The 56,491-nt window shown below is 66.7% G+C and carries 49 protein-coding genes and 1 pseudogene (1 of these 50 running past the window's edge); 26 read left to right on the top strand and 24 right to left on the bottom strand.

The genetic code is table 11. The features are described from left to right. Both groL and B9C43_RS51790 read right to left on the bottom strand, forming a co-directional pair. The coding region (groL, locus tag B9C43_RS51795; RefSeq protein ID WP_084434610.1) for a chaperonin GroEL at positions 1-1,113 on the bottom strand (1,113 nt) is incomplete at its 3' end. Between the two features lie 208 nt (positions 1,114-1,321). Continuing rightward, entirely contained in the window at positions 1,322-1,864 is a 543-nt protein-coding gene (locus B9C43_RS51790; protein ID WP_235039337.1) for an SDR family oxidoreductase, read from the bottom strand. A 451-nt stretch (positions 1,865-2,315) separates the two neighbouring features. Between B9C43_RS51790 and B9C43_RS51785 the strand changes: the two genes are divergently transcribed. From B9C43_RS51785 to B9C43_RS51770, 4 genes are all read left to right on the top strand, one after another. After that, the gene (locus B9C43_RS51785; RefSeq protein ID WP_084434609.1) at positions 2,316-3,059 is read left to right on the top strand and encodes a 3-oxoacyl-ACP reductase family protein; all 744 of its coding nucleotides are present in this window, start codon (positions 2,316-2,318) and stop codon (positions 3,057-3,059) included. A 55-nt stretch (positions 3,060-3,114) separates the two neighbouring features. Continuing rightward, positions 3,115-4,395 carry an MFS transporter gene (locus B9C43_RS51780; protein ID WP_084434608.1) on the top strand — a complete coding sequence of 427 codons (1,281 nt, stop codon included), beginning with the start codon at positions 3,115-3,117 and terminating at the stop codon, positions 4,393-4,395. 114 nt (positions 4,396-4,509) lie between these two features. After that, complete coding sequence (locus B9C43_RS51775) at positions 4,510-5,007, top strand: SDR family NAD(P)-dependent oxidoreductase (protein WP_084434607.1); 498 nt, start codon at positions 4,510-4,512, stop codon at positions 5,005-5,007. Next, positions 5,004-5,777, top strand: coding sequence for a maleylpyruvate isomerase family mycothiol-dependent enzyme (locus B9C43_RS51770; RefSeq protein WP_084434606.1), 774 nt, complete (start codon positions 5,004-5,006; stop codon positions 5,775-5,777). Before B9C43_RS51775 ends, B9C43_RS51770 begins: the two co-directional genes overlap by 4 nt. Before the next feature lie 4 nt (positions 5,778-5,781). Here the strand turns inward: B9C43_RS51770 and B9C43_RS51765 are convergent, their stop codons facing one another. The 4 genes from B9C43_RS51765 to B9C43_RS51750 all read right to left on the bottom strand — a co-directional run bounded on the left by B9C43_RS51765 (position 5,782) and on the right by B9C43_RS51750 (position 8,947). Then, positions 5,782-6,165, bottom strand: coding sequence for a hypothetical protein (locus B9C43_RS51765; RefSeq protein WP_084434605.1), 384 nt, complete (start codon positions 6,163-6,165; stop codon positions 5,782-5,784). A gap of 44 nt (positions 6,166-6,209) precedes the next feature. Further along, positions 6,210-6,866, bottom strand: coding sequence for a Rid family hydrolase (locus tag B9C43_RS51760; RefSeq protein WP_033391892.1), 657 nt, complete (start codon positions 6,864-6,866; stop codon positions 6,210-6,212). A gap of 4 nt (positions 6,867-6,870) precedes the next feature. Beyond that, positions 6,871-8,466 carry a flavin monoamine oxidase family protein gene (locus B9C43_RS51755; RefSeq protein ID WP_084434604.1) on the bottom strand — a complete coding sequence of 532 codons (1,596 nt, stop codon included), beginning with the start codon at positions 8,464-8,466 and terminating at the stop codon, positions 6,871-6,873. Between the two features lie 130 nt (positions 8,467-8,596). Then, a complete protein-coding gene (locus B9C43_RS51750) occupies positions 8,597-8,947 on the bottom strand; it encodes a DUF6223 family protein (RefSeq protein WP_084434615.1) in 351 nt (116 codons plus the stop codon). Between the two features lie 169 nt (positions 8,948-9,116). On the opposite strand from B9C43_RS51750, the gene B9C43_RS51745 reads away from it, so the two are divergent. The 10 genes from B9C43_RS51745 to B9C43_RS57255 all read left to right on the top strand — a co-directional run bounded on the left by B9C43_RS51745 (position 9,117) and on the right by B9C43_RS57255 (position 18,067). Then, on the top strand, positions 9,117-10,349 hold the full coding sequence (locus B9C43_RS51745) for a sensor histidine kinase (protein ID WP_084434603.1): 1,233 nt from the start codon (positions 9,117-9,119) through the stop codon (positions 10,347-10,349). Beyond that, positions 10,346-11,035: a response regulator transcription factor gene (locus tag B9C43_RS51740; RefSeq protein WP_033391886.1), complete on the top strand. Its 690-nt coding sequence runs from the start codon at positions 10,346-10,348 to the stop codon at positions 11,033-11,035. The genes B9C43_RS51745 and B9C43_RS51740 overlap by 4 nt, the downstream gene beginning before the upstream one ends. 448 nt (positions 11,036-11,483) lie before the next feature. Beyond that, on the top strand, positions 11,484-11,594 hold the full coding sequence (locus B9C43_RS59245; protein WP_235039336.1) for a keywimysin-related RiPP: 111 nt from the start codon (positions 11,484-11,486) through the stop codon (positions 11,592-11,594). Positions 11,595-11,720: 126 nt separating this feature from the next. Continuing rightward, positions 11,721-13,547 (top strand): asparagine synthase-related protein, encoded by a 1,827-nt coding sequence (locus B9C43_RS51735; RefSeq protein WP_084434602.1) that lies wholly within the window; start codon positions 11,721-11,723, stop codon positions 13,545-13,547. A 10-nt stretch (positions 13,548-13,557) separates the two neighbouring features. After that, positions 13,558-13,815 carry a lasso peptide biosynthesis PqqD family chaperone gene (locus B9C43_RS51730; RefSeq protein ID WP_084434601.1) on the top strand — a complete coding sequence of 86 codons (258 nt, stop codon included), beginning with the start codon at positions 13,558-13,560 and terminating at the stop codon, positions 13,813-13,815. Between the two features lie 9 nt (positions 13,816-13,824). Further along, a complete protein-coding gene (locus tag B9C43_RS51725) occupies positions 13,825-14,241 on the top strand; it encodes a lasso peptide biosynthesis B2 protein (RefSeq protein WP_084434600.1) in 417 nt (138 codons plus the stop codon). A gap of 28 nt (positions 14,242-14,269) precedes the next feature. Next, positions 14,270-15,067 (top strand): class I SAM-dependent methyltransferase, encoded by a 798-nt coding sequence (locus B9C43_RS51720; RefSeq protein WP_084434599.1) that lies wholly within the window; start codon positions 14,270-14,272, stop codon positions 15,065-15,067. A gap of 8 nt (positions 15,068-15,075) precedes the next feature. After that, complete coding sequence (locus B9C43_RS51715) at positions 15,076-16,827, top strand: ABC transporter ATP-binding protein (RefSeq protein ID WP_235039335.1); 1,752 nt, start codon at positions 15,076-15,078, stop codon at positions 16,825-16,827. A 146-nt stretch (positions 16,828-16,973) separates the two neighbouring features. Continuing rightward, positions 16,974-17,846 carry an SDR family oxidoreductase gene (locus B9C43_RS51710; RefSeq protein ID WP_084434597.1) on the top strand — a complete coding sequence of 291 codons (873 nt, stop codon included), beginning with the start codon at positions 16,974-16,976 and terminating at the stop codon, positions 17,844-17,846. Positions 17,847-17,926: 80 nt separating this feature from the next. Beyond that, the gene (locus B9C43_RS57255) at positions 17,927-18,067 is read left to right on the top strand and encodes a hypothetical protein (protein ID WP_160097345.1); all 141 of its coding nucleotides are present in this window, start codon (positions 17,927-17,929) and stop codon (positions 18,065-18,067) included. Here B9C43_RS57255 and B9C43_RS59240 read toward each other — a convergent pair. Beyond that, positions 18,064-18,174, bottom strand: coding sequence for an RICIN domain-containing protein (locus B9C43_RS59240; protein WP_235039340.1), 111 nt, complete (start codon positions 18,172-18,174; stop codon positions 18,064-18,066). The two genes, B9C43_RS57255 and B9C43_RS59240, sit on opposite strands and share 4 nt — an antisense overlap. A gap of 743 nt (positions 18,175-18,917) precedes the next feature. Further along, entirely contained in the window at positions 18,918-20,462 is a 1,545-nt protein-coding gene (locus tag B9C43_RS51700; RefSeq protein ID WP_160097343.1) for a DUF2079 domain-containing protein, read from the bottom strand. 108 nt (positions 20,463-20,570) lie between these two features. Between B9C43_RS51700 and B9C43_RS51695 the strand changes: the two genes are divergently transcribed. The 3 genes from B9C43_RS51695 (at position 20,571) to B9C43_RS51685 (ending at position 23,860) form a co-directional block, all read left to right on the top strand. After that, positions 20,571-21,245, top strand: coding sequence for a response regulator transcription factor (locus B9C43_RS51695; RefSeq protein ID WP_084434614.1), 675 nt, complete (start codon positions 20,571-20,573; stop codon positions 21,243-21,245). Next, positions 21,242-22,633, top strand: a complete 1,392-nt coding sequence (locus B9C43_RS51690) for a sensor histidine kinase (protein ID WP_084434595.1) — start codon at positions 21,242-21,244, stop codon at positions 22,631-22,633. Before B9C43_RS51695 ends, B9C43_RS51690 begins: the two co-directional genes overlap by 4 nt. Positions 22,634-22,858: 225 nt before the next feature. Then, positions 22,859-23,860, top strand: coding sequence for an ABC transporter substrate-binding protein (locus B9C43_RS51685; RefSeq protein WP_084434594.1), 1,002 nt, complete (start codon positions 22,859-22,861; stop codon positions 23,858-23,860). Between the two features lie 3 nt (positions 23,861-23,863). Here the strand turns inward: B9C43_RS51685 and B9C43_RS51680 are convergent, their stop codons facing one another. The 5 genes from B9C43_RS51680 to B9C43_RS51660 form a co-directional block, all read right to left on the bottom strand. Continuing rightward, positions 23,864-25,057 carry an acyl-CoA dehydrogenase family protein gene (locus B9C43_RS51680; RefSeq protein ID WP_084434593.1) on the bottom strand — a complete coding sequence of 398 codons (1,194 nt, stop codon included), beginning with the start codon at positions 25,055-25,057 and terminating at the stop codon, positions 23,864-23,866. Positions 25,058-25,275: 218 nt separating this feature from the next. After that, positions 25,276-28,950: a S8 family peptidase gene (locus tag B9C43_RS51675; protein ID WP_143447208.1), complete on the bottom strand. Its 3,675-nt coding sequence runs from the start codon at positions 28,948-28,950 to the stop codon at positions 25,276-25,278. 72 nt (positions 28,951-29,022) lie between these two features. Further along, a complete protein-coding gene (locus tag B9C43_RS51670; protein WP_084434591.1) occupies positions 29,023-30,006 on the bottom strand; it encodes a hypothetical protein in 984 nt (327 codons plus the stop codon). Then, positions 30,003-30,503 carry a SigE family RNA polymerase sigma factor gene (locus B9C43_RS51665; protein WP_084434590.1) on the bottom strand — a complete coding sequence of 167 codons (501 nt, stop codon included), beginning with the start codon at positions 30,501-30,503 and terminating at the stop codon, positions 30,003-30,005. Before B9C43_RS51665 ends, B9C43_RS51670 begins: the two co-directional genes overlap by 4 nt. A 277-nt stretch (positions 30,504-30,780) precedes the next feature. After that, positions 30,781-31,323 carry a TetR/AcrR family transcriptional regulator gene (locus tag B9C43_RS51660; RefSeq protein ID WP_084434589.1) on the bottom strand — a complete coding sequence of 181 codons (543 nt, stop codon included), beginning with the start codon at positions 31,321-31,323 and terminating at the stop codon, positions 30,781-30,783. 73 nt (positions 31,324-31,396) lie between these two features. Here B9C43_RS51660 and B9C43_RS51655 point away from each other — a divergent pair, with 73 nt between their 5' ends. Then, positions 31,397-32,446 carry an aldo/keto reductase gene (locus B9C43_RS51655; protein ID WP_084434588.1) on the top strand — a complete coding sequence of 350 codons (1,050 nt, stop codon included), beginning with the start codon at positions 31,397-31,399 and terminating at the stop codon, positions 32,444-32,446. 249 nt (positions 32,447-32,695) lie between these two features. Here B9C43_RS51655 and B9C43_RS58010 read toward each other — a convergent pair whose 3' ends face one another. From B9C43_RS58010 to B9C43_RS51640, 5 genes are all read right to left on the bottom strand, one after another. Next, entirely contained in the window at positions 32,696-32,842 is a 147-nt protein-coding gene (locus B9C43_RS58010; protein ID WP_200826091.1) for a hypothetical protein, read from the bottom strand. Positions 32,843-32,872: 30 nt separating this feature from the next. Then, positions 32,873-33,058: a hypothetical protein gene (locus tag B9C43_RS56315; RefSeq protein ID WP_143447207.1), complete on the bottom strand. Its 186-nt coding sequence runs from the start codon at positions 33,056-33,058 to the stop codon at positions 32,873-32,875. Next, positions 33,042-33,554 (bottom strand): DUF5994 family protein, encoded by a 513-nt coding sequence (locus B9C43_RS51650; RefSeq protein ID WP_235039334.1) that lies wholly within the window; start codon positions 33,552-33,554, stop codon positions 33,042-33,044. Before B9C43_RS51650 ends, B9C43_RS56315 begins: the two co-directional genes overlap by 17 nt. Positions 33,555-33,926: 372 nt before the next feature. Continuing rightward, a complete protein-coding gene (locus B9C43_RS51645; protein ID WP_084434586.1) occupies positions 33,927-34,685 on the bottom strand; it encodes a GAF and ANTAR domain-containing protein in 759 nt (252 codons plus the stop codon). Between the two features lie 28 nt (positions 34,686-34,713). Next, positions 34,714-35,457: a GAF and ANTAR domain-containing protein gene (locus B9C43_RS51640; protein ID WP_084434585.1), complete on the bottom strand. Its 744-nt coding sequence runs from the start codon at positions 35,455-35,457 to the stop codon at positions 34,714-34,716. A 492-nt stretch (positions 35,458-35,949) separates the two neighbouring features. Between B9C43_RS51640 and B9C43_RS51635 the strand changes: the two genes are divergently transcribed. The 8 genes and pseudogenes from B9C43_RS51635 (at position 35,950) to B9C43_RS51600 (ending at position 40,769) form a co-directional block, all read left to right on the top strand. Continuing rightward, positions 35,950-37,077, top strand: coding sequence for an AI-2E family transporter (locus B9C43_RS51635; protein ID WP_235039333.1), 1,128 nt, complete (start codon positions 35,950-35,952; stop codon positions 37,075-37,077). Positions 37,078-37,366: 289 nt separating this feature from the next. Then, entirely contained in the window at positions 37,367-37,843 is a 477-nt protein-coding gene (locus tag B9C43_RS51630; RefSeq protein WP_084434583.1) for a DUF5994 family protein, read from the top strand. Positions 37,844-38,172: 329 nt separating this feature from the next. Further along, complete coding sequence (locus tag B9C43_RS51625; RefSeq protein WP_084434582.1) at positions 38,173-38,373, top strand: cold-shock protein; 201 nt, start codon at positions 38,173-38,175, stop codon at positions 38,371-38,373. A 23-nt stretch (positions 38,374-38,396) separates the two neighbouring features. Next, complete coding sequence (locus B9C43_RS51620; RefSeq protein ID WP_084434581.1) at positions 38,397-38,621, top strand: cold-shock protein; 225 nt, start codon at positions 38,397-38,399, stop codon at positions 38,619-38,621. 229 nt (positions 38,622-38,850) lie between these two features. Beyond that, positions 38,851-39,510: pseudogene (locus tag B9C43_RS51615) on the top strand (acyl-CoA desaturase); the annotation flags it as partial. Next, positions 39,507-39,872 (top strand): hypothetical protein, encoded by a 366-nt coding sequence (locus B9C43_RS51610; protein ID WP_084434579.1) that lies wholly within the window; start codon positions 39,507-39,509, stop codon positions 39,870-39,872. The pseudogene B9C43_RS51615 and the gene B9C43_RS51610, both read left to right, overlap by 4 nt. Beyond that, a complete protein-coding gene (locus B9C43_RS51605; protein WP_084434578.1) occupies positions 39,847-40,110 on the top strand; it encodes a hypothetical protein in 264 nt (87 codons plus the stop codon). Before B9C43_RS51610 ends, B9C43_RS51605 begins: the two co-directional genes overlap by 26 nt. Before the next feature lie 383 nt (positions 40,111-40,493). After that, a complete protein-coding gene (locus B9C43_RS51600; RefSeq protein ID WP_084434577.1) occupies positions 40,494-40,769 on the top strand; it encodes a hypothetical protein in 276 nt (91 codons plus the stop codon). 128 nt (positions 40,770-40,897) lie between these two features. Here B9C43_RS51600 and B9C43_RS51595 read toward each other — a convergent pair whose 3' ends face one another. The 6 genes in view from B9C43_RS51595 to B9C43_RS51570 are tightly spaced (at most 16 nt apart) and all read right to left on the bottom strand, a layout consistent with a single transcriptional unit that may run on beyond the window. Continuing rightward, complete coding sequence (locus tag B9C43_RS51595) at positions 40,898-42,649, bottom strand: hypothetical protein (protein WP_084434576.1); 1,752 nt, start codon at positions 42,647-42,649, stop codon at positions 40,898-40,900. Further along, positions 42,646-47,472, bottom strand: a complete 4,827-nt coding sequence (locus B9C43_RS51590; protein ID WP_084434575.1) for a hypothetical protein — start codon at positions 47,470-47,472, stop codon at positions 42,646-42,648. The genes B9C43_RS51595 and B9C43_RS51590 overlap by 4 nt, the downstream gene beginning before the upstream one ends. Then, on the bottom strand, positions 47,453-50,347 hold the full coding sequence (locus B9C43_RS51585) for a hypothetical protein (RefSeq protein ID WP_084434574.1): 2,895 nt from the start codon (positions 50,345-50,347) through the stop codon (positions 47,453-47,455). Before B9C43_RS51585 ends, B9C43_RS51590 begins: the two co-directional genes overlap by 20 nt. Further along, the gene (locus B9C43_RS51580) at positions 50,344-51,456 is read right to left on the bottom strand and encodes a Kelch repeat-containing protein (protein ID WP_084434573.1); all 1,113 of its coding nucleotides are present in this window, start codon (positions 51,454-51,456) and stop codon (positions 50,344-50,346) included. The genes B9C43_RS51585 and B9C43_RS51580 overlap by 4 nt, the downstream gene beginning before the upstream one ends. Positions 51,457-51,472: 16 nt before the next feature. Next, positions 51,473-56,011: a DUF6603 domain-containing protein gene (locus tag B9C43_RS51575; protein ID WP_084434572.1), complete on the bottom strand. Its 4,539-nt coding sequence runs from the start codon at positions 56,009-56,011 to the stop codon at positions 51,473-51,475. After that, positions 56,011-56,491, bottom strand: the 3' portion of a protein-coding gene (locus tag B9C43_RS51570) for a M64 family metallopeptidase (protein ID WP_160097341.1). 2,051 nt of this gene lie beyond the right edge of the window; the window shows 481 of its 2,532 coding nt (coding positions 2,052-2,532); its start codon lies beyond the right edge, outside the window — the gene reads right to left on this strand; it ends in the stop codon at positions 56,011-56,013. Before B9C43_RS51570 ends, B9C43_RS51575 begins: the two co-directional genes overlap by 1 nt.

Raw genomic sequence — 56,491 nt, 5'->3', positions numbered from 1 at the left:
GGCCAGCTTGGCCAGGCGCTCCTGCAGCTTCTCGCGGTCGTAGTCCGAGTCGCTCTTCTCGATCTCAGCGCGGATCTGGTTGACCCGGCCCTGGATCTGCTCGGCGTCACCGGCACCCTCGACGATCGTGGTCTCGTCCTTGGTCACGACGACCTTGCGGGCCTTGCCCAGCAGCGAGATGTCGGCGTTGTCCAGCTTGAGGCCCACGTCCTCGCTGATGACCTGACCGCCGGTCAGGGTGGCCATGTCCTGCAGCATCGCCTTGCGGCGGTCACCGAAGCCAGGAGCCTTGACCGCGACGGACTTGAAGGTGCCACGGATCTTGTTCACGACCAGGGTCGCCAGGGCCTCGCCCTCGACGTCCTCGGCGATGATCAGCAGCGGCTTACCGGCCTGCATGACCTTCTCCAGCAGCGGGAGCAGGTCCTTGACCGAACTGATCTTGCCTTGGTGCAACAGGATGTAGGGCTCGTCGAGGACCGCTTCCTGACGCTCGGGGTCGGTCACGAAGTAACCGGAGATGAAGCCCTTGTCGAAGCGCATACCCTCGGCGAGCTCCAGTTCCATGCCGAGCGTGTTGCTCTCCTCGACGGTGATCACACCGTCCCGGCCGACCTTGTCCATCGCTTCGGCGATCAGCTCGCCGATGGTCCGGTCACCGGCCGAGATCGACGCCGTCGCCGCGATCTGCTGCTTGGTCTCCAGCTCCGTGGCGGACTTCAACACGTGCTCGGCCACGGCCTCGACAGCCTGCTCGATGCCCCGCTTCAACGCGATCGGGTTGGCTCCCGCCGCGACGTTGCGCAGGCCCTCGCGAACGAGCGCCTGTGCCAGCACGGTGGCGGTAGTGGTTCCGTCGCCAGCGACGTCATCCGTCTTCTTGGCAACTTCCTTGACCAGCTCGGCCCCGATCTTCTCCCACGGGTCCTCGAGCTCGATCTCCTTCGCGATGGACACACCGTCATTGGTGATCGTCGGCGCGCCCCACTTCTTCTCCAGCACGACGTTACGACCCCTCGGGCCGAGCGTCACTTTCACGGCGTCGGCGAGGATGTTCATGCCGCGCTCGAGTCCACGACGAGCGTCCTCGTCGAACGCCAGCATCTTCGCCATGGCGTTGTCCTCCCATGTCGACCTGAACTGACACGTGCCGAGCGGGCCCCATCGGCCCGGCCATGGGCGGGCGGCACGCCCACCCGATTAGCACTCACCCGAGTCGAGTGCTAATTCTCAAATAGCACTGTCGCGGCACGAAAGCAACTGAACCGTTCGCGCAATCAGCGGCTACTTGGAGACTTGGCGTAGGACCGGTGCGTGGCGGTCAAGAGGGACTTACGCGGCGAACCCGCCGTCCACCAGGACAGAGCTTCCGCTGACGTGGCGACCACCAGGACCGGCCAGGGTAGGCCACCATGCCGGCGACGTCCTGCGCGTGGCCGTAATGGCCGACGGCGATGAATCCCCGAAGGTAGTCAGCAGCGGGTCCCTCCGCGGGGTTCATGTCGGTGTCCGTCGGGCCGGGATCTACCACGACCGCTGTGATTCCGCGCGGGCCCAGATCCCGAGCCAATCCCTTGGTCAGGCCCTTGAGCGCCGACTTGCTCATCGCGTACAACGTCATTCCCGGCCCGGGCAGCCGTTCGATCAAGCAGCTGCCGATGTTGATGATCCGGCCACCATCAGTCATGTGGGCGGCCGCAGTCTGTGCGGCGATGAACACCGATCGGGCATGGATCGCCAAGGTGCGGTCCACGTCCTCCAACGTCACCTCGTCCAAGGGCCCCGAGGGAAACACGCCAGCGTTGTTGACCAGGATGTCCAGTCCGCCGAACTCAGCTGCCGCCACGTCGACCGCGGCCCGCACGGCCTGACCGTCCGCGTTGTCGGCCTGAATAGCCAGTGCACCCCACAGGCTGCTCAGTAGACCACCTGGTGCATCGGGCCAGTCCCGACGCGACCGTGGACGCGGTCTTCACCTCTCGCGGCATCCAGATCGCCCGTACGTCCAGCATGAGTACTACCAACAGGGACAGGCTAGCGGACGGCCGAACTCGTAGCATTGCAAGCAAAAGGTCGTGGCTAGCCGGGTTTTTCCGCCACACGACATCCAAAAGGATGAACGGACGTCGAATGCGAAAACGCGGAACCTGATAGTTCACCACCATTCACTACAGTGACCGGCCTCTTTTACGGCGGTTGAACTGTAGCGTTATCGGCGAAATGAAACTCCACCGCGCATGCATTGCAAGCCGGGGGCACATTATCGCGCGATTTCAGTAAGACGCAGTAATGCGCAGATCGAAAAGGGTGATGACATGGCGGTACCACTTGCGGACCGGCGAGCGCTGGTGACCGGGGGTTCGCGCGGTATCGGAAGGGCGGTCGTGCGACGGCTGGCGGGGGACGGCGCTGCGGTCGCCTTCACGTACAGCGCCTCGGCCGCCGCGGCTGAGAAGCTGGTGGCCGAGGTCGCCGAAACCGGGGGCACCGCGATCGCGCTTCAGGCCGACAGCGGTGATCCCGAGCAGGTGACCAGGTCGATCGACGAGACCGTGACCCAGTTGGGCGGCCTGGACATTCTCGTCAACAACGCCGGCATCCTCCCCGCGGGTCCCATCGAATCGCTGACCATGGATCAGTTCGACCGGTTGGTCGCCATCAACATCCGGGGTGTCTTCGCCGCAATCCAAGCGGCGCTGCCGCATCTGGGCACCACCGGTCGCATCATCAACATCGGCAGCATCAACGCTGACCGGGTGCCCCTGGCCGGAATGTCGATCTATGCGATGTCGAAGGCGGCGGTCGCCGGACTGACGCGCGCGCTGGCCCGCGAACTCGGGCCCCGCGGTATCACGGTCAACAACCTTCAGGTAGGACCCACCGCGACCGACATGACCCCCGAGGACAGCGAGATCGCGGGCACGCTGCGCGAACTGATGGCACTCGGGCGCTTCGGCCAGCCCCAAGAAATCGCCAGTGCAGTCAGCTACCTGGCCGGGCCGGAAGCAGCGTTCATCACCGGCGCCAACTGGAACGTCGACGGCGGCTTCACTGTCTGACTCGGCGAAGAGGCCGGATGAACCCGGCCCGTTATCCCGCCTCGGTGTTCTGGAAATGGCGCCGCGGTGGGAAACCAACGCCGCACGTGAAACCAGCCTGTCCCCGCAGGCCCAGGTCCGACTGATGGAGCAGCACATGCCCGAAGCGGTTCACACAACTTCCCCCGCCGTAGTGCGCGGAGGAGACCGTCTTCCGGGCAAGGCGCTCCTCGGGCTCTTCCTCACCGGGTTCGTGGGCATCCTCACCGAGTGCCTGCCAGCGGGCCTGCTCCCGGACATGGCCCGTTCGCTGCACACGAGCGTCGCGCTCACCGGCCAGACCGTCACCCTGTACGCCGCGGCCACCTCGATCGCGGCGATCCCCCTCACGCGCGCGTTCTCGAAGTGGCCGCGCAAGAACGTGCTGCTGGTGGCCCTGGCCATCGTGGCCGTCACCAACGCACTCACCGCCCTGTCCGACAACTACACGCTGACCCTGGTGATCCGGTTCGTCGCCGGCCTGGGCACGGCCATGATCTGGCCACAGCTCGGCGGATACGCCGCACGGCTCGCCCCCGCGGGACAGCAGGGCCGCGCCATCACCGTCGCCCTGGCTGGAACGCCCATCGGGCTAGCCCTGGGCATTCCACTGGGAACCTGGCTCAGCACCCTGGGCGGGTGGCAGGCCGCCTTCTACTCGTGCGCCGGCCTGACCGTGCTGACCATGCTGTGGGCGCTGGTGACGTTGCCGAATCTGCCCGGCCTGCCGGTGGACCAGCGCCGCAAGGTTTCCGACACCCTGGTGATCCCCGGGCTGCGCGTCATCCTGTTCGCGATCGCCGCATACATGATCGCGCACAACATCCTCTACACCTACGTCAGCGACTTCCTGCGGCACGTGGGTATGGAGGGCCGGACGGGGTTGGTGCTGTTCGTCTTCGGCGTCACGTCCGTGCTGAGCACCCTCGTGGTCGGCATGCATATCGACCGCCACCTGCGCAAGCTCGTGGTGGCCAGCACTGTGCTGTTCGCGATCAGTGTGCTCGTCCTGGCAGTGCTCTCCGACGCGCCCGCGCTGGTCTACATCGCCGTCGGGGCCTGGGGCTTCGCCTTCGGCAGTTCCGCCTCCCTGTTCATCGGCGCCGCGATCAACGCCTCCCGTGAGGCCGCCGACGTCGCCCAGTCGATCGTCATTACCGTCATTTCGGGGTCCATCGCGGCTGGCGGCCTCGTCGGCGGCCTGCTCATCGCGGGCCTGGGAGCCGCGTCAATCACGTGGGCTGCGCTGGCGCTGCTGGTCGCCGCCACCGCGGCCGTCACCGGCGGAAGGAAGCACGCCTTCCCCAAGAACGCCTGACGCGGTCCACCCGCGGCTGCCGACCGTTTCGGCGTTCGGGCTACGCGGTCGATTCCCGCGGAGACCCCGGTTCGATGGCGTCTGGGCGAGCAGCTTCATCAGGTCATCGGCAGAATGACCTGGAAACCACCCCCGCTCGCCGGCCGGGCGTATGCCGTGACTGGCGGCAATGCCGGAATCGGCTACTTCATCGCCGAACAGCTCGCTGCCGCGGGCGCCGACGTCGTACTCATGGACCGGAACGCCGAACGAGTACAAGTTGCCGCGGACGCTATTCAGAGTCACACCGGAAAGGCAGTCGCCGCCACTGTCGAGCCGTCGGTGACCGGCACGCAGAGCGTCTTCCGTGCACTGTCCATTGTGCACGCTTTTTCCGCGCGACAGCCCACCCTCACCGGCCCTGAGGTGGAAGGCCTGCAGTCCACCGTGGCCGTTGAGCCTGCCGATGCCGCTCTGCTTGAACCCGCCTTCCTACTGAGCGCCTGTTCGATCGTCTGGGGCGATCCTCGGCAAGTTCAGTTCGGGACGTTCACCAGCACTGGCCGGGGGCGGGCCGGTGAGGCATTGATCGGGGGAACAGATGCGTCCGTTCCGGGGTTGGGCGTGGCATGAGCCAACTCGTAGACCGCACGATCACTGCACTTCGCTCCGAGCATGACACGCTTGCCGGTCTCGTGCGCACCCTTACCGACGATCAGTTGGCCGCCACGAGCGGTGCCGCGGAATGGACGGTCGCCCAGGTCCTTTCCCACCTCGGTAGCGGTGCGGAGATCGGCCGCGCGCCGATTGTGCGGGCGGCCGGAGAGACCGTGACGGCCGAGGACAACCAGACGATCTGGGCCCGTTGGGACGCGTCCGCGCCGCGAGCGCAGGCTGAGGGCTTTCTGGAATACGACAGCCGCTGGCTCGACACCGTCGAGGCGCTCACCCCCGAGCAGCGCTCGTCGCTGACCGTCGACCTCGGGTTCCTGCCGGAGCCGGTCCCGCTGGTGACCGCCCTGGGCATGCGGCTCAACGAGGTGGCCAACCATTCCTGGGACGTGCGCGTGGCATTCGACGCGCACGCCGAAGTGGACGCCGATTCGGCCGCGGTACTCGTCGACCTCCTGACCGGGCCCGTGGCCTTCATGCTGAATTTCCTCGCGAAGCCGGCCGAGCTCGCCGCCCCGGTGTCCGTCGCGGTCCCAGGCGCCGGTCTGGTGATCGATGACGCGGTCACCGTGGTTGACCATGTCGAGTCACCTTCCGCGACGTTCAACGGGCCGCCGGAAGCGTTTGTCCGGCTGATCAGCGGCCGTCTCAAGGCCCCGTACGACAACGGCGTCACCATCGACGGCAACATCACACTCGACGACCTGCGTCGCGTTTTCCCCGGCTTCTGACGGATCATCGGCGACCTTTGCGACAGTGGTCGTGTCCGCTGCTGGCGGCCACGGCTCGCAGGGTGCCCGTCGGCTCACGGCTGGCGATGAACGCGGTCGTCAGCCGCACGATCGAACGGTGCAAGAAAACCGTTGCCAGCGTGTCGATCAACCAACCCACCGCGAAGCCGGCGATCACATACCACGACGGCGACCGGGTGATCCACAGGAAGATGCCAGCCCCCAGGGCACCGACCAGGGCCAGGACAGCGACTCCCTGGAAGGCGAGCCTGGTCGGGTGCAAAGCGACGACGTGCCACTGAACAGTCGCTCGGCGTTCGGCCTCGGCGCGAAGCGCCGCGTACTCGGCCAGGAGGATCTGGGTCGCGTCATCCGGGCGTCCGTCCATCCGAGAATCATCCCGGCGGATACCGCGGTCGCACCAGGCTCCGGTCAGTGATACGTGGCCTGGACCTCGACTTCGATCAACCAGCCAGGCACGGCCAGACCGGCCACCTCAAGCGTCGCACGAGCAGGCCGGGCCGGGTTGAGGATCTTCGCTGGAGCCGCTGCCCCGGTTCCGGTCGGCACCGGGATCGGTGCGCCGGTGCCGAGGTCGACGTTGGCGAAGAACTGGCGGTAGGCCCGGTTCCAGCCGGCGTAATCGGCATCGGACGCACCCGCGGGGCGTTTGAGATAACACTTCATCGTGATTACGTCACGAGGGCGCAGTCCCACGGTCGTCAGGTTGTCCACGATCCGGGTCAGTGTGTTCCAGGCCTGTGCCTCGGTGACGGTCACGCCGGCCGGTAGCTTCCCACCGGGGAACAGTGAGAGGTCGACGTACTGTTCCGGCGAGCCGGCGGGCGCGGACGGATTCGCCGCGGCCGGCCCGAGTCCGCTGCTCGTGTACACGGCCACCATGCTGCCGACCGCGACACCGTTGGCGATCGAAGGATTGGTGCCGCCCGGCGGCAGGTTGAAGCGAACCTCGGTGGGACGTGGGGCTTTTCGCCCACCGGACGCTGCCGCGTCCGTGGTGCCGACGCCGAGTGCCGCGGCTGTGCCACCGGCGACGATGCCCAATCGCCGACGTGAGAACCGGTTCATGTGCTTACCTTTCCGCCATGACGCGCTGATGGATGTTGGTGACGACGTAACGGGCCGAGTCGATGGCACCTGCCTGCCATGCGATGAAATAGCTCAGCCAGTCGCCAGCGAAGTACACGCGCCCGGCGGGCTTGTTCAGCAATGCGTATTCACCGCTGGTCCTTGACGGCCAGCTGACCCAGGCTCCCTCGATGTGACGGACTCTTTGCCAGGCAACGGAGAACGAACTGACGAGCTCGTCGCTGTACTTCTTGCCGTGGATCTTCACGCCCTGCGCGACAGCGCGCTTGGTCCGTTCCACATGCGACAGGGAACCATAGGCGGTGGCGTTCGCCCCAGTGTTGTAGTAGCCGACGACAACACCTCGTTCACCGTGGAAACCGTAAGACGGGTACCAGATGTGGGCGAGGTCGAGGTCAGTTTCGGTGATACCGCCGTAGATCCGGTCGTCCTGTTCCCACCACCGGCGCCGGTATTCAAGCCCGATCTTGCCACTTGGTGTCGCGGTCGGATAGCGCAGCGCGGCCGTCACACCCGCGTCCAAATTGGTCGGAATGCGAGCCATCACGTGCGGTGGGAGGGCGGCCACGCAGAAGTCGGCACGCACGAGAACCTCTTTGCCCCTGGCGTCCTTGTACACGACCTCGACGCCATGGGCGAGATCGGTGACCTTGGTGACCGCCGCGCCTAATCGCACCTTGTGACGGCCGATCGCGCGGTACAACGCCATGGGGATCGCGTCCATGCCGCCGACCGGCTGCAACATCGTCATCGCCTGGTCGTAGCCGAACTCGAACGAGAAGTACCGGCCGACCTGGCTGGCGAGCACAGTGGACAGTGACGGCGGTGGGCCGAGCACCACACCAGCCTGCTCCGCCGCGCCGGGCTCCACCGAGTAGCCGCGCCGACTGGTGCCTGTGTAGGCGAATCCGTCGGCACGGTCACCGATCGCGCCGAACCCGGACAGGAAGGTCAGCAGCCGGTCCTTGTCCTCGCCTGACAGGCTTTGGTCGAGCGAACCGTGGTCGACGGCCTTCGCCAGCAGTTCGGAGATGTAACCGTAGAAGTCTGCCTTCGCGGTCCGGTACTGCTGTGCAGCGACGCCGGACTGCTCGTTGTAGAGCAACGCGTTGGCGTTCTGGTTGATGAACGTTTCCACCGGAACACCGAGTTCACGGCAGTAGTCGAGTGTGATGTGCGACTGCGGCAGCCGGGCCGGTCCAGCGTTGAGGTACTGGCCGTGCGCGAACTTCGCGGTCTGGGTGTTGGCGTCGAGATCGGTCATGGTCGTGCCGCCACGCACCGTCCAGTTGCGGCCGCCGACACGGTCATTCGCCTCGAGGATCGTGCAGTCGTAACCGGCCTTGCCGAGCTCGTAGGCAGTGACAAGGCCGGCTATCCCGGCCCCGAGGATGACAACCTTCTTGCCGCGCTTGGCAACCGTGAGATCACCGGTGGCGGGTGGCTGGTAGGCGGGCGTCGCGAGTGCCTCCGGCGAGGCGACCAGCCCCAGTGCCCGCATGGATTCGAACATCACTCCCGCACCACCCGCGACACCGATTGATCGCAGCAGAGCGCGACGCGTCACGTCAGGGCTCATCGTGGCTCCCTTCCCAGAAGATCCGTGATCGAGAGCCTTGTTGACCTTTCAACGGGTTGCCGTGACGGCGCGGTGTCGTACTCGTTAGTACAACCGGAAATCCGTTAGCCTGCGGGTAACCTGTCGCGCATCAGCGAACGGATCGGCCGGTGCGACGGGAGCGGGCCAGCGACAGTCCACCAAGGACCACGCCGATCAGCCCCAGCACCACGGCGAAAATGGCGCCGGCGAGCCCGTTGCCGGTGCCGAGACCACCGGCGGCGTTGGCACCATGGACCCCGCCGACGATCATGCTGATCGGTCCCAGCACCAGGGCCACGATCATCCCGGTGCGGCGGGATCGGGCCAGTGCCAGCCCGCCGAAGATCACGCTGGTCAACCCCAGCAGGGCTGCCACGGTGGGCACGGTTCGCCCGACGCCGAGTTCGTAACCCGCGGCGGTGATTGAGACTTCCGAGGCAAGCAAGTGAAGGGCGGACATCGAGGTCCTTTCGATCGAATGGCTGGACGCGAACAATCGTCGCGTCGTGAGATCGGGGTGTCCTCGGTCAGCAGGCGGCAGTGGATACGAAGATCGACGTAGGCGGCTCGCCCCGAACCGCGCTCCTCGACGTAGGCGCCCGCGCGGCTGGGAACCCTATGATCGCGGCATGCAGGTTCGCGTCATGCTGTTTCGCCTGCCTGCCTGGGCGCAGGACGTGCTGCTGGCGCTGTTCATCACCGTGATGCAGGTCCAGGGCACGATCGTCCGCAACAGCGGAGAGCCCGAACTGGTGCTGCGTCCCCTTGCCGACCTTGGGTATCTGGGATACATCCTGTTGGTCGTCAGTGGCGCGGCCGTGGCTGTGCGCCGCCGCTGGCCCGTCGCGGTGTTCGCCGCGACAGCACTGGCCAGCGTGGTCTACTACGCCCTCGACTTCCCGGACGGGCCTGGATGGCTCGGATTGTTCGTTGCCATCTACACGCTCACCGCTCTCGGCGACGGGCGCCGCTCACTGGTGACGGCCGGTGTGGGGATCGCGGCCATGGCAGCGTGCTGGCTGCTCGCTGCCGCCGACATCCAGCCACCAGCCGCCATCGGCTGGGTGTTCTTCCGGATCGGCGCTTCGGTCATGAGTGCCGCACTCGGCGAGAGTGTCCGGTCGAGGAAGTTCATCGCGGCCGAAGCGCTGGAACGCGCCGAGCTGGCGGAGCGGACGCGCGAGGAAGAAGCGCGAGCCCGGGTCGACGAGGAACGGCTCAGGATCGCGCGCGAAGTCCACGACACCGTCGCACACGCCATCGCCATCATCAACGTCCAAGCCGGCGTCACCGCGCATGTGCTCGACAAGCGGCCGGAACGAGCACGCGAGACCCTTGAGGCCATTGAGAAGACCAGCTCCCATGCGCTGCAGGAGATGCGGTCCATCCTGGGAGTCCTCCGTGACGACAACGACGGCCGCGTCCCGCACCCCGGTCTCGGCCAGATCGACGATCTCACCGCCAAGGCGCGCGAAGCCGGGCTCGACGTCGACCTTGTGGCGTCCTCACCGCCTTCGCCGGTGCCCAGTGCGGTGGGCAGTGCCGTGTACCGAATCCTGCAGGAGTCGATCACCAACGTGATTCGCCACGTCGGCCCGACTCGGGTCACGGTCGGACTGGAGTACGGCGCCGACACCGTGGAGATCCGTGTGCGAGACGAGGGCCGTCGAGAGCCTGCGGGAAGGGACGAAGCGGCCCCGCACCCGGATGACGGCTGGGACAAGCCGGGCCGCGGGATCCTCGGGATGCGCGAGCGTTGTCAGCTCTTGGGCGGAGAACTTGACGCGGGCCCGCTCCCGGGCGGGGGATTCGCGGTCACCGCTCGGCTGCCCTTGGCCCCAACCGGAACGGCGAACGTATGAACACCTCAGGCGCGTCGAACGACGGTGCTCCGATCAAGGTCCTGCTCGTCGACGATGAGCAGTTGGTGCGGTCCGGCTTCAGGCTTCTGCTCGACGTCGAGGACGACATCACGGTGGTCGGGGAAGCCACCAACGGCGCCGAAGCCGTGGAACAAGCCCGCGCCGCGCGCCCGGATGTCGTGCTCATGGACATCCGCATGCCGAAGATGGACGGCATCCAGGCCACCCGGGAGATCGCCGCCACGAAAGGCCTTCAACAGGTTCGCATCCTTATCCTGACCACTTACGACACCGATGCTTACGTTTTCGAGGGCCTGCAAGCCGGCGCGGGCGGGTTCATGCTCAAAGACGCAGGCCCAGCCGAGCTTCTGCATGGCATCCGGGTGGTCGCCGCAGGAGACTCCCTGCTCGCGCCGCGCATCACGCGTCGCCTCATCGCTCAGTTCACCGCCCAGCGAACAGCCAACAAGGCTGCCGAACACCGGCTCGCAGTGCTTACCGAACGGGAACGTGAGGTTCTGGCGCTCGTGGGTCAGGGCATGAGCAACGACGAGATCGGCGCTGAACTCTTCCTCAGCCCGGCCACCGCCCGTACCCACGTCAGCCATGCCATGGTGAAACTCGGTGCCCGCGACCGTGCACAGCTGGTCGTCATCGCCTACCAAACAGGGCTCGTCACTCCGTAGGGTTCGCTGTCCCGCTTGTTACAGCCCTTTGTGAACTACACCTCGGTACCGAATACGCAAAAATGTCTTGCGTATTACGGAGCGTGCTCCGAATAATTGATCTCATACCAATGATTAACTCTCTGGCGTAACGATTACCTCCTTCGCGTGAATCGTTGAACACGGGCCCGGATCTCATCGGAGATCAGCAGGTCACGACCGTGACGATCGCACCACTCCCGCGATGACACGCGCGTACTCAATAAATGACATTGCACACTATTCGCGCCTGGGAAACGGAGTAAGACTTGTTGCCCTCATATGCGAAGGCAAGGCCTTGCGACGTTTGAAGAGCGGCATCGCGGGATTCATCCGGCCGGCGAAATCGTAACCTACTCGCGGCGGGTGACACAAATTTGTCACGGGCCTGCTTCGACGAATAGCGATATGACGAAAGGAGGTGAAATCGATGCGCACATACGAGCGTCCGACTCTGCGGGCCTCTGGCTCCTTCACCAAGAAGACCGGTGTCGGCAGTCACGGTCCGGCTGACCTCATTGTTCTGTCCCACAAGAACTAGTGAGTGACGGCTGACCGCTCGCTCCTTGGGGCCTGCACGGCAGTCGCCGTGCAGGCCCGGGGAGCGAGTCCGGGTGGGCACCGCACCACCCGGCGTGCTCGTACACCACCGGGAAGGAGTCCGGCCGTGACCTATGCCCGCCTCGATCACGTGCCCTCATGGTTTGTCGTGCTCCCCGACTGCCGGGCGGCCGAACCGGTCGCCGCGGCGCTGCGGAGCCAGGCGACATGCGTGACGCGGCATCCTTCCGGGCGAACCTGGCTGGTCGGCCGGTGGGCCCAGGAGGAGATCACCGTCGCCGAGAGCCGCGGCACCGCGATCGCCGTCATCGGCGAGCACCTGCTCTCGGCCGCATTCCTGACACGGGTCGCCGGCCGTGTCGGTACTCTCGCCGACCTCGACGAACCATCCTCATCGTGGGCAGGCAACTTCCACCTGATCGCCTCGGTGGCAGGCCAGGTCCGCGTCCAGAGCCCGATCAGTGGCTTCCGCCGGGTGCTCCATGCGAGCGTCGACGGCGTCACGGTGGCTGCCAACCGCGCCGATGTGCTGGCAGGCCTCACTGGAGCCGCACTGGATGAGGCTCGGCTGACGGTAGCGCTGCTCGAACCGTGCGCCCCACATCCGATCGGCGGACAGCCGATGTGGCGTGGCCTGGCGGCCGTGCCCGCTGGGTCCTACCTGACGATCGACGGTGCTGGGCGGCACAGGCATGTGCGGTGGTGGACCGCGCCGGAGCCTACCGTGCCGATGGCCGAGGGCGCGCCCGCGCTGCGCGCGGCGTTGTCGGGCGCCGTCGAGGTACGGACGCGGGGCCATGATCTGATCTCCACCGATCTGGGCGGCTTCGACACCACTTCCTTGTGCTGCCTGGCTGCCCGCGGCCCGGCACACGTGGCCGCCTATACCTGGGCGCCGCCGGATCCACTCGCGGATGACGTGTTCTGGGCGCGGCGGACGGTGGCCGCGCTGGACACCATCGAGCATCACGTCGTTCCCTCCGAGTGCGCCCCGTTCGCCTTCTCCGGCATCGGCGAGCAAGACGACGTCGCGCTGGACGAACCGTGTGCGGTCACTCTCGATCGCAGGTGGCTGGTCATCGCCGACCGGGCGGCGGCGCGCGGGTCAACGACGCACCTCACCGGTTTCGGTGGTGACCAAGTGCTGGGCGGCTCGCCCGCTCATCTGCACACCATGCTGCGGCGCCAGCCCCGCATCGCATTGCGGAACCTGCGCGGCTACGCGGCGCTCAACCGGTGGCCTTACCGGATGGCGCTGCGGCAACTGCTGAACAGCGAGTCCTACCAGGCATGGCTGCTCCGGTTCGGCGCCGAACTGACCGCAGGCCCACTGTCCTCACTCGGGCCGAGCTTCTACTGGGCCAAGCCGGTTCGGCTGCCCCCTTGGACGACACCGGATGCGGTGGCGGCGGTCCGCGACCTGATCCGCAGCGCCGCGCCCGCCGCCGAACCGCTGGGTCACGGCCACGGCCAGCATCAGGAGCTCGCGGACCTGGGAGGCGTCGCACGCATGGTTCGCAACCTCGGCGAGCTCGCTCGTCAGCGGGGAGTCAGACTGGCCGCGCCCTACTTCGACGACCGGGTGATCGAGGCGGGCCTCGCGGTGCGCCCGCAAGAACGGGTGACCCCTTGGCGGTTCAAACCCCTTGCTGTCGAAGCGATGCGCGGCATCGTCCCGGACGAAACCCTTACCCGCCAGACCAAGGCCATCGGAGCGCATGAGGTCGAGGTCGGACTGCGCGAGAACCGCGCCGACATGCTGGCCCTGTGTGACAACTCCCGGCTTGGCAAGCTCGGCTTGATCGACGAGGACGCGCTCCGGGAGGTCTGCGCACGCCCATTGCCGACGGCCGTGGAGTTCAGTGCGCTCTATCCCACCCTCGCGTGCGAGATCTGGTTGCGCGCGCTGGAACGCCACACGGTGCCCCGATAAGGAGAGTCTCATGGCGCTGAAGCTGCGTCCCGGCGTTTTCGACGCCGAGACCGAGTACGGGATCGTGCTGCTCGACGGCGACAGTGGCGAGTACTACGACCTCAACGGAACCGGCGCACTCGTGCTGCGCACCCTGATGGCCGGCGGCACAGCCGGACAGGCGGCACAGGCGCTCACTGAGGAGTACGGGGTCAGTCTCGACGACGCGACCCGGGACGTGCGGGACCTCCTGGCCGATCTGCGTTCCGCGCGACTGGTCGAGCAGTAGGGAGAAGCCATGTCCAGCCCAGAGTCCATTTCGTACGATCCCCGCTCGGTGTCGTTCGGACGCCGGATCCGGGTGCGGGCGATGGTGGCTGCCGCCCGCTTGCTGGCCACCAGGTCGCCACAGCGCATCCGCAAGGTGCTGGCCTGGTTGCACCGGGACGTTCGGCCGGCCACCTATGAGGAAACGTGCGACGCCCGACAGGCCGTGGTGTCGGTGAGCTTGGCCTGCGCGGGACGCGAAGGATGTCTGCTCCGATCCTTGGCCACAATCCTGCTGTGCCGTTCGTACGGCCACTGGCCGACCTGGTGCCTCGGCGCGCGGCGGCTCGCCCCGTTCTACGCCCACGCATGGGTCGAGGTCGACGGCGTGATGGTCGGCGAGGACTACCCCGATGGCTACTTCCGGACGTTCTTCACCGTGCCATGAACACGAGACCCAGGTGGAGGAGATCCCCATGACCCAGACCGAGCAGTCCTGGCAGTGGTACGACGACAACGCAGGCATATACGAAGAGCTGGATCCGGCCACGCTCGAGTTCGGCCGGCTGTTACTGGACTACGCCGACCCGGTGCCAGGAGCCCGGCTGCTGGACGTGGGCGCCGGCCGTGGCGCTGTCGTGCGGGCCGCGTTGGCCCGCGGTTGCTTGGTCACCGCTGGGGACGCCGCCCCAGGCATGGTCGCTCGCCTGCGCGCGGACTTTCCCACCGTTGCCGTGTCGATGCTGGACGCTCACCGCTTGGCCTTTCCTGATGCCTGCTTCGACATGGTCACCGCGGGCTTCGTGATCGACCTGCTGTCCGATCCGGCGGTGGCAGTGGCCGAGGTGCGGCGCGTGCTGCGGCCAGGCGGGGTGTTCGCTCTGTCCGTGCCAGGACCGCTTCCGCACCGCGGTCGCTGGCAGTGGCTCGTCGACCTGGCTCAGGAGTTCTTTCCCGCCACCGTGGCCGAGGACCGGGACGGGCAAACGGATGTGGACGTGACCGGACTGCTGGCAGCGGCCGGATTCACCGGCTTGACCCGCAAGGATTTCGAACACCCTGAGCCGGTCTCCGATCCCGCGGCGCTGTGGGATCTGTTCGCCTCGCGCCTGCCTGCCGCGGTGTCGTCCGGTTCGGTCGAGTGGCTGCCGCCCGACCGGGCCGCCGAGTTCCACCGCCGGTTCCTCACCGGGGCCGAACAGATGCACGCCAACGGCGGCATCGCCTTCGACCGGCACCTGACCATGTACCGCGCGCTGGCCCCGGCCGCATGAAGTCCACAGTGGACGATGGGAAGCCCGGCTCTGCCTGGCGGCTGCTGCTCGGCCATGCCCGCCCTTACCGCCGCACGTTGCTCGTCGCGGCTGTGATCAGCTGCGTCGGCGGGCTCGCCGGGCTGGCCCAGCCGCTGGCCGCCAAGGCAGTCATCGACGCGTTGTCCGCGAACGAGCCCGTCCTCACCCCGATCATCCTGCTGACCGGGCTTGTCGTCGGCGCCGCCGTGATCGCCGCGATCGGAACCTATCTGCTGGAACGTGCCGCCGAGGGGGTCGTACTGGTGGCCAGGCGCGGGCTTGTCCACCGGCTGCTGCGATTGCCTGTCGCGGAATTCGATCGGCTCAAGCCGGGCGACCTGCTGTCCCGGGTGACCTCTGATACGACCTTGCTGCGTACCGCAGCCACGAGCACGATCGTCGAGGCCGCCAACGGAACGCTGATGATCTTGGGCACCATCGTGCTGATGGCACTGCTGGATCCCGTACTGCTCGGCGTCACGCTCGCCGTCATCCTGGTGACCGTCGTGCTGACCGGATCGGTCGTGCCGCGGATCGGGCGTGCATCCGAGCGCGCGCAGCAGGCTGTCGGCGAGATGGGAGCGGTGCTGGAGCGTGCGCTCGGCGCCTTCCGGACGGTGAAGGCGAGTGGCGCCGAAGAGCGGGAGAACGCGGTCCTCGACCAGGCCGCCGACCGGGCCTGGCGGCAGGGAGTGTCCGTCGCGGTCTGGTCATCGATGGTCGGCATCCTGGCGCGGTTGTCGGTCCACGTGTCGTTTCTGGCGGTGCTCGGCGTCGGCGGGGCACGAGTAGCCGATGGAACACTGCCCCTGTCCGCGCTGATCGCGTTCCTGCTCTACGTGTTCTACATGATCACGCCCATCGCCGCCCTGGTGAACGCGGCAAGCGACCTGCAGGCCGGCCTCGCGGCGGTACGCCGCACCCGGCAGGTGCACATCCTGCCCACCGAACCCGCTGCCCAGGGCGCGCCCGCCACGGTGACGGCGACGGGGCCTGCTTCGGTGGCCTTTCACAGTGTTTCGTTCGGCTACCCCGGCAACCGGGAATCGGTCCTCACCGACATCAGCTTCCAGACACCACCTGGTGGGATGACCGCGTTCGTGGGTCCTTCAGGCGCCGGCAAGTCGACGATCTTCGCTCTGCTGGAACGTTTCTACGAACCCGCTGCGGGCAGCATCCTGCTCGACGGCCGCGACGTACGCGACTGGCCCCTCGCCGAACTGCGCGCCGCCATCGGCTACGTCGAGCAGGACGCTCCCGTGCTGGCCGCGACATTGCGCGACAACCTCCGCCTCGCCGCACCTCATGCCTCGGACGAGGACATCCACGACGTCATCGTTCGCACCCGGCTGGACGACCTGCTGCCCCGTCTTCCCGACGGGCTGGACACGATGTTGGGCCACCGCGGGCTCACGCTGTCCGGCGGGCAGCGCCAGCGAATCGCCATCGCCCGCGCGCTGCTACGCCGCCCACGGCTGCTGCTTCTCGACGAAGCCACCTCACAACTCGACGCCGTGAACGAACACCAACTGCGTCAAGTGGTGGCCGAACTGGCCCGCAGCACCACCGTCCTCGTCGCGGCGCACCGCCTGTCCACTGTCACCAGCGCCGACCGAATCCTGGTCCTCGACGCCGGCAGGCTCCGCGCGAACGGCACTCACACGCACCTGATCTCCACCGACGCGCTCTACCGTCAACTCGCCGCCACCCAGCTACTCACCACACAACCCCAGCCCTGACCCGTCGCGCCGGACATTCATCCGCACCCGACTTTCTTCATGGGCGGCTGAAAGACCTTCCCGTTCGGTGTCAATAGCGGTCAGGAAGTGGCCTAAGTTGCGTCTACCTTGGGATTGACCAGCACAAAAGGTGAGGAGTAGCAGCTATGACGATCTTGGTGACCGGTGCGACGGGTCTGGTCGGCAGGCACGTCGTCGGCCAGCTCGTGCAGGCGGGAGAGTCGGTGCGGGCGCTGACCCGCAACCCGGCGAAGGCCAGGTTGCCCGAAGGCGTCGAGGTCTTCCAAGGTGACCTCCTCGAGCCCGCGTCGGTCGTACCCGCGTTCGAAGGTGTGCAGAAGCTCTTCCTGTTCCCGCAGCCGGAGACCGCCGCCGAAGTCGTCGACCTCGCCAAGCAGGCGGGCGTGCGGCGCATCGTCGTGCTGTCCGCCGCGGCCGTAACCCTCGGCTTCGACACCGGCTACCACGTCCGCGTCGAGCGCGCGGTCGAGGAATCCGGGCTCGAGTGGACCCACGTGCGCCCCGGGGAGTTCATGACGAACATGCTGCCGATCTGGGGCCCGATGATCAAGGAGTCGCGGACAGTGCGCTACCCGTTCGGCGACGACCTCGGCAGCGCCCCGATCCACGAGGCGGACATCGCGACCGTCGCCGTGGCGTTGCTGGAAGACAAGCACGTCGGCAAGGCGTACACACTCAGCGGCCCGGAACAGCTCACCGTACGCGGCCAAGTGCAGGCGATCGCAGATGCGCTCAACGAAACGGTGCACTACGAGGAGGTCACGCGCGAGGAGGCCCGTGACATCCTCAAAGCGATGGGCGGTTTCGCCGCCGAGAGCGCCGACCTGCAGCTCGGGTTCGTCGACTACGACGGCGGCGAGGGTTCCGGCGACCAGGGCTACTCCGACCAGGACTACTCGGACCTCATGAAGCCGCTGCCCGATTTCGGCCTGGCAACGGGGAAAACCGGCCGCACCTACGCTGAGTGGGCGCGTGATCACGTGGATGACTTCCGCTGACGTCCGACCTGCTGTCGAGATCACGGGGGCATCCTGCTACTTGACTTCGCAGCATTGTCCACAAAGGACTAGCCCGGCTGGTGGCGTCACGAATGTCACCGCAATGGCTGGACGACGACACGGACCCCACCGGCGGGCACCTTGATCTGCCCAGCAACGCTCTCGCCCGTGAGCAGTTCCGTTGCCTGTTCGGCGATTGGCGGCTAGTACCGCCCTTCTAGGTCACGGCCCACCGTTGGTTCGGCCCCGAGGTGGGAGTCCATGTCGAAACCTTCGCGCCATCCGCGGTGGACTGTCCGGCAACGTCCAACAGTCGGCCAGTGGCCACGTTGACGAACGTCAGAGACACCGTCCACAAGGAACGTCGTCACCGACTTCGCCGGAACGGTCAGGGTGGCGGATCGCCCGGTCACGCCGACTGGAGCGCCACGGACAAGAGCGCCGCTCGCGCTGGTCACCACAGGCGTCACGGACGCCTGTGATGTCACAACGCCGAACCGTGAGAGATCCACGGTCACTGAACGCGCGGCGGTCGTGTTGTTGACGTGCACGACCGTTGCTCCGATACCGTGTTTCTTCACGGCCGCGACGCTGGACGGGTCGTTGACTGCGACGAAACGGTCTCCTGGCCGAATGTGGTGGGTGAAGTTGCGGACGGTGTTGAACTTCGTGTTGGCCCGGATCGGGCAGCCGATGACTGGCCGACCGCTTCGGCGGCGGCCTGCAAGTGCTGCCCTGCGACACAACACCCAACCAGAAGTGGCAGAAACCCTGACAACCGTCCACTTCGAAGTCGAATGACCGAACCATTGCCGCGGTTGCCAGTACGCGAGCCGCGGCATCGGTCAGCTACCAGGACCCTTGGTACACAAGGAAATGAGTCCAGGAGGAACCTTCCACGAGGAGACGAGTCGCGTTCGCCGCCATGATCACCACGACGACTGAGCCCGCCGCGGCGCCGACACCGGCCAAGTTCTCCTGCCCGCAAGAGATCGCAGAGCCGCTCCCCCAATTGAGCTGCGCCACCGTGCCCGTGCCTGTACTGCTCGAAAACTCGTGCGCATGGTCAGGCTAGCGGGTCGGGGCCGGTGATGCGTGCTGAGGTGTTGCGGTCGGCACCGTCCCAGGCCAATGTCGTGACGCTGGTGCCCGAGGTGTACTCGATCGTCGAGCCGTGGCTGTTGTACTTCGCGCCTGTGACCGCGTTCGCCCCGGTAGTGGCGAGGATCCGGTCAGCGGCGTCGTAGCAGTACCCGGTTTCCGCAGTGCCACTTGAGGTTTGGTCCACCAGACGGACCCGGTTGGTGTGTGACCGCTTGCGGACATTGTGAAGATGGCCAGGTGTGGCAGTTCGGCGATCACCACGTAACCGGTTGTCGGCGGCGTATCCGCTTGCCGGTCCAGCACAATCCACTGCGACCTGGTGGACTGCTCGGACCGGTACAACATGACCCGGCACCGATTGGTCAACTGCGGTGCCAGTCGGTTGGAAGCGGCCACTGTCACACCGTCCGGAACAAGGGTCAGCGCGTGTCGTGCCGCGGCCTGCTGATCGGCTGTCCATCTGGGTTTCCCCGGTGCGCGGATCGCGAGCATGACAGTGGTCAGCGAGGTCACGACCAGGCATGTCACGACCGCTGCACACGGAATGCTCCGCCTCGTCTCTTGTAGACGACGAAGTCCATCGACGAACGCCACGAAAACAATCGGCATCAGAACCGCGCTGTAATGCGCGTAGATACCCCAATGGGTAGGAGTTCCGGACGCGAAACGCCACCCGAGGGTTGGAATGGCGAGTGCGACCGTGGGGGACCGAAGCGCGACGAACGCCGTAGGAGCGAGCAACGCAAGAACCGTGACGAGTTTGGTGTCCCAACCGGCCACGATGGGGGTCGCGATGGGTGCGGTGAGCGAACGAATCTGGTGGTAGCTGGCATCCGTGCTGAGTGCGGGCATGATCACGACGATCACCAGGATGAAGCTCGTCACGCTGAAGATCGTCAAAGCCAGGCCGACAGGCCGTTGTTTCCGCCATATCAGATACAGGCCGATACCCATCACGGTGAGCGCCAACTCTTCCTTCACCAGCAACAGGGGAAGCGCATACGCGGCAGCGGCTTTCCACTGCTGGGTCGCGAGTCGTTCCACCGCGAGAGCGACCAGGGGAACGGCGAAGCAGATCTCGTGGAAGTCGAAGTCCACCGCGCTCCACAAGCCCCACGACATCGCGTAGCCGATTCCGATCACGCTCCCAACCGGCTTGCCGTGAACACGCAGGGCCAGTCGGGTGACGGGCACGACCGAGACCGCGAACAGGCAGGACTGGGCCACCAGCAAGGTTTCCGGGTAGGGGAAAAGCAAGTAGAACGGCGCGAGAACGACGAGGATCGGGTGGAAGTGGTCGGCGAGCGCGGGTGCGCCGGGGCCGAGCAGGTCGGCGGTGGGCCAACGGCCGTCGGCGTACGACTTGACGATCTGTTCGAAGATGCCCAGGTCGTAACCACTGCTCTGGAACGACCGGTGCAGCCGGATCGAATGGGTCGCGTAGGAAGCGGAGGCTGCGGCGGCAAGGGCTCGGGGAAGCGGATCACGTGTCAGCCATTGCGGGATTGGCACCGGAGCACGATCGCGATCCGAACCTGAGCTCAACCTGAACGCGCCTGAACGTCTCTTCAGCTTCGGATGTCCAAGGTGGAGGTTGTGGTCCTGTGCCAGGATGGCCGGATGAGGGTCCTGGTTGTCGAGGACGAGACAGGGTTGGCCGAGACGCTCAAGGCGGGCCTGACAGCCGAGGGCTATGCGGTCGATCTCGCGTTCGACGGCGCGGACGGTCTGTGGCTTGCCAGCCGGTACAGATACGCTGCCGTAGTACTGGACATCATGCTGCCCGGACTGAACGGATACCAGGTCTGCCAGCGGTTACGCGCAACCGACAACGACACTCCGATCCTGGTGCTGACCTCGAAGGACGGCGAGTACGACCAGATCGAGGCGTTGGATACCGGCGCGGACGACTTCCTGGTCAAGCCGTTCTCCTACCAAGTCCTGCTGGCACGACTGCGGGCGTTGGTGCGCCGTGGTGGTTCGAGCTCCCCGAGCGTGCTGCGGCTGGACGACCTCAGCCTCGATCTCGGCACCCGCCGATGCCGCCGCGGGGAGGTGGACATCCCGCTCACCCCCAAGGAAACCGCGATCCTCGCCTATCTGCTCGAACGCGCCGGTGAAGTGGTCAGCAAAGCCGACCTGGTCGCGAACCTCTGGGACTTCGCGGCCGAGGTCGATCCCAACCTGGTCGAGGTGCACATCAGCGCGCTGCGCGGAAAGATCGACGCCCCGTTCGGGCGGCGCACGATCAAGACGATCCGTGGCGCGGGATACCAGTTGACGGGCCAGAGGTGACCAGCCGGAAGTGGCGTCTGTCGACGCGCCTGCGGGTGGCCCTGACCGCCGCGGCGGGATCCGCTGTGGTGCTGGTTGTGGGCACCGCCTGGTTCATCGGACAGCTGCAGGACGAGGCGGACGCCAAGGTCTTCGAGATCGCGCAGCAGAAAGCGCACGCGGTCGCGGTGACGCTGGAGACCGCGAACGATGTTCCCGGCAGACTGCCCGAACTGGGTTCGCTGGGGCCATGGGAAGTTGTCGACAAGGACACCGGGCGGCGGGTGGCGTCCTTCCCGCCTGCCTGCACGGCGCATCCTGACGTACCGTTCTTGGCAATGCTGGCAAAGGAAAGCCCGCCATACCGAGTGACGCTTCCGCAGACCGCTCCGGGCGACATCGCGGCGAACTGTTACACCGCCGGCACTTACCCGCTGGACCGTGATCTGCAAGTCGCCCAGGTCACGATCAACGACAGCGAATACACTGTCTACGCTGGCGAAAGGCTCGACGCAGGGACACATGAGCCGGTGGCCACCGCGCGGGCGACAGCATGGACAACTGTACCGATTGGCGTGGTACTCATCGCAGTGGTCGCTTGGCTGTCGGTACGGCGAGCGTTGCGGCCCGTGAACGCGATCCGGTTTGAAGTCGCCGACATCACCAGTGAAGGACTGCGCCGCCGAGTTCCGGTGCCGAGAACAGGGGACGAACTGTCCCTGCTGGCCGAAACCATGAACGACATGCTCACCCGCCTGGACCGCTCGACACAACGGCAGCGGCAGTTCGTCGCGGACTCCTCGCACGAGTTACGCGGCCCCTTGGCGACGCTGCGGACACGGCTGGAAGTGCTGCTGACCTATCCGGATCGGATGAACTGGCAGGAGGTGTGCACAAAGTCAATGTCCGATGTGGAACGCTTGCAAAGCCTGGTATCCGACCTGATGCTGTTGGCCAGACTGGAGGACAAGCACGCAAACACGCGACAACTCGTCGACCTGTCGGCATTGGTGGCCGACGAGGCAGCGGATCGACCGGTCATCACAGACGTGCGAAGCTCCGTGACAGTGCAAGGCAATCCAACTCATCTGCGACGAATGCTTCGCAATCTGCTTGACAACGCCGAACGCCATGCCGCCTCCCGGACAACCGTCACCCTCGCCGTCTCGACGGGCCAGGCTGTGTTGACCGTAACCGATGACGGCGCGGGAATACCCGAACCAGACAGGGAACGGGTCTTCGATCGCTTCGTCCGGTTGGATGAGGCCCGCACCCGGGATCGCGGTGGGTCCGGACTCGGACTGGCGATCGCGAGGGAGATCGCCAGGGAGCACGGCGGCACTCTGAAGATCGCCCCCAGCGACGTCGGCGCCGTACTGGTCGCCACCATCCCACAGGCCGGACAGTGAGCGACGGCCTGCTGTGGCCTCGCGCCCCGACTGACGGATTCCGGTGTCGGCCAGCGTCGCCGGATGGATCGCCACCCACCCCGCCAACCTCGGGTGGCGATCGTCGGCGTCGGCACGTTCGACCGGATGAGAGCAGGCACCGGCGCGCGATCCCTGCTCGTGTTCACGCCTTGACCCGCTCTCACCAGAGTTGTTTGGATGACATCTCTGGGAGAGGAGCCGGCGATGCGGCCCATTCGTTCAGCGTGTCTTGCGATCCTTCTTCTTTCCGCGTCAGTCGCCTGCACGGGTGAGCCGGGGGCGGCGGGCACCACGACCAAGGTCTCCTACCTCACGTCGTTCAGCACGTTCGGGCGCGACGCGTACGCCTATGTCGCGCAGGACAAGGGTTTCTTCACCGAGGCCGGTCTCGACGTGACGATCAACCCCGGCAGCGGCACGGTGGACGTGCTCAAGCTGGTGGCCGGCGGACGGGCGCACTTCGGGGTCGCCGACGCCACCGGCACGATGATCACGCTGGCGAAGGAGAAACTGCCTGTGATCGCGGTCGCCGCGGTCCAGCAGCGCACCGTGGCGGCCATCATCGGGCTCGAAGGTGGCCGGATCGCGACGCCGGCGGACCTCATCGGCAAGAAGGTCGCCGACCCGCCCGGCTCAACGGTCAAGCTGATGTTCCCGTTGTACGCCAAGGCCGCGGGCATCGACGCCGGCAAGGTCGAGTTCGTGCCCTCGGCGCCGCCTGCGCTGCCGCAGTTGCTGGTCTCCGGTCAGGTCGACGCGATCGGCCAGTTCGTCGTCGGCAAGCCGCTGATCGAGGCGGCGGCGGCCGGACGCAAGGCTGTCGTCCTGCCCTACGGCGATCTCCTGCCGGACCTGTACGGCAACATGCTGGTCACGACGAAGGACCTGGCAGATCGGGACCCTGAACTCGTCCGGCGGTTCAGTGGCGCGTTGCTCAAGGGGCTGCGGTACTCCATCGAGCATCCTGACGAGGCCGGCCAGATCCTCCGCAAGTACCAGCCGACGCAGAACTCCGACGTGGCCTCCGCCGAGATGCGACTGATGACCGGCTATTCCAGGCCGGACGGGTTCAGCGGCCCGCTCGGCGCGGTCGACGAGGGCCGGATCGGCACGATCATCCAGTTGCTCGAACAGGCACAGGCGATCCCGGCAGGATCGCTGCGGCCCGCCGATCTTGTGAACTTCGGGCTGGTGCCCAAGTCGTGACGCTCAGTGCGTCCCGGAGTCCTCTCCAGACACCAGATCCAGGAACTCCCAACGGGCGTGCTGAGCCAGACCGGCCAACCACTTGCCGCAGTTCTGCAGCACCACCGGACCGGACGTGATGTGCTGAGTGCCCGCGTTGAGATCGCGGTAGTACCGCTGCAGGTCGCCCCGGCGCATCGCGGCGGTGGCGGCCCACTGGTACACGGTCTGGCCGACGGACTGCACGGACCAGGTCGTGTTGTTGAGCATCAACCGCGTCAGGGTCTCCTGCTCGGTGCTCAGTTTCTCGCCGCGGTCCAGCGTCGCCTCGTTGTCGGCCCAGACCTCCATGGCCCACGCGCGCGCCGCGCGGAACTTCGCCTCGGCCTGCGCGAACGTGGCATGGAAGTAGCCGGTGTCCACCGAGGCGTTGTGCGTGCCCGTTTTGGTGGCTGCCAAGGCTTTCATCTCGTCGAGCATCCGCCGTCCGACGCCGAGCGCCCAGCCGGTGTGGCATATCCCGGACAGGTTCACCAAGCCGAGGCGGTAGTACGCGCCACCATGCAGGTTCTCTGTCGTAGTGGCGTCGTAGACGTGCGTCGCCGGAACGAACACGTCCTGGCACACGTAGTCGATGCTGTGGGTCGCGCGCAGGCCCAGCACATCCCAGTTGTCGACCAGAGTCGCCTGTTCCTTGGGAAAGGTGAACACCAGCGGCCGGCCCGTCTCGGCGCAGAACGCGGCGGTGTGGATGTGACTGGCCAGCGGGATTCCGGAGGCGAAGCTCCACTGCCCGCTGATCCGATAGCCGCCGTCGACGCGCACCGCATCGCCCAGCCGCGTTCCCTGCCCGGCGATGGTGGCGTGGCGGCCGGCGGGCACGTCCGGGTAAAGGTCCTCGACGGCCTCCCTGCCGAGGTAGGCGCCAGTTGAGCCGGTGACCATCTGCAGCGCCATGACCGACCAGCCCACGGACGCTTCGTGATACGACAGCCGCTCAATGGTCCGCATCACCTGCGACGGTGAGAACTCGTACCCGCCGAGCTCCCGGGGAATGCTGATCTTCACGACCTCCGTCGCGTCCAGTGCTCGCACCATCTCCTTGGTGAGCTGGCGCGACGTCTCGCTCTTTTCCGCCTCAGTACGCAGGATGGGCGCGACGTCCTCGATCCGCCGGGCAATGGTGTCGTATTCGACACTGACATGCAGCTGTCCCATACGAACCCCCAAGATGCGACGCGACAAACCCAGCATAGGGCGACGCGCAACCCGTTGTGAACGCCTCAGGAATCGCGCATCGTGAGCCACGACGGCCAGACTGTCGACTGGTCGCTGCGCATGGCCCGCAGCGACGCGAGGCCGCGACTAGGTCACGGTTTCCATCATCTGCGAGTCCCGGTGCGGACCGCCGGACGGCGGGTCCGCACCGGTTGTCCTCAGCCGCCTATCTGGTAGGCGCGGATCACGGTCTGCTGCAACGAGTTGCCGTCCTTGTCAGTCACGTTGGCCCGCAGCGACGCATATCCGGATTGCGGGTGCTTGACGCTGACGGTCCAACGATCCCCGTCCCGACGCGTGTGTGCACGCTGCCACGTGCCACCGTCGTCATAGGACACATCAACGGTGAACGTGGCCACGCGTGGCGTACCGTCCTGCCGTTCCACGTAGGTGGGGAAGGAGAATCCGGTCCCACCCGGTGCCTGGTTGCGGATGTTGAGCGCCGGGTCGTACCGCACCGTGAGCAAAGGCAGAGCCTTGCCTTCGTCCGTGGCGGACGAGCGGAACTTCCAGTCTCCTGACACGGACTTCGACAGTGGCCAGACGGGATCCGTCCGGTGCACCTCGGCCGTCACCCGGTAGGCAGCTGCCTCGTCCGGAACCGGGACTCGCACGGCGTCCGTCACCGGAGTGGTCTGAAGCAGCGTTCCTTCTCGGTACACGCTCAGCAATCCGTCGTCGCCCGCGAACGTCTCCTGTAGGCGCGGCCTGCCTGCGGCGTCGCCGTACAGCGGCAGCCACATGTCGAAGACACCGTCCTTGCGCCAGCCCCACGGTCGCGGCTCTTCACCGACATGGGTCTGGGTCAGTCCGCGGAACGACGGCCCGGCAACGGCTTTGTTCCAGGCGATCCGATAGGACTTGCCAGTCCGGAGTTCCATCTCGTCGTCCAGCATGCCCCGCCACGCCGACGACCAGTGCACGGACCACTTGCCGGGCGTGAAGTACTCGGTCCGCTCCTGTTGTGCCGCAGCCGGCTGGGTGCTGGGACTGTGCAGCAAGGAACCGAAGAACTCCCTGCTGGCGATGTAGCGAACCTCGCCGGGCGCATTGTCGTAGTACGAGGTCCTGACCGGGACCAGATCACGGTCCTTCGGTTTGTGCACCTGCGGCCTGGTGAGTTCGTGCTCGACGCCGTAGCCCAGTTCGTAGCGGAGAGTCGGGAACGGCCTGTTGATGTATGTCGCGGTGGCGTTGCCGCCCTTGACGTACGCGATGAACCGGTCAGCGGTCACGCTGTCGGCGGAGTACAGGGTGGGCAATGCCAGCAGTTCGATGTCTCCCCCGCCGAGCACCGAGGTGACGGGCAGGTCCGGCAGGAAGTTCAGCCATAGCAACCTGCCACCGGCTTCCTTGATGCCTTTGGAGCGCTGGACGATCTGTTCGTAGGTGGTGAACCGCCGGGAGATGTCGATCACCACCAGTTTGCCGCGCAGATCGACCCCGGCGATCTCCTCCGCGGTCCCGGTGCCCGCGTGCACGGCAGGCAGACTGAGGCTTTCGGCGTCGTCCGAGGACTGGTACCACTTGGCGTTGACCTGGAACGGCCTGCCGTCGTTCGCGCCCACTTCGAGCACCGGTTCGTTCGCCCGCCGGTGCTGCCCGAACGCGAACGAATCCGACCTCGTGCCCGGCAGCGTCGCCGCGTACATCGGCTGCAGTCTCGGATCGACCTCCGCGTAGTACCCGAACGTGCAGGAACAGTCGCGGATCTTGTTGTACAGGTCCATCGTGTGTGTCCCGCCGCGGGCTGCGGCGTTGTCCGGCTCGACTGACACGGGCTGGCTCAGGCGCGCGTCGAAGACCTGCGTGATGTCCTTGTCCAGCAGCAGTTCCGGGTGGCTGACGAAGCTCAACGACGGTTCCTGGCCCGGTCGGGCGGTCTCGGCTGCGGCGTGCACGGCGTAACGGCCCTTGGACAGCTGGACCGTGCCCGGCTGGCTCCGGCTGAACTCACCGGTGTCCAGGTTGATGATCGCGAGGGCAGGTGCATTGGGGTTCGGCTGCACCGGGTTGCCATTGCGGTCCAGCACTGTCGCCGTCAGGTTGTACTGCGCTTCCTGCTGCCGCACGGAAACCGCTGTACGGGTGGATACCGCGCCGTCAGAGGTACGGGCGCTGACGATGCCGCTGTACGTACCGGCACGATCGGCCTGCGCGGTCACGACCACGTCGACAGAAGCATTCCCACCGGCCGGCACGGTGACACTGTTCGCGGCAAGTGACACCAGTCCGTCCGGTGCGGGCTGACCGTTGGCGCTGGTCGCGTTCGCCTGCAGGTCAAGCGTGATCGGCGTTGTGCCCGAGTTGGACCAGGTCACCGTCAGGCGCTTCTGCGCGCCTTGGTTGGGCCACGGCATGTACGCCGACACGCTGCCGGTCGCGGTCACAGGCGTGCGGATCGCTCGTGCGACGTCGAGACGACCCGTGCCGACCGCGAACGGATTGGCGTTGATCGGCGCGGCACTGCTCGTCAACGCGGCCTTCAGCCGATCACCGGACCAGTCCGGGTGCTGCTGCGCCAGGATGGCCGCCGCTCCGGCAACGTGCGGCGTCGCCATCGACGTGCCGCCGATGCGCTGGTAGGCGTCCCCGACCGGCTCTCCCAACGGTGGGACACCCGCCGGACGAGCGGCCACGATCGCCTCACCGGGCGCGGCGATCTCCGGCTTGAGCGCGCCGTCGCCCAACCGGGGACCGCGACTGGAGGTCGGACTTAGAACGTCCTGTTTGGTCACGTTGGCCACGGTGAGCGCGTCGTCCGCGGTGGCTGGGCTGGACACAGTCTGCTCGCCGCCCCAGTTGCCCGCAGCGATCACGAACAGCGTGCCGTATTGCCTGCTCAACGTGTTGACCGCGGCCGACATCGGGTCCGTGCCGTCCGACGGGCCGCTGCCCAGGCTCATGTTGACGACCTTCGCCCGGACCTCCGCGGCCGCCCACTGCATGCCGGCGAGCACCACGTCGTCGGTGGCGAACCCGTCGTCGGCGAGCACTTTGCCGACAGCCAGGGTGGTGCCGGGAGCCACACCTTTGTAACGGCCGCCGGACGCGGCGCCCGAACCGGTAATGGTGGATGCCACGTGCGTGCCGTGCCCGTGACCGTCCTCGACACTCCCCTTACCCGAGAAGTCCTTGCTCTGCGCCACTTTGCCGACCAGGTCCGGGTGGTCGGTGTCGATCCCGGTGTCCAGCACGGCCACTTGGACGGCGTCGCCGGTGAAGCCGGCCTGCCACGCCGCCGGGGCACCGACCTGCGGCACGCTCTGCTCGAGCGTCGCCTTCACCTTGCCGTTCAGCCAGATCTTCCCGACCGCACCGCCCTTGGCACGGGCGTCGCCTCCCACGGTCCGCCAGAACGCACCCGTGTCGGCCTTGCCCTGGTCCACCGCCGTCATTCCCAGCCCAGGCAGCTCCCGACGAACCTTCCCGCCCGGTGCCGTGCCGCGAGCAGCGACAGCCGATCCCTCGACCAGCAGCGGGATGGACTTCGTGTGCGCGTCGTCGTAGCCCTGCCTGATCAGACCGGTGACGTTGAACAACTCCCGGTCGAGCCGGCCGGACTGGATCAGCATCGCCGCATCGTCCGGCACCACGTAGCGATCACCGTGCCGCGTGAACTCCTGGAACGGCACAGTACGTCCGCGCGGCGCGGGCGTCACCTGAACGCTGTTGCCCAGCAGTGCCACTTTGTCGCCGGTGATCAGCGTGACCTGTGTCGGCGAGCCTGCCGCCGCCTGCGGGGCGGCGGCAGCAGTGCCCGCTGGCGCCAACGCCAGCGGTAAGACCATGACCAGGGCTGTCGCCGCCCACCGTCGCGTCGATCTGCTCACTCTCTCTCCTCGCTCTCGAAACTCCTGATAGCTGCAACGGGCCGGGTTCGCTCGCGGGCGGCGGGATTACCGTCAACCAGCCGACGCGGCCAAGACCAGTTCGCGGAGTTGGGCCGCGGTGGTCGAAGTGCCGCTCGTCGCTTCGACCCAGTGCCCCGGGTCGACCTGACGGGCCAGCCGACGACCGTCCGGCGTCTGCCGTACGCCGTCGGCGTCCGGTGCGCCCAGCGGTGCCTTCTCGCCCTCGATCGAGATGTTCACCTCGTTCGGGACGGTGCCGTTGTTGAAATACACCTGCGCGCACTTGTTCTTGTCGGAGTACCGCTCGGGGCAGAGCATGGCCAAGGGAGTACTCACATTGCCGCGACCCCAATAGGACACCAAAAGACCGGCGGGCAAGCTGGCCAACTGTCCCGTGGATGGCAGTTCGGAAGGTTCGGTGGTCATCGACTCCGCGATGGACCGCGCCTGCTGCTCGCTGTTGCCCTGCACCAAGGCCGACTTGCCCGGAATCAGTTCCCAGGTCAGTGTCGCGTACGTGTGCCCGCCTGCCAGCGATATCTGTTCGAGCTGGGCTGGGATGCCGCGCACCGTCGTCTGCGTCGTCTGCGTCGTCTGAGAGCCCTTCACGCTGGGCGTCACCCTGTTCAACAGCGCCGCCTGGGCCAGGCCGCCACTGCCCTTGAAGTCGAGGATCGCCCCGCTGTCGCCCACGCTCCACGACTCCACCTGGTAGCCCGCCGGAATCGTGACGGTGAACGGCAACTGTGGCCGGATCACCTTGGGCTTGGCAGGGCTGGGGGTCGTCGCCGCCTGGACTCCGGTGTCCGGCTGGCGGGGCTGCCCCGGGTCGTTGGGCCCCGGTTGGTTGATCAACGTGACGCCGGCGACCAACGCCCCGGTCGCGACCGCAACGGTCCCCGCGAGCGCAGTCGCCTTACGCCGGGACCGCAGCCGCCGTACGTCATGAGTCGCGTTGGCCAGCACCACATCGACGTCCGGTGCCCGGGATGCCCGTTCGGCCAGCGCGTTCCGGAGCATTTCGAGATCGGTCATGACCAAGCCTCCGCTGGTTCGGTGTGCAGCTGTAGCCGGAGCGCGGAGAGCCCGCGAGAGACCAGGCTTCGGACGGTCGAGGGCACGCAGCCGAGGACCTCGGCGATCTCGGCATCGTCACGGTCCTCGTAGAACCGCAGCACGATCGCGGCCCGCTGCCGCCCGTTCAGCCGTCCGAGCAACTCGGCGAGCTGGTCGGCGTCCGCGATCCGGGCCGCCGGGTCGGCCGTGACCGGGTGCGTCGCCTCGACCGGGTCCGGGCTCGGCCGTACCGACCGCTGGTACCAGCGCCGCCGCCAGGTGAGGTGGCCGTTGACCACCACCCTGCGCAGGTACAGGTCCGGCCGGTCCATGCGCGAGACCTTCGGCCAGCGCGGCCAGGTGCGGACGAGGGCGTCCTGCACCAGGTCTTGCGCGAGGGCCGTATCCCCGGTCAGTGCGGCGGCGAACCGGACCAACCCGCTGAGCTGCCCACGGCAGAACTCTTCGAACTCCACTCCCTACAAACACCCGCATCCGGTGTTGTTGTGGCAACCGGACCGATTCCGGTCACTTCCCGACCGATGTCTCCGCCTGGAGCGACCGCGTCGCCGCCCCCGCTGCGTACAGCCCAATAGGTCGTGGCACCGTAGCGGACGAAGGAGACCGGATTTCGCTCGATTCAGATCTCTGACGTTTTAATCGGCGTCTGGCCGAGAAAAGGATGCGTTCGGCGACGCAGCGCTGGCAGGCCTCAATGCTCCCCGATCCACCCGCGCCACACCCCTCGACCACTCAGCGCTGTCGGTGAGCGGTCAGTCCGTCGAGGATGAGGGCGAGCATCGACGGCGATCGGTCTTCCGGCCCCAATGTGGCCCGCCAGAGGGCGCCGGTGAGCTGAAGGAAGTCACGGGGATCAGCGTCGGCGCGGATGATGCCATCGCGTTTGCCCGCGTCGAGCAACTCCGTGATGGCGGCGATGACCGGGCCGTAGGTCTGCTCGGCGATCGCTTGGTGCGCACTGGGGCTGAGCGCGTCGCCAAGGCCGTGCTTCTTCCGCATGGCGGCCACCAGGTCAGTGGTCCACTCCCGGAGCGCATCCAGCGGAGGCAGCGTGGCCAGCAATTCCGTGACCGACCCCACGAGCCGATCGACTTCGTGCTGATAGACGGCCAGGACGAGCGCCTCCCGGGTCGGGAAGTTGCGGTACAGAGTGCCAGGCCCCACGCCGGCACGTTGCGCGATCTGGTTCATCGAGACACCACCGTCCTCGGCGAAGGCGTCGCGAGCGACCTGCAGGATACGAGCCCGATTTTCCCGGGCGTCCGAGCGAACCATGTGCCATCCTTGCTATCCGGAGAGCTCTCCACTACAGTATGTGGAGACCTCTCCAGAACTTTAGAGGAGCACCATGCGCTACACCAAGCTCGGCACAACAGGTCTCGACATCTCGCCGATCGCCATCGGTGCGATGACCTACGGCGATCCCCACCGCGGCCACCCGGTCTGGTCGCTGGACGAAGACGCAAGCCGCCCGCTCATCAAGCACGCGATCGAGGCAGGCATCAACTTCTTCGACACGGCCAACCTGTATTCCTACGGCTCCAGCGAGGAGATCCTGGGTCGCGCCCTCAAGACCTTCGCGGACCGGGACGACGTCGTCATCGCCACCAAGCTGCGTCATCCGATGCGGCTGGGACCAAACGGGAAAGGCCTGTCCCGCAAGGCGATCATGACCGAAGTCGAGCACAGCCTGCGACGGCTGGGCATCGACTACATCGATCTCTACCAAATTCACCGCAACGACCACAGCACACCGCTCGAGGAGAGCCTCGAAGCCCTGCACGATCTGGTCAAATCCGGCAAGGTGCGCTACCTCGGCGCGTCCTCGATGCCCGCCTGGGAGTTCGCCAAGGCCCTGCACCTGCAAAAGCAGCACGGCTGGGCCCGGTTCGTGTCGATGCAGAACCACTACAACCTGCTCGCCCGCGAGGAAGAGCGCGAGATGATCCCGCTGTGCCTCGACGAGGGAGTCGGCACGGTCAACTGGAGCCCGCTCGCCCGCGGCCGGCTGGCCCGCCCTTGGGACGCCGCGAAGTCGACGGCCCGGTCCGAAACGGATGGCGGCTACGCGGACCTGCTCTACACCCCGCTCACCGCCGACAGCGACCACGCGATCATCGACGCCGTCGGCACGATCGCCGACGAGCGCGGCGTAACCCGGGCGCAGGTCGCTTTGGCCTGGCTGCACAGCAAGCCGGTCGTCTCCGCCCCGCTCGTCGGCGCCAACACGATCACCCAGATCGACGACGCAGTCGCGTCGACGGACATCCAGCTCACCGTCGAGGAACTCGCCGCCCTCGAGCGGCCGTACACGCCTCGCCACGACTTCCAGGGCATCTCCGACGAAGCCGAGCTGCAGCGCATCCGGGACCGGATCCCGGGATACGCGAACGCCTGAAATCCCCCTTGGACCTTGTGAGAAGTGCGGGCGATGCTCCGCGCCGGAGGGGCACGCGAGGACGCGAAGCTGACCGTGCTGCAGGCGGACCTCCAACACGACACCGGCCGGCGCAACTGGGTCCACAAAGGACACTGAGCGGACGGAAACAGAGACCCGCCACGTCAAACCGGTTCCAGCCCCAGCATGCCGCGTGCCCTAAATCCGCCCACCGTGCCATCCAGGTTCCAGGACGGCCAAAGGCCGACGTCAGCGCTTACGACGGAGCTTCTCGGCGGCCCGACGGGCGCGTTCACGATTACGCGGGTCCTTCGCCATCTCGCGCGCCTTGTTCGTCATCTGCTGGCCTTTGGGGCCGCGCAAAAAGGCCTTGATCCGGTTCAACAGGCCGGCCATAGTCTCTCCTTTTGTCCGATATGCCTTCTCTCAGGCATACCCGGCGTCACCGGCGCCCAACCTCGTCAACGGAGCGAAAACGACCAGATCGGCCACCACCGGCATCCGGTCCCGTACCGTCACCGTGCTCCACAACGGATTGTCTATTGTGGAATGGGCAGAGCGGGCCACCGCGTGAGGTGCCGAGTACGCCCGTAGCTCACCTTCGAGCTTCACCAGACGTCCTACGGGGAACAGGAACAGCGCCGTCCGGAGCGGAGCAGCCGATGTCGCCCGCGAGCAGAATTCGTTCCGCTCCGTCGCGAACAGCGGGGTTCGCGGCATTCACCAGCGCGGCTTGTGCGGCGTTATCGCTGGTGTCAGGCGGGACAACCAGCAAGGTCGTCCGCTGCCAGCCGTCCCCTGACACGAACACCGTACGCGGATCGAGCGAGCGGATGCCTTCAAGGCGAACAATTTCACCGTCGACGACGATTCGCCGGGGCACGTCACCCCACGCGTCCATGTTGTAATCCACCCTGCTGACCGGGCCCAACCGGTCAGTCACACCCGCGATCATCGCGGGGAACTCCGCCATCGGATCCATTGATCGGGGCCACCAGCCACCGTCAATCACCCCTGTGGGAACCGACGGAGGCTTCAACGTCAGCCGTAATGGCACGCGTCCGTCCGATGCAGGTGAGGGTGCGCGTCGCTCCCAATAAGGTTTCATGTCGAACTCCCGTCCGGCCGATTCAACGGTCGGTACATTTGTTTCGTACGACCGGTCCCGCGATCAGGACCACCACGCGCCATCGGCGTACCCGACCGGGCACCTTCGGCACGTGCCGAGGTAGCTCAATGGCCAGTGTGGCCGAAGGGTCTGGCGATGCGCGTGCGGTCCTGACATCGTGCCGGACTCCCGTCGCCGACCTCGAAACCCGGCGGCGTGGGCGTCGCCGAAAACGATGCGAGCTTGACCGCTCGCATACGAAAGCTTCCGACATCTCTGACAGTACACCTCGTCGACCGTGAGCGGTCAGTTCACAGCGGTTTTTCGGTGAGGGAAGGGCCGGTCGCCGATCATGTGGCAGATGCGACCTTGTCACGTCAGGCGTGACGAGCTGGGTTTGGTGCTCGGACGCTTCCGGAGCTGGTCATCGCGAAGCGATCCGTCGATGATCTGTGTGGCGACGTCGCTCAGCCGCCGGTTGTGACTGCGGGCGTAAGCGCGCATCACCTCGAAGGTTTCGTCCATCGGCAGACCGGTGCGTTGGGCGAGAACGCCTTTGGCTTGTTCGAGCTGGACACGGCTGGTGAGAGCGACCTGCAGGTGGGTGGCGAGCTGTTCGCTCGCCGCGATGGCGCGTTCCTGGATCAGGCCGACCGTGGCAACGTCCGCCATGGCCTGGCCGATTCCCAGATCCGCCTCGCTCAGCCCGCCCGGCTGGATCCGGAAAAGGTTCAGTGCGCCGATCGTCTCATCGCGCAGTCGCATCGGCAGCGCCTGCGCGGAGTGGAACCCCAGCTGCCGCAGCTGCTCGGTGAAGCTCGGCCACACTGAGTACATCGCGGACAGATCATCCCGGACCACGGGAGCACCCGAGCGGTAGCAGTCCAGGCACGGTCCTTCGTCGTTCTGCAGCTCGTAGAGCTCCAGCAGGCGCGCTTCCTCGGTGGACGAGGCCATCACGCGCAGGCCACCGTGCTGATCGGCCAGCATGATCCCGGCCGCGTCGACGTCCAGCAGCTGCACACTGCGAGTGGCCAGGGTATGCAGGAAGTCGACGACATCGAAGCCGGCCACCAGTGTGTCGGCCAGGTCGACGAATGTGGCGGCGAGAAGTTGTTCCCGGCTCGTCATCAGCCCACCGCCGTTGTCTTGTTGGGGGTCATGGCTGTTCCTGCTGCGTCGTAGTGCCGGGCTCGCCGTCGTCAAACCGCACGCGGCGACTGACCACATCGGCAGCGACGGCGGCTACTGTCCGCCCCGTAGCGTACGCGTGCGCCCGTAGCCGCAGCAGTGCCTCGGCAAGGTTGATATCCAGTTGGATGCTGATCATCCCGGTCGCTTGGTGGACTTCGGCTTGGCTCTCGATCGGCCGTGCGAGCCCGGAGTTCACGTCCTGGTGCTCGTCGCGCTCCTGCAGGTGCAGCACCACGATGGTGGCCGCTTCGGCGAAAGCCGCCGCGTCGGCGAGTTCGAGAATCGTGAGGTGCCCGGGGGTGTCGCGGTAGAGGTCCAGGACCCCGACGTGGACGGCGCCTGCCCACAGCGGGAATGCGAAGATGGCGTGCACACCGGCGTCGAGCACGGCCGCACCGAACTGCGGCCACCGAGCCGGCCCGGCCGCCACCAAGTCCGGTTCGAGGACCGGGCGTCCGCTGGCTGACGCTTCGACGCAGGGCCCTTCACCGAGAGCGAACTGCAGGTCCTCCACCTGGCGGGCTCGCCTGTCGGTCACCGCCAGCACCACTCCGGTGGGTCCGTCGGCGGTCATCAACGCCACCCCGACGCCGCTGACCGGCAACGTCGACAGGCATTCCGCACACAACCTGGCGGGCAGTGTGACGTGGTCGCCTCGGTTGTCGTCCGCGATCGCCGACAGGATCTCGGCGACTCGGCGATTACGCATGAGTGCTGTCCTCTCAGGGCAGTGTGGGGCAACCGCGACCACGCTCCGGTGGGATTCCAGCGAGGCGGTGGAATCAAGGAGAGGTGCTCGTTGGAATCTTTCGGCCGACTGAGATCACGCCGAGGTCCAGGGCACTTACCCCCATACACTACTCTCCACTCCACGTTTTCGCTGCTCTGGCGACTCTGACGTCGGCCAGAAATCCGCCGCGGACGTCACCTCCTGCGGTCCCCCCAAGACCGTGCGCACAGCTCATCGCACCCGAACTCGCAGCGGGCCGCTGCCTGTCCTTTATGGAGGGAGCGGTAGCCTCAACGGTTCCGCCGCCCGTAGCCGCTGGATTGTCCCGGCTGCCGGCGTAGCGCACTACGCGACTCGTGATGAGCTCGGCGCGCGAATCAGGTCTAGTATCGGTGTGCATCCTGTTGGACCGCTCCAGACCCTGGCGGCATGTGTGCGCCCCCGCCATACGAGAGGTCGAGAGGTACCACAGTGGACACTTCGGAAACCACCCCGCTGCGCGACCGCTCCGAGCGTCCGGCCGTGCCGAGATCCTTGCAGGTGAGTGCCGCGCTGGGCTGGCGATTGCTGGTGGTCGCCGCCACCCTGGCCGTGATCGGTCTCATCGTCGGCTACCTCGCGGCAGTGGTCGTTCCGGTCGCGATCGCCCTGCTGCTGGCCGCGTTGCTGGCACCGGCCGTCGGATATCTGGTCAAACGCAAGGTACCCCGCTGGCTGGCCACCGTCCTTGTCCTGATCGGCGGCCTGGCAGTGCTCGGCGGACTGCTCACATTCGTGATCATCACCTTCATCAACGGCCTGCCGGCGCTGCAAATCCAACTCTCCCGCAGCATCGACACCATCGGCAACTGGCTCACCACCGGCCCGCTGCACCTGAGCGACGAGCAGGTGCGAACCTTCTTCGACAACCTCGTGACCACGCTGACCAACACCCAAACCGGCATCACGTCCGGTGCACTGACCACCGCCGCGACCATCGGCGAGATCCTCGCCCAGATGCTGCTGATCCTGTTCGTGCTGATCTTCCTGATCTACGACGGCCGCGGCATCTGGAACTTTCTGCTGCGCACCGCCCCCGACCGGATACGCGCCCGGGTGGACGTCGCCGGCCGCCGCAGCCTGACCGCACTGGTCAGCTACGTACGAGCCACCATCGCAGTGGCCACAGTGGACGCGGTCGGCGCCGGGATCGGTATGGTCATCCTCGGCGTCCCGCTCGCGATCCCCTTGGCCACATTGGTCTTCCTCGGCGCGTTCATCCCGATCATCGGCGGGATCCTGGCTGGCGGAATCGCAGTGCTGATCGCCCTGGTCGCCAACGGACCGATACCGGCACTGGTACTCCTGGGCATCGTCATCGGCGTCCAGCAACTGGAAGCCCATGTCCTGCAACCTCTGCTGCTGGGGCGAGCCGTCAACCTCCACCCACTCGCCGTGGTACTCGCCATCGCGATCGGACTGGTCGCGGCCGGCATCCCCGGGGCGCTGCTCGCCGTTCCCTTGCTGGCCGTACTCAACTCAGGCATCCGATCCCTGCACGGCAGCAAAGACGAACCCACCAAGCCCGCCGACGTTCACCCGTCCAACGTGGAGCCGTGACCGACCAGGCGCATCAGCGCGGCCCGATCTCGTTGACGAGACAACACGGTTGCGCCCGGCCTAGTGGGACCGATCTGCCGTAACTGTCTCAAGCGGCACTGCCGAAACGGTGCCAGCCGTGTCCCAGGCCACCAGGTGACTGATTGAGGAGGTAAATCCGATGGATGCGCTGTCTCGCGTATACTGAACAGTACCGAGGGTATTTCGAGCGTCGGCAGTCAAGCTGGCGCCACTTTGGGAGCACCACGAAACCCGGTCGGCGAGTCCGGCCAGAGGCGGGAGCGCCGAGATGATCTCGGACCTGCTCACTACCGACGCTGACGCGCCCCTCCAGCGCACAAGACGCGAACTGCGATTGAAGATCAAACCGAGTACCGCGGCCCGTGGGACCCTCGACGGGGGCTGGTGGCCGTGGTCGACCGATCCGGCAGCGGAATTCCCCGCGCTGGTCGCGGCATTGAGCTCATGGGTCGGGCCAGCCCGTCATATCGGCTACCACCCCGACGACTGGGACCCGGCTGAAAACACGCTGACGGTCGAGGGCTGGACGGTCCACTTGGCAGCCCTGCGCACCATGCAACCGAACACCGTGGTACTGGCAGGGCCGAACCTGAAGCAAGTCCGCGTGTTGGTGGTTCCGCCGGCCACGCCCGGTGGTGTGGCCCGCGCGGTGCTGAGATCGGCGTCCGGTTCGGACACGACCGCCACCGCTGAGGATATCCTTGCCAGCAACGGCGTTTCGCATCGACAGCGCAGCTGTCCATAATGGATCCGCCGCGAACGCAATGGACCGCAGTTCGGGATGCCCCCGGCTCGTAAGGCCACCGCCCACGTGCCGGATCGCGACACAGCTTCGGACGAGCAGGTGACGTGCAACACCTTGGCACAGTTTGGGGAACGAATCGGATGCCAGCCGGGTTGTACGGGGTGGTCGTAGAGTTTTGTGTTCGTGTTTCATCACGCTCGCGGAAACATTGTTGCGGGCGCCTCTTTCTTTACCTTGCAGGACAAGCTGGAGAAGTCGCCGTCTGAAACCCCGGCCGGGGAACCGCGCAGTGCGGCGCCCATATCCAGCTCGATGTAAGGGAAAAAGGCATGACAAACGGAACCGTGAAATGGTTCAACTCGGAGAAGGGCTTCGGCTTCCTCTCCCGCGAAGACGGCCCGGACGTCTTCGTGCACTACTCGGAGATCGACGGCCACGGCTACCGCAGCCTGGAGGAGAACCAGCGCGTCGAGTTCGAGGTCAACCAGGGCCCCAAGGGCCCGCAGGCCACCGGCGTCCGCGCCGTCTGACCCGGCAGCAGCGGAAAAACCTGATGGCACATGGCATTGTGACGTGGTTCGACGCGGAGCGAGGCTTCGGTTTCATCTCCCGCGCGGGCTTCGTCTCCCGTGACGACGGTGGCGCCGAGATCTTCGTGCACCAGTCACAGATCACCAGCGACAGCCTCCGCCCGATCGGCAGAGGCGACCGGGTGAGGTTCACCCTTGAACCGCACGCTCAGGGCCTGCGCGCTACAGATGTCCACCCGGTCTGCTAACACACGCAGCCCCACACTGTGCTCCTACCAGCAGACACGCTGACGGAGACACAAGAACCGGTGTCCTCAACCGCATCCCGGTTGGGGGCACTGGCCGGCCCTAAAAGAAGTGCAGATCGAACACCCTGCTCTGCAGCATGCCGCGCCCAACCTGCGCCGCGCTCAACCACTAGTGCGGGAGTTCTGTATGCGGCGGGGCATCTCCTACAGCCACTGCGGGATCTTTGCCTCCTATGCCGAGCAGGGCCCGATCATCAGTTGGGTCGCCGACCACCGCCGCCACCACGCTTACGCTGATCGTGGGGGTGATCCGCACTCCCCCTGGCGATTCGGCACCTCAGCCCGCGCACTGGCCAAAGGCTTCTGGCACGCCCACATGGGCTGGCTGTTCCAACGCGAACAGACCAACGCCACCCGCTTCGCGCCCGACCTGCTCGCCGACCCGGATATCCAACGCGTCAACCGCTGGTTCCCCGCGCTGACCGCCGTGTCCTTGCTCGCACCCGCCGTAGCCGGTGGGCTGATCACCTGGAGCTGGTGGGGTGCGCTGACCGCGTTCTTCTGGGCCGGCCTGGTGCGGGTCGCAGTGCTGCACCACGTCACCTGGTCGGTGAACTCCATCTGCCACATGATCGGCGACCGGCCCTTCACCGCCCGGGACAAATCAGCGAACTTCTGGCCGCTGGCACTGCTGTCGATGGGCGAGTCCTGGCACAACTCCCACCACGCCGACCCCACCTGCGCACGCCACGGCGTCCAACGTGGACAGATCGACATCTCCGCCCGGCTGATCCGGATCTTCGAAAAACTCGGCTGGGCCACCAAAGTCCGCTGGCCGAGACCAGAACGACTGGCCCGCAGACTCAAAACAGCCGCGAGGACATCGTGACGACCGACAGCCTCCTCGACACGGACGTCCAACCGACCACGGAGCCAGCACGCCGCGAGGCCCGGTTGCAGATGAACCGGACAACGCCGCCCCTGGGCATGTCGACGGTGGCTGGTGGCCGCGATCGACCGACCCCAGCAGCAGAGTTCCCCGCGCTGGTCGCGGCCTTGTCCTCGACATTGAAGCGGATCGCACGGGCCCGTGGCACCCACAAGCTCGTGCTCCCGGTCAAGTTGCCCGGCCGGGCCGGCAAGGCGATGATCGGCGGCGCACTGCTGCCGCAAGGCCCGTTCACCAAGGCGACACGCACGTTCGCCGAGCACATCGCCGAGCTGGATGTCCACAAGGGAACAAAACGGTGACCCGGACGTCGGCGCCGCCTATCTGGCGTTCACCCTGCTGAGCTTGTTGGTGCTGGCCAACGTCAAGAAGCCGATGGCAGGTGCCGTCCTGCTGGTGTTCAACTTCCTGCATTTCGTCTACCACTTGACGATGCTGCACATGTATGAGCCGCCGGACCAGGTGCTCAACGTCGTGCTGCTGAGTCTGCTCGTGGTCATGTCGATCATGCTGGTGATCCCGGCCCGACGTACGGAGTGAGCACCCGGCACAACGCAGCCAGGCGCCGGGCCGCTGAGCTGGCAAGCACAGCGGCTCGGTGTGCCGCAGGAGTTCGATCAGGGTCAACGCCGTTCCAGATCTGTCATCGGGAGCCTAGGCGCGCGATCACCCTCCACCGCTGGGCTGCTCAGGCGATGGCCCGGCTCGGGCTGGCCGACCGCACCATGGGGACTGGTCTCACCGTCCGCTGAACGCGGAGTAGAAGCCATACCGCAGTTCATAGTGGAGACGCGCATGCTTTTGCCGCAAGGTTTCAACCATGCTTGAAACCTTCTGGTCGACGTGGTCGGCAATTTCCCCCGGCGGCTAGCTTGAGCCACGAAGCGGGTCGAGCGAGTCGGCTCCTAGCAGTGGGGAGAAACATGCATCGCAAGATTCGGACGGGGTTGGCCGCCTTCGCGACGACCGCCGCCGTTACCGGAGCGATCCTGACACTGGCGGGAACGCCGGCGGCCATTGCCGCGCCAGCGGCTGCCGAAGGAAGCGCGGGCGTGCAGGCCCTGAAGTGGAAGGGGCCGTACAGCGAGGCTGAGTGCCTCACCGTTCAGGGCGAGTACCGGCGCTACTACAAAATTACGATTCCGTGTAAGTACTTCGCGTCTACCGGCTACTACTTCGAATACGACAACGGCCAGTAGCACCGGCACGCGCGCGTGTGCGACGAACAAGCGGCCCCGGCGATCGAGCGCCGGGGCCATCGGATGGAGTCCTGCGCCGCCGTCGACGCGCCGCGATGACACCTGGCCCGCCCACACTCATGTAGGACTCACCTGATCGTGTCGAAGGCCAGGCCGCTGGAACCTTGGCCTCGCCCCTCGCCCCGGTGGGCGCTGAGCCAGACGACCACACGGCCGTCGCGCCAGCGGGTCCGGTTGTAGGCCACGGAGAGTCTCGTGCCTGCTTGGGGGATTTCCTCCTCGTTGATGAAGTACTGCTTGCCGTTGTCGAAGCCTTCACGCAGCAGGGTTGTCCGGGGGCGGACGGGCTCACCGTCCACGATGCTGGGCATTGCGGCGCGTTGCAGCTGGATCTCTCGTTTGTCCTCGTCCACGTGCACCGGAATGAACGGGATCCAGTTCTCCGGGATGCTGTTCATGGCCACGTAGGAAATCGGCGCTCGGGGTGGGTCGGGGTCCGCAGCCGGTCGCGTGAGATTGTTCTGGCGGAACGCCACCACCTCGGCGGCAGCCTCGCTGCCCCGGCGAGGTTCACCGGTGGGTGTCCGGATTGTCTGCTCGATTCCCCACACGAGGTTGGCGTTCTCGTCGCGGATCAGCAGGACCTCTTCCAACGCAGGGCCTTCGGCGACTTTCGGCACGCTCGGCGGCAACAACAGGTCGGTGTCCGCGGGAAGCTCGTCCGTGCCGATTGTGTCCAAAGTGAACATTGACCAGCGTTGCCACTTCTCGTCGGGGCCGGAACCCGCTGCGGTGATCCACTGCGTCTGCTCGAAGACGTCGGTGACGGTCATGCCACGAATCGAATTGATTGTCCCCACTGGCAAGTCGCACGGCAGTTGGTACCAGTCGTTGCCGAAGATCAGCGCGAACTCCAGGAACACCAGCCGGGCCATGTCAGTGCTGTCCGGACGTACGGCGGCGAAGTTCGTGCGGCCGTCCTCCAACGCCCACCAGCGCGGCAGCGGCATGCCGGAGTAACGGACCGGCGCCGGGAACACAGTACGGCTCAACGTCTTCTCCGGCTGCGCGGTCCCTCCCAGCCGAGGGCCCGTGTCGACGGAGAACGCGTGCCAGTCGAGCGAGCCGCCCGGGTACTCCTGCGCCGTCAGGACTTTCTCCGAACCGGTCGGAGTTGACGCGGCAATCGAGAACTGGTGCTCGAGGCGGCGCGGGTCCCAGGTGGAGTTTCCGCCCGGCTGCACGATCAACGCCTCGAACCAGTCGACCAGACGGCCACCGAGATCCAGCAGCAACTGGTGGTGCAGCAACGGAATGGTCGTGATGCCCTCGTCGGCGTCCCGGCCATCCTTGAGGTGCAGGTAGAACTGATAACCGTCCATCCGCCGCTGGGCGACCGTCTGCATGGTCGCCCACACTTGCGGATGCGCCAGTTTCGAGACGTCTTCCGGTTGGTCGGGATTGGGCAGTGCGATCGGGTATTTCCTGATGTACTGGCCACCGAAGTCGAGAACGTGACCGAGCAGGCTGTGCTTGTCGAGCAGTTTCAGCCACCTGCGTCCTATCGCGAGACGCAGGTCGAACGCGATCTCCTCGTCGCCGAACGCCACCGGCACCGATCGTCGCTCCGCCACGGTCTCCAGCGGCAGGCCGGTCGGCAGGTCGTCGGGCTGGCCGCCGCCGGGACGCAACCGGGTCGGCCGGGCCGGCGTGACCGAGTAGGTCGCGGTGACCGGCGAACCGGCGTCCGAACCGTGGAACTCGCCCAGCTGCCACTGACGGGCGAGCATCCACAGTGGATCGCGGATCTCCACCCGCAGGGCGCGGTCGAAGTCGACGGTCCGTGGCCGGCCCTCCAGCCGGCTCCACATCTCGGTCATGGGCGGCCTTCCAGTGAGATCGCCGGGAGCAGGTGCGCGTACGCCGTCCCGTCGAGATGGTCCGGTTCCACGGCCCGGGTCTTGGCCATCGCGAACGTCTCGGTCACCGCGGCGATCAGGTCGCCTGGCGTCCAGTTCGCCCGGGGATCCCGTACCGGCGGCACGACCAACAGCATGGCCTGCGGCGGTTCGGAGTCCGGCCGGTCGATGTGCACCGCGATGCCGGTGGTCTCCCGCTCGGCCGGAATCACCTCGGTCCATTCGTCGAACACGAGCCCGCACTGCGAATCGCGGCTCAGCCCGGACGCGTAATGCGCGGTGAACAGCAACCTGTCCTGGCCGAGCGGGTCTGGTTCGTCCGGGTCTCTTGGCGCGAACTCCATCCCCAGCCAATGATCGCCTTCGACGTACGGCAGCTGGATCGGCGACAGCGCGGGTTCCTTCCAGCCAAGGATTCCGGTACCGAGCAGCCCGCCCAGGCCGAGCAGAGCGTCGGCGAGCGTGACGGTCTTCTCCCACAGGCGTGGCATTTCCCGCACGCGTGCCATCCCGTGCAGCCAGTCGTCGACAGGGAAGTCCCGGTCGTCAAGGTGTTCCAGGAGATCGTCACTGTCGTTGCGGGCCTTGCGCCACTGCTGCATCACCGTGGCCGACGGCGTGAACTCCGGCACCGCCAGCACGTCCTCGCCGAGCAACGCTTTCAGCGCGTCGGTCGCGGCCCGGACGCGGTCCGGCCCGATGACGGCCTTGTCGTAAGACACGAACGCTGGTTCCGAGTTCTTTCGCCGAGTGACCAGTTCGCCCTTCAGCCTGCCGGCTCGCGCCAGCAGTTCCTGCCGATAAGCCGTAACCCGGTCCTGGAACGGCTTGAGATCCAAGTCAGTGGGGTCGTACTCGTCCAACGGGAGCAGCTCCGCGACCTCGTCGAGCAACCCGCTCAACGTGGTCTCCGACGTGCTGGCCAGCCCTTCGAGATCCTCGAGCCGGGAGGCGAACTCACCTCGCAGGATGGTCAGGTTGAACCGCATCCGGAACGGAGTCTCGGGCCGCTTCTCGGGCTTGGTGGTCAGCAACCGCTCGGCCTGCAGCAGGATCCGGAACCGCTCGTCGTCCGGTGTGGACGATGGCAGGTCGTGGTCGTAGAAGTCGAGGATCTTGTCGGCGGCTTCGAGCGCGGTACGCATCCGCGCGGCGATCTCGGCGACTGCGGCCAGAACATCGGCATACACACCGTGCCGCCACAACGCCAGCTCGCCCCAACTGCTGCGCACCAGACCGAATCCACCGGCAGCCACGGTCAGTTTCGCGTACGTCGCCATGACCTCGTCGACCGAGTCGGGCGGCTCCGCGATGAACTCCTCGACCTCGGTCACCAAGTCGTTCAGCGACTCAAGGACGGCGGCCGGACGTGCCCGAGGCAGCGAGACGGCATCGTCTGCGGACTGACTGACCGGCGCGCCACCTGCGGCGGGAACCAAATCGGTCGGCCGCAACGGACGTGACGTTGTCAGCAGAGTGCGCAACGCGGCAATCAACGGTGACAGCTCGAAGAAGGTGACCATTCTCGAGACGCGCGTGGTGTAGTGGATGGTCACCTCGGCGTCCGGGCGCGGCCGCTCGTCCTCCATCACCACACCGAGAATTCGGTCGTCCAAATCAGACATCGCCGCTTCGTCGGTCGGGCGCAGCACCCACAGCAGATCGATCGCCTGCAGCCCGGTCTCCTGCTGGGTGACTACCCGGTCGTACGTCCTCGGGTCGCCCGGAACCTTCCACGTGACCCAGGCCGCCACCTTCTCCGGTTTGGGCAGCACCGCCTTCGCCAGCCAGGCGTTGACGGCCGGTTCGGCCCTGGCCCGGGGGTTGTTGCGACCGAGCAGCGGCGCGCCATCGTCCGGGCCGAGGTTGGGCGTGAACTGGATGCCCAGCCTGTGCGTGAGCGTGGTTCCGCTGCGCGGGGTGTCCACAACGGCCGGTTCGGGCGGCAGGCCTTCCTTCGCGTAGGCGTCCAGCGTCGCCGAGGCGCGTTCGACGTTGCCCTGCAGCGCCTGGTGGACACCCTCGGCCACCGCCAGATCCGCCAGCGCGTCGTTGATGTTACGCAACGCGTCGACCTCGGCGCGGATGTGCTCCTTCTGCGTCGGGTCCGCATCCGGCAGGCCCGGGATGCCGAACGGATACTCCTGCGGCTCGCCCGCTTGCTCGTCCACGGTGTTCACGTGCCGCACCAGGTCGAGTCCGTTGATCACGTTGCGGGCCTCGACCAGCTGGATCCGGCTCGGATCGGCGCTGGTCTCATCGATCTTGTTGGCGCGCAGGGGGAACCTCGTCCGCAGACCGGCGATGAACCTGTCAAGGCCGATCTGCCGGTCGTGCAGACCACGCTCGAACCGGTACCCCAGCAGCGCACCGAGCGACTGCCCCTGGCGCATCCCGTCCACGATGGTCAGTGCGACACGGACCCGGTCGGAGCTCAGGTTCACGGCGAACATGTTCGCGTCGGCCTTGGAACCGTTGGCGAGGTAACCGGCTCGCAGCACGGCAGCGGTGCGTGCATGAGTAGGCGATGGCGCGTGGATGTAGCCGCCGTTTTTCTCGTAGTGCGGGATGAAGTCGGTTCCGAAGACCTCCGTCAGGTCCGCAGGAGCCTTCTCAGACTTGAATTTGTCCTGGTTGCGGGAGATGTTCTCCAGCCAGCCGTACGCACCCAGGTGAAGACCACGCGTGTTGCCCGACCGCAACTCCGCCAGCCGCTCGTTGACCAGGCCGAGCCGCCACGCGTCCAGCCGGTAGGTGGCGGCGTCGATGTGTTCGGCGAACACCCGTTCCAGCCGCGCGGTGGGAAGGTCCGCCAGTATTTCGAGCGCGTCGATCTGCTCAGCCAGGTCCGGGGTGGCCGCACCCAACAGGACCGCCTGTCGCGCCAACAGGTACAGCAGCGCCGAGGGCGGGGTGTTGTTGATGAACCCTTCCTGCTTGCGGATCTTTTCCAAGTTGGTGCCCGCGTAGTCGGCCAGCCACCGCAGATAGTTGGTGTCGTCACCGGTGTACACCCTGATGGGATCCACTTCGGACAGTGGGCGGTCGTCGACGACCGGCATGAGCGCGGGCTCGGACACATCGGCGAACAGCTCACGGACATCGCCCGTGCCGCCAAGACGTGCCAGCAGGTCCCGGACCGGAGTGGCCAGCGTGGTGAGGGCGTCGGTTGCCTGAAACTCCAGCGCGCTTTCCGTGTCGCGGAAGTGGTACTCGGTCGAAGCCGGATGCAGTGCGAGGATGTCCAGCAGCTTCTGGTGCACGTCAGTGGTCGGCCCGTCGAGGAACTTGACGTGCTGAAGCGCGTCTTTCCAGTCCTGCGCGGCCTCGAGCAACAAGGCGTTCAGCGCCTTGCGATGCGAGGCGGTGTCGGGCCAGTCGAGTCGTGAGAACACCGTCGTGGGAAGGATCCCGTACGGTTGACGGCCGATCTTGACGGCTGGTAGCGGGCCGCGTCCGGACACGTGCTCGAGGAAGAACTTCCGGGTCTCGGCGATGTGTTCGGCCGCCAGCAGGTCCTGCAGGTAGTGACCCCACGTCGACGGCCACAGCGCGGTGTGCGCCGCTCGCGCCTCAAGCCGGTCGGTGCCCTCGGCGTTCGGCACCCCTGCCAGCACCGCCGGGTCGAGACCGAGCAGTTCGGCGAACCACTCGCCGTCGGTCTTCGAGGTCCAGTCCTCGGCCGCCGCGGTGAACCCGGCCGCTGTGGCCAGCCCAGCCTCAGCCTCCGCCTGTGGATCCTGACCCGCCGGAGCGTGTTCGGTGTTGTTGGTCGGCGTTCCCTGTGGCAACAGGCTGAATCCGGCGGGGCTGCGCAGCTGGTCGGTCAGCAGCTTGCCGAGTGCGTTGGCGGAGTCCTGCGGTGCTGCCTGTTCGCGCAGACCCAGCACGACAAGCCGGTCGAGCTTCTCGGCGAACTGCGGCTCAAGCGGGATCTTGATGCCCATCCCGGCCTCGACCGCCTCGCCGAAGTTGGTCAGCCACAGCAGCTTCGGCGGCATCCGCAGGCTGCCGTCGTCCTCGTTGATCTTGAGCTGGTTCTCCTCGGTCTCACTCGGGTCGGGACTCACCGCGAGGTCAGGCCGCACCGGGTTGCCAGGCTCGGAGAACACCTGCACGTCGCCGACGTACCCGGTGAAGATGAACCGGTCCGGCAGCAGCTGCGCCTTCGCGGCAGTGGTCCAGGACTGCGGCGCGAGCTCGTTCGGCGGCAACGGCGGCAACACGAGGAAACCGACCACCACCGCGTCACCGCGGCTCACCGGCGCTCTGTCCACACCAGACGGACGCAGCGCCCTGATCGCGTCGGCCCGGCTCGGCCCGACGGCCGCGCGCAACGTGATGTCGGCGTCGCGAAGTTTGGCTCGGTCGCCGTGCGCTCGCCAGACCGAGGTCCAGTACGTCACCGAAGGCTGCCGGTCCTGCGCCGCGACGGGTTGCGGACTGACAATGACCAACACGGTGATGTCCCGGCCCGCAGTGGGGCGGTCTGCCGGGTTGGCAGGCCGGCGGTTCTGCAACAGCCAACCAGCGCGCCCAGCCGGAACCCTCGCGACGAGCTCCTCCCACGCGGCCCGCTCACCGGCCGGGGATCCACCCGATGCCCACAACGCGGTCCAGTACGCGTCGAGCGCGCCGACCTCGGCCTGCGTCGGTTTCTCCTCGAACTTGTTCACCGACCAGTCGTCGGGGAACACTCGGATCAGCAGGTGTGTGGCGGTGTAGCGGGTCTCGACCCGGACCGGGCCGAGCAGCACCGGGAACTCAAGGCTGAGGTCGGGCATTCGGAAGCATCTCCTGTGCGTGTACGGCCACCAGGACCGGTGCCTGGAAGAGGATGTAGGCGACGTCGGCGGAACTCATCCTGTGTTGCCATGCCTCGATGTGGTTGTCGTCCTTGCGCTGCTCTTGCTTCTCCTGGTCGTCCTCGTCCTCGTTGAACTTGTCGAGCGTCACCCGAACAGCTTCGTCGAACTGGATGAACCTCAGCCCGTCCGGATCGACCCGCTGCCAGGTCAGGTCGTTCCACACCTCGACCGGCCGCACCGGGCCCGGCTGCGCCTCGTCGAGGCCGAACCGCGGATCGCCGGGACGTTCCTTGATCACGAAGAACCAGCCGAGGTCGCCGTTCCCGCCCCTGGCCTTGTCCGCGTCGAGGTCGAAGCCGAGCAGGGTGATGTCCGGGTCCACCTTGGCCTCGTAGATCGGCAGCTTCACGTCGGCCGGGTCCGGTGACAGCGTGCGCTCACCGGTTTTGTCCGGCACGCCGTCCTTCAACGGCCAGACCGCCTTGTGCGCGTAGACCGCCGCCGTCGGATACTTCTTCAGCAGCTCCCCGCGGATGACCAGCACGAGGTCGTTCTTCTCCGTCGGCCGGTTCCTGTTCTCCCCCAACGGGGTCGCCTTGTCCCACTCGTGCATCGCTCTGATGTCGTACGGTCCGTACGGCGACGGCACGGCCACCCGCGGGTCCCAGAACTGGCGGAACGGCGTCCCGCGCTGGTCGGTCGGAAACTCCCGCCAGAGCAGTTCCCGCGCCATCTCGTGATTGAGACCGGCCAGATAGGACTCGATGAACGTGCGGTTGTTCTCCAGTAACGTGATCGTGTTCGCCGGGAGGAGGCCGAGGTTGGGCACCAAGGTGTCCGTCGACATCTTCAGCAGATCCTCGTACATCGGCATGTCGAACACCGGATAGGCCATGACCTCGGTCAGGTCCTCGGCCGCGGCACGCAGCCTGTCCGGTAGGTTCATCGCGCCGAACAGGTTCTCCAGCACGGTCTTCTCGGAGTTCAGGCCGGTCATCATGTCCGCGGTGGTCGTGCCGACGCCGAGTTTCGGCCTGCCGTCGTCAGCCGGTGCAGCCGCGTGCAGCCCGCTCAGTTTGCCCAGTGTGACAAGACCTTCCGGAGTCGGCCGCGGCGGCGCGGCGCTGACCTCCCGCTCGTCGATGCGGGCGACGAGCTTGTCCGGCGGGAGATTCTCGGGGAACTTCAGCATCTTCATCAGCCGCGAACCTGGCCGCATGATCCGCCGCATGGCCGGGGACACCGGTGCCGTGGCAACCCTGCTCTGCGAGACCTTGAACCCGACCGTCTCCTGTTTACACTCCACCACGCGAGCGTGTGCGGGCGCCGCGAGTGTCAAAGCCTTGGCCGAGACCAGCGGGTCCGCGTCGAGTCCCTGCGCGGGCGGTTTCGGGAAGTGCTTTCCGTGCAGCGTGTTGCCGACCTCACGGGCAAGCTGGGCCGCGCGGATCTTGGTGTTGGCCAGCTTCACGTCACCGAGCTGGTTCCACGCCGCGGCCATCAGCTCCTCCTGGCGCTTCCGCACCACCTCGGTACCGAAGTTCGCGGCCACCCGGAACCGTGGGTCCAGGTTGAGCCGGTGCAGCCAGCCGCGGAGTTCCGACGGCGGCACCGGGTTGCCCTTGTCATCCCTGAGAAGCTGTGCGGTGAGCGCGTGCCAGCGTCCGTACAGCGGCGGCGTGATGACCGGATCGATTTCGCCCTTGAGCTTCGGGATCTGCTCCGCGAGCTTGTCGTTCGCCTTGGCCGCCGTCGTGTTCTGGTAGGCCTCGGCCAGGTTGATCAGGCCCGCCATCGCCTGCTGCCACTTGCTGTTGGGGTACTGCGACTGTTGGCTGTGGTACGTGTCCCAGTTCTCCCAAGGGTCCTCCCGGTCGACGCGGTCAGGCAGCCGCAGTGCGCCGCCGAGCTTCAGCACGCCGTGTGGCTCGGTCGTGGTCTCGACTGGCGGCAGGCCGAATCCGGCGGAGACGTGCGCGTCCATGTCCCGCCAGCCGACCGGCTCCCCCGCCTCGATCGGCTTGAGCAGCCGGACCAGGTACTCGAAGTCGCCCGCGGTGCTCGTGGTGAACTCCCAGCGGTGGTAGAGCGGCAGTTCGCCGGGCAGTTCGGTCTGGTCGACGCCCCACGCCGGTGTCATCGCAGGGATCGTGCCCGGTTCGATCCTGAGGCCGAGCCCGGCCCGGCGCCCGGTTTCGAAGGAAGGCACCAGGAACGCGTGATACTTGGTGCTGGCCGACAGATGCCGTGGGCAGACTATCCGTGAGCAGGCCAGGTCGGGCGACTCACGCAGAACCCGGCTGAGGTTGGCCAACGACGTACCCATGTCACGCCGGTCGTTGACCGCCAGCCGCGGGTCGAGTTCGCCGTTGACGTGCACGTGTGCCCACGCCCCGAGCTCCGAAGGCCGTTGCAGCGCACCGGGTTGCCGGACCTTGATGTACGGCAACGGCCTGCCGGGCAGGGTGCCGTCCTCGAACTCCGTCTCGGACAACACGATCAGCGCCAGCCAGGGCAGGAGCCTTTTGGTGTCACCATCCGCCGGGGCCGGGCTGTAGCGCCACGGGAAGTCCTCGTCGTAGAACTCGATGTGCGCCACGTAGTTCGGCTCAAAGTTGCTGATGAACGGGCGCGGTTCGGTCCGCGAGATCGCACGCGGATCGACACCGATCACGTCACTGGGACCGTAGAGCTGGATGGGCTCGTCGACCGGACGGCTTGCCGTCTCGCCGATCAGTTCCAGCTGCACCAGGATGCTGGCGCGCAGGTCCGTACCAGGGTCCCGATCGCCGATCTTGGTCGACAGGCCGGTCCGCAGCCAGGGCAGGAAGGAGTAGGCGCCGTCGCTCACGACCCGATCCGTTCCGCCGTCTTGGTCAGTTCGGTCTTCTGATCCGCCGCGGCCAGCCCGGTGCGAGCCACCCCGCCCGCCACGATCACCTTCGCGCCGGAAGCCGCCGCGGCGAAAGCCCAACGCCCCTCAGCCAAGCCGGCCGGCTTGGACCACGCGCCGTTCTCGTACTGCAGCACGCTGCGGAATCCGGCTTCGTTGGAGACGTCATCGGTCCCGCCGATGAGCAGAACCTTCCCTGCCCCCAACGAAACCGCGCGATGCAGTGCCCGACCGGCCGGCATCGGGCCGACGTCCCGCCAGGTTCCGTTCGACGTGTTCAGGTCGAACACTTCGGCGGTGCTGCGGGCGAACGGGTCGTAGCTGCCGTCGCCAGGGGCACCCGGCGCGCGGCCGCCCGCGACCAGAACTGTGGTCGCGGACAGCGCTGTCGCTGTGTGACCGCTGCGGGGGTAGCGCATGCTGCCGGTCGGCGTCCAGGTCTTCGCCGCGGTGTCGTAAACCTCGCAGAACGCCAACGCGGGGTCATTGGCCGTGCCGACAGGCGAAGTGCCGCCGCAGACAAGAACCTTCTTGCCTTCCTGCAACGCGACGGCGACATGGCCGGTGCGGGCGTCGGTCATCTCGTTCTTCGTCGGCGCCCACGTCTTGTCCGTCGGGTTGAACAGTTCGGCTGAACGCAGCGCCGTGACCGAGCCGGTCGACCGGATCCTGCTGCCGCCCGCGATCAGGATCTGGCCACCGTCCAGCGCTACCGCGCTGTGGCCCCACCGGCCGGTCGACATCTTGTTGTCCACCGCGGTCCAGGTGTTCTTCTCCGGGTCGAAGATCTCGGCCGTGTCCAGCGCGGGCCTCCCAGGCGCGCTGATCCCGCCGGTGATCAGGACTTTGCCGTCCGGCAGCAAGGCCATGGCGTGCAACTGCCGTGCCGTACCGAGCGACGCCGGCTCGGACCACTTGTCGATTGCGAAGTCGTACACCGCGCTCTGCTGCACGCTCGCACCCGAGCCGTCAGCGCCGCCCGCGACGAGCACCTTCGTCCCGTCCTTGAGCAGGATCGCAGCGTCGTGCTGGCCGTACCAGCTCGCAGCGGCCACGTAGTCGCTCATCGCGTCGAACCTTTCTTCATGGCAGGTAGATCTCCGCGGTGGCGGCGAGCCCGTCTTGCGCCCGGCCGCCGACGGCGAGCACACGCCCGTCGGCGAGGACGACAGCCGGGATGTCCCAGCGGCCGGTAGCCAATGGGCCGGTGACCGTCCACGTGTTGTTGGTTGGGTTGAACAGCAAGCAGTTGCGGGCGCCTGAGGCGGCTCGCGGACGGCCGGCACCGCCGAAGACCAGCACACCCGCGCGTGTCCGGAAGCTCCGGTGTCCACTTCGGCCGCCGCCGGGCATGTCGCCGGCAGGCTGCCACTTACCGTCTGCCAGGTCGTAGATCTCGGCCGACGCGAGACTGTCCACCCGGTACGGAATCCCCGGGACTGCGTCGCCACCTGTGACGAGGACGCGGTTGCCGTCCAACAGCGTCGCCTGGTGGCCTTTGCGCGGGGTGAGCAGGCTGCCGGTCTGGGTCCAGCTCCTGGTCACCGGGTCGTAGATCTCGCAGAACGTCATCGCCTGATCGCCTTGCCCGGTCGGCAAAGCACCACCGATGACCATGATCTTGCCGTCGTCGAACAGCACGGTCTGGTGTCCGGTGCGGGCGTAGTGCATCGGAGTGGTCTCGGTCCACTCCAAGGTGTCCGGGTTGAGCAGCTCGGCCGATGCCAGCGCCGCGCCACGGTCGCTCGTGCCGCCGATGACCATCAGTTGCCCCTTGACCATCACGGCGGAATGCCCTGAGCGCGCGGTCTTCAGGCTTTGGGTCGTCGTCCACGCGCCTGCGGAGAGGACCTCGACCGAGTTCAGCGTCCTGCCGTTCGCGTCGAGTCCGCCCGCAGCCACTACCCGGCCGTCGCGCAGTCTCGTCGTGCTATGGCGGCTCCTGGGCGTTGCCAATGGTGCCGAGTCTGGTTCCCAGGTCGCCGTGATCGGGTCGTACACCGCTGTCGTCGCACCGGCCACGAGCACCTTCCCGCCGGTCGGCAGAACTGGGTCGGTACCGGCGGTGACGGACTTCGGCGTCGCGGCGAGAGACCACTTTCCAGGCTCTGCCACGGCCCCGCCACGGACTTCCGTCTGACGGATCACATGCAGCTGCCCGGCCAGGTCCGCGTCCGTGAAGACCCAGTCCGCCAACGCGTCGGTCGCGGCCGCCGCGCTGCGGAAGCTCGACGCGGTCACCTTGGCCTTGGCCGGCGGGAAAGCCTGCGAGTTGTTACGCAGATAGGCCACGATGAAGCGATCACCGATGACCCGCACGGTCTCCTCTGCCGCAAACGGTTGCAGCAGTCGCGCTTCCCGTCGGGACAGCGGTGAACGCGCTGTGCTGCTGCCTTCCAGCATCTGGTTGAACACCATCGCGGGCGGGCGGTACAGCTTGCCGCGGGTCCGCGTGACCGGCTCGGCGGCGAGCAGGGTGGTCGCCCCCGGTTCCCTGGGTGACTCGTTGTCGATGACATGCAGCTCGTAACGAGCACTCCGGCGGACCACCCGTGGCGAGTCGATCGCGCCCTTGTCCGCGGTCAGCTCAAGGCCCGCGTCCTGATCCTCGTACGCCGGACGCGACAGCTTCGTGGCGTCGTCCATGTCCTGGAACTGGGCCATCGCGAACTTGTCGCCGGTGATCGACGCTCGTTCCAGGCCACTGCCGTTCAGCGGGATGACGCTGAAACGTTTGCCGTCGCTGGGACGTTGCGCGCCGACGCGGTCGATCCGCACGTCGAGCGGGATGGCTCGCTGGTGAATGAACAGGGTGCCGAGCGGGTGCAGCACAAGGTCGTCGTTCTCGTCCAGTTTCCGCAACGAGACAAGGGGATTGAAGCCGCCGGCGGGCAGCCGGGTCTGCCAGCCCTCGACTTTGCGGATCTCGGTCTCCAGCAACTCGAGCACCTCGACCGGCGGCAGCGTGGTGTTGCGTTCCTCACCCCAGCTGATGTCGAAGTCCGCCGAGATCTCGAAGAACAGCAACGAGATCGAGCCACGTCCGTGCGCCCGCCACGGCGACGGGCCCTCCAGGGTGAACCGCAGGTCGATGCCGAACAGGCCGACACCGAACGCCTTCAGCGACACCCCGGCGGAGATCTCGATGATGAACGCGAACGGCGAGAACCGGAACAGCGCGTCGAAAGCGAGGTGCCCTTCGATCCCGAAGTCGCTGAAGCCCAGCCGCAGCTCGGCTTTCGCGCCGAACTGAACGGTGTTGCTGGTCACCGCGAAGTAGCCGGACACCCGGATCAGCCGGCCTGGCGAGTTCAGGATGTCCACCGACAGCCTCGGTGGCACGGGAAACGGCAGCGGCGGCGGCCGGAACGACGGGTGGAACCCGCCGACCGAGAGCACGAAGTCCGGGTTGTCGCTCCAGTCGACAAGCAGTCCCATGCCGCCGTCGATGGTCATCGTCAGGATGCGCGAGTCGAACATCTTCGCGAAGAACCACAGCCGCGACTTGTCGACCTCGAGCGCGCCGATGAAGTTGACCTGCAGCACCAGCAGCGGAACGTGCTCGTTGGGCAGCACGCACTTGAGGACACCGAGAATCGCGATGTTGCCCGGCGGGATCTCCACGATCACCCCGAGCGACACGGTGACCAGCGCGGGCGTGCCCCAGCCGATCTTGGCCATCGGCCCGACCAGGAACCGGCCGTCCTCCGGCGGGAAGAACCTCCGCAGGTCGCTGATGATCCGCGGCGCGTTGGCGATCACGTCCTGCGGGAACATCACCGACTCGATCGAGCCGTTGACCACGCCCTCCACCAGCGCGGCGAAGTCCATCCGGCGGTTGAGCCCGAGCACGCCGCCAACGCCGAGCAGCGTGAACCCGAACCCGAGCTGGACACCGCCACCGCCGAACTCGGCAGCGATGACGATCAGCAGCGAGAAACCGTCCTTGCCGTCCGGCATCCTCGTCGTGATCAGCCCGATCGCCTTGAGCGCGACCAGACCCGCGAACTCGAGCTCGAGCGCGCCCGCGTACTCGCCCCGGTCCGGGTCGAAGTACAAGTAGCCGCCGCCGGAGACGATCCCGGCGTCGACCGAGAGCCCGACGCCCTTCGGCGGCTTGAAGCCCAGATCGAGATCCAGCGGTCCGAGGGAGCCGTCGTCGGTGAACCGGAAGTCGGCGGTGAGCCCGATCTGCTCGACCACGGCCGTGATCGGGCCGAGCTGGGCCTTGATGTTCGCGCCGAGTCCGATCGGGACACCGTCGCCCGATGGGGACACGGAGATCGTCAGCGCCTGAACCTCGACCGGGCCGATCTTGATGTGCGTGGGGATCTGCAGCTCCAGCTCGGACGTCCCACGGAGGTAGAAACCGTCGCGATAGGACAGCCCAATGGTGACGTCGGCGCCGGCGGTGAAACCACCGCCCGGCAGGATCTTGGCGATGAACCCGTCGGCGCCGCCACCCGCCGAGAGGACGAATTCCAGGCCTTGTAGCTCGAACTCGGCATAGACGTCCACGCCTTCGTCGTCCAGCCGGACGCCGCCGGTCCCGCTGATCTGGCGGTACTGCAGACGTGTGCCGCCCTCCGACCCCAGAATCAGGATCGGCTCGCCGTCGGCTGGCCCGCGTTGGATGATGATCTCGATCGAACCGTTGCGCGTGCCCGGCGTGCCCTCGTTCTCGAACCCGACAACGGTCTTGATCGGCTCCCCTGGCCGGATCTGCAACGCGACCCCGCCCCGCAGGTCCAGGTCGCTGCGGATGATCAGCGTGACACCCGGCGCCAGCTCGAGTTCCTTGTTCACCTCGCCCGAAAAGTACGGCAGGAGAACGATTCCCGGCTTCTCACCGGGCAACCCGACCAGGCGCACCTCGCCCGCGATCCGCGCGTACGCCGGCTCTGGCCCAGGATCCTTCGCCACGAGGTGCTCGAAGAGCAGTCCCTTCACCACACGAACGGGAGCCGCCCCGAACGGTCTTTCCGTGCTCTGCACCGCATCCGCGGTCTCTTCGGGCAGGTACTCCCTGTTCACCGACACACCGGCGGCCATCAGCAGATTGTCGACCTGGGCTGCGAACTTGGCGAAGTCGAATCCTGCCTCGCCCCAACCGAAAGCGTCCTTCAGCACGCCGGACGGATCGGAGAGCACACGAGGGATGTCAGCGATATCGAGTTCGACGTGCGTATAGGACGGCCGATTCCCGGCCGGTGGCACGTACCCGGTCTTGACGATCCCCAGCGTCTGCAACGCGGACCCGAGCACCGGCTGGTAGTAGTGCAGGTACGTGACAATGAGGTAGTCGAGCAGCTGCTTGGGGAACTTTTCGCGGAACCCGTCCACCCGCAGCGCTTCCGGGATCGCCGAATCCGGTGCGTTCGCGATCGCCCGGATCCCGTTGATCACCGACTGGACGCCGTGCAGCACCCTGGCCGGATCATCAGCCTCCGCAAGGGTTTCGATGCCCGCCCCGAGATCCGCGATCGGTTGCGGAATCACCTCGGCCGACCAGCCCAGCTCACGCAGCAACCCGCTGAACGCCTGCGGGCTCTCCAGAGCGTCGCGCAGCGGCACAAGGGCCTTGCCGACCTCGGCCGCGATCTTCTCGACGGTGCCGGCCATTACGGCTGCCCTCCCGGGTAGTGCCACTGTTCCAGCCAGGCATGCCAGCCGGGATGCACCCGGTTGACGATCAGCCACTTGCAGACGTGGCAGAACTCGCCCGACTCGCCCGCCGCGGTCTGGTCGCGCATCTTGCACACACCCGCTGGACGGAAGTTGCCACCCGGGTAGCGGCCGCCGCCCTCATAGACGCCGATGAGCCCTCGTCGTCGCAGACGGCTGGGCAGACCGGGAATCGGGCGCGGGGTGTCGGGACCGGTATTGGCAACCGTGTTGTTGTCCACGGCGTTGAGTGGTTTCTGTTCGCCGTAAAGGAGGTCGAGCACTTCGGGACGCACAATGGAGACTTCCCGGTTGTTGTGCCGCACTGGCACGAACAACAACGAGCCCGTGCCGAACGCGGGGTAGGCCGCGGGCGGCGGCAGCCCGGCGCCTTTCAGGGTCACCGCACCGGAACCCCTGTCGACATGCACAATGGAC

The sequence above is a fragment of the Kibdelosporangium aridum genome, assembly GCF_900176515.1.
Lineage (GTDB): Bacteria > Actinomycetota > Actinomycetes > Mycobacteriales > Pseudonocardiaceae > Kibdelosporangium > Kibdelosporangium aridum.
This window is presented reverse-complemented; position numbering and strand designations above follow the sequence as displayed.

Excerpts from the sequence above, each read along its gene's own strand:
- B9C43_RS51760 (WP_033391892.1), bottom strand. The coding sequence starts at position 6,866 with ATGAACCGGTTCTCACGTCGGCGATTGGGCATCGTCGCCGGTGGCACA.
- B9C43_RS51740 (WP_033391886.1), top strand. The coding sequence starts at position 10,346 with ATGAACACCTCAGGCGCGTCGAACGACGGTGCTCCGATCAAGGTCCTG.
- B9C43_RS58010 (WP_200826091.1), bottom strand. The coding sequence starts at position 32,842 with ATGGCCGGCCTGTTGAACCGGATCAAGGCCTTTTTGCGCGGCCCCAAA.
- B9C43_RS51630 (WP_084434583.1), top strand. The coding sequence starts at position 37,367 with ATGATCTCGGACCTGCTCACTACCGACGCTGACGCGCCCCTCCAGCGC.
- B9C43_RS51765 (WP_084434605.1), bottom strand. The coding sequence starts at position 6,165 with ATGGACGGACGCCCGGATGACGCGACCCAGATCCTCCTGGCCGAGTAC.
- B9C43_RS51720 (WP_084434599.1), top strand. The coding sequence starts at position 14,270 with ATGACCCAGACCGAGCAGTCCTGGCAGTGGTACGACGACAACGCAGGC.
- B9C43_RS51785 (WP_084434609.1), top strand. The coding sequence starts at position 2,316 with ATGGCGGTACCACTTGCGGACCGGCGAGCGCTGGTGACCGGGGGTTCG.
- B9C43_RS51670 (WP_084434591.1), bottom strand. The coding sequence starts at position 30,006 with ATGACCGATCTCGAAATGCTCCGGAACGCGCTGGCCGAACGGGCATCC.
- B9C43_RS51750 (WP_084434615.1), bottom strand. The coding sequence starts at position 8,947 with ATGTCCGCCCTTCACTTGCTTGCCTCGGAAGTCTCAATCACCGCCGCG.
- B9C43_RS51660 (WP_084434589.1), bottom strand. The coding sequence starts at position 31,323 with ATGGTTCGCTCGGACGCCCGGGAAAATCGGGCTCGTATCCTGCAGGTC.
- B9C43_RS51755 (WP_084434604.1), bottom strand. The coding sequence starts at position 8,466 with ATGAGCCCTGACGTGACGCGTCGCGCTCTGCTGCGATCAATCGGTGTC.
- B9C43_RS51595 (WP_084434576.1), bottom strand. The coding sequence starts at position 42,649 with ATGACCGAGATGTGGAGCCGGCTGGAGGGCCGGCCACGGACCGTCGAC.
- B9C43_RS51620 (WP_084434581.1), top strand. The coding sequence starts at position 38,397 with ATGGCACATGGCATTGTGACGTGGTTCGACGCGGAGCGAGGCTTCGGT.
- B9C43_RS51645 (WP_084434586.1), bottom strand. The coding sequence starts at position 34,685 with ATGACGAGCCGGGAACAACTTCTCGCCGCCACATTCGTCGACCTGGCC.
- B9C43_RS51770 (WP_084434606.1), top strand. The coding sequence starts at position 5,004 with ATGAGCCAACTCGTAGACCGCACGATCACTGCACTTCGCTCCGAGCAT.
- B9C43_RS51605 (WP_084434578.1), top strand. The coding sequence starts at position 39,847 with ATGTCCACAAGGGAACAAAACGGTGACCCGGACGTCGGCGCCGCCTAT.
- B9C43_RS51680 (WP_084434593.1), bottom strand. The coding sequence starts at position 25,057 with ATGGGACAGCTGCATGTCAGTGTCGAATACGACACCATTGCCCGGCGG.
- B9C43_RS51725 (WP_084434600.1), top strand. The coding sequence starts at position 13,825 with ATGTCCAGCCCAGAGTCCATTTCGTACGATCCCCGCTCGGTGTCGTTC.
- B9C43_RS51730 (WP_084434601.1), top strand. The coding sequence starts at position 13,558 with ATGGCGCTGAAGCTGCGTCCCGGCGTTTTCGACGCCGAGACCGAGTAC.
- B9C43_RS51655 (WP_084434588.1), top strand. The coding sequence starts at position 31,397 with ATGCGCTACACCAAGCTCGGCACAACAGGTCTCGACATCTCGCCGATC.
- B9C43_RS51780 (WP_084434608.1), top strand. The coding sequence starts at position 3,115 with ATGGCGCCGCGGTGGGAAACCAACGCCGCACGTGAAACCAGCCTGTCC.
- B9C43_RS51710 (WP_084434597.1), top strand. The coding sequence starts at position 16,974 with ATGACGATCTTGGTGACCGGTGCGACGGGTCTGGTCGGCAGGCACGTC.
- B9C43_RS51580 (WP_084434573.1), bottom strand. The coding sequence starts at position 51,456 with ATGAGCGACTACGTGGCCGCTGCGAGCTGGTACGGCCAGCACGACGCT.
- B9C43_RS51745 (WP_084434603.1), top strand. The coding sequence starts at position 9,117 with ATGCAGGTTCGCGTCATGCTGTTTCGCCTGCCTGCCTGGGCGCAGGAC.
- B9C43_RS51695 (WP_084434614.1), top strand. The coding sequence starts at position 20,571 with ATGAGGGTCCTGGTTGTCGAGGACGAGACAGGGTTGGCCGAGACGCTC.
- B9C43_RS51650 (WP_235039334.1), bottom strand. The coding sequence starts at position 33,554 with ATGAAACCTTATTGGGAGCGACGCGCACCCTCACCTGCATCGGACGGA.
- B9C43_RS51625 (WP_084434582.1), top strand. The coding sequence starts at position 38,173 with ATGACAAACGGAACCGTGAAATGGTTCAACTCGGAGAAGGGCTTCGGC.
- B9C43_RS51575 (WP_084434572.1), bottom strand. The coding sequence starts at position 56,011 with ATGGCCGGCACCGTCGAGAAGATCGCGGCCGAGGTCGGCAAGGCCCTT.
- B9C43_RS51685 (WP_084434594.1), top strand. The coding sequence starts at position 22,859 with ATGCGGCCCATTCGTTCAGCGTGTCTTGCGATCCTTCTTCTTTCCGCG.
- B9C43_RS51600 (WP_084434577.1), top strand. The coding sequence starts at position 40,494 with ATGCATCGCAAGATTCGGACGGGGTTGGCCGCCTTCGCGACGACCGCC.
- B9C43_RS51590 (WP_084434575.1), bottom strand. The coding sequence starts at position 47,472 with ATGCCCGACCTCAGCCTTGAGTTCCCGGTGCTGCTCGGCCCGGTCCGG.
- B9C43_RS51640 (WP_084434585.1), bottom strand. The coding sequence starts at position 35,457 with ATGCGTAATCGCCGAGTCGCCGAGATCCTGTCGGCGATCGCGGACGAC.
- B9C43_RS59245 (WP_235039336.1), top strand. The coding sequence starts at position 11,484 with ATGCGCACATACGAGCGTCCGACTCTGCGGGCCTCTGGCTCCTTCACC.
- B9C43_RS51775 (WP_084434607.1), top strand. The coding sequence starts at position 4,510 with ATGACCTGGAAACCACCCCCGCTCGCCGGCCGGGCGTATGCCGTGACT.